This window comes from Enterobacter cloacae complex sp. I2 (genome assembly GCF_014896205.1).
Classification (GTDB): Bacteria; Pseudomonadota; Gammaproteobacteria; order Enterobacterales; family Enterobacteriaceae; genus Enterobacter; species Enterobacter quasihormaechei.
This window is the reverse complement of record NZ_JADBRA010000001.1, coordinates 55,127-110,097: the sequence shown is the minus strand read 5'-3', so window position 1 is coordinate 110,097 and position 54,971 is coordinate 55,127. Positions and strand designations below refer to the sequence as shown.

At 52.3% G+C, this 54,971-nt stretch carries 68 protein-coding genes and 1 pseudogene (1 of these 69 cut by a window edge); 46 read left to right on the top strand and 23 right to left on the bottom strand.

The genetic code is table 11. The features are described from left to right. The 3 genes in view from IM300_RS00665 to fliE are tightly spaced (at most 15 nt apart) and all read right to left on the bottom strand, a layout consistent with a single transcriptional unit that may run on beyond the window. A protein-coding gene (locus IM300_RS00665) for a chemotaxis response regulator protein-glutamate methylesterase (protein WP_063865303.1) crosses the window boundary here: on the bottom strand, positions 1–947 show its 5' portion. 115 nt of this gene lie to the left of the window's left edge; 947 of the gene's 1,062 nt are visible here — the first part of the coding sequence; the start codon lies at positions 945–947; the stop codon falls past the left edge of the window. Beyond that, on the bottom strand, positions 944–1,798 hold the full coding sequence (locus IM300_RS00660) for a CheR family methyltransferase (protein WP_193034831.1): 855 nt from the start codon (positions 1,796–1,798) through the stop codon (positions 944–946). Before IM300_RS00660 ends, IM300_RS00665 begins: the two co-directional genes overlap by 4 nt. Before the next feature lie 15 nt (positions 1,799–1,813). Beyond that, the gene (fliE, locus tag IM300_RS00655; RefSeq protein WP_063865301.1) at positions 1,814–2,137 is read right to left on the bottom strand and encodes a flagellar hook-basal body complex protein FliE; all 324 of its coding nucleotides are present in this window, start codon (positions 2,135–2,137) and stop codon (positions 1,814–1,816) included. A 264-nt stretch (positions 2,138–2,401) separates the two neighbouring features. On the opposite strand from fliE, the gene fliF reads away from it, so the two are divergent. The 13 genes from fliF (at position 2,402) to fliR (ending at position 12,846) form a co-directional block, all read left to right on the top strand. Beyond that, positions 2,402–4,072, top strand: coding sequence for a flagellar basal-body MS-ring/collar protein FliF (gene fliF / locus IM300_RS00650; protein ID WP_193034829.1), 1,671 nt, complete (start codon positions 2,402–2,404; stop codon positions 4,070–4,072). Continuing rightward, positions 4,069–5,055: a flagellar motor switch protein FliG gene (fliG, locus tag IM300_RS00645; RefSeq protein ID WP_063865299.1), complete on the top strand. Its 987-nt coding sequence runs from the start codon at positions 4,069–4,071 to the stop codon at positions 5,053–5,055. Before fliF ends, fliG begins: the two co-directional genes overlap by 4 nt. After that, entirely contained in the window at positions 5,042–5,746 is a 705-nt protein-coding gene (locus tag IM300_RS00640; protein WP_063865297.1) for a flagellar assembly protein FliH, read from the top strand. Before fliG ends, IM300_RS00640 begins: the two co-directional genes overlap by 14 nt. Further along, the gene (gene fliI, locus IM300_RS00635) at positions 5,743–7,116 is read left to right on the top strand and encodes a flagellar protein export ATPase FliI (RefSeq protein ID WP_064909799.1); all 1,374 of its coding nucleotides are present in this window, start codon (positions 5,743–5,745) and stop codon (positions 7,114–7,116) included. The genes IM300_RS00640 and fliI overlap by 4 nt, the downstream gene beginning before the upstream one ends. 21 nt (positions 7,117–7,137) lie before the next feature. Continuing rightward, positions 7,138–7,569, top strand: a complete 432-nt coding sequence (gene fliJ / locus IM300_RS00630; protein ID WP_193035081.1) for a flagellar export protein FliJ — start codon at positions 7,138–7,140, stop codon at positions 7,567–7,569. Continuing rightward, a complete protein-coding gene (locus tag IM300_RS00625) occupies positions 7,566–8,630 on the top strand; it encodes a flagellar hook-length control protein FliK (RefSeq protein ID WP_193034827.1) in 1,065 nt (354 codons plus the stop codon). The genes fliJ and IM300_RS00625 overlap by 4 nt, the downstream gene beginning before the upstream one ends. 127 nt (positions 8,631–8,757) lie before the next feature. Next, entirely contained in the window at positions 8,758–9,264 is a 507-nt protein-coding gene (gene fliL, locus IM300_RS00620) for a flagellar basal body-associated protein FliL (protein WP_193034826.1), read from the top strand. A 5-nt stretch (positions 9,265–9,269) separates the two neighbouring features. After that, positions 9,270–10,262: a flagellar motor switch protein FliM gene (gene fliM / locus IM300_RS00615; protein ID WP_063865291.1), complete on the top strand. Its 993-nt coding sequence runs from the start codon at positions 9,270–9,272 to the stop codon at positions 10,260–10,262. Positions 10,263–10,269: 7 nt separating this feature from the next. Continuing rightward, the gene (gene fliN / locus IM300_RS00610) at positions 10,270–10,653 is read left to right on the top strand and encodes a flagellar motor switch protein FliN (RefSeq protein ID WP_015571612.1); all 384 of its coding nucleotides are present in this window, start codon (positions 10,270–10,272) and stop codon (positions 10,651–10,653) included. Then, positions 10,653–11,048: a flagellar biosynthetic protein FliO gene (fliO, locus tag IM300_RS00605; protein WP_193034824.1), complete on the top strand. Its 396-nt coding sequence runs from the start codon at positions 10,653–10,655 to the stop codon at positions 11,046–11,048. Before fliN ends, fliO begins: the two co-directional genes overlap by 1 nt. Beyond that, positions 11,045–11,788 (top strand): flagellar type III secretion system pore protein FliP, encoded by a 744-nt coding sequence (gene fliP / locus IM300_RS00600; RefSeq protein WP_063865288.1) that lies wholly within the window; start codon positions 11,045–11,047, stop codon positions 11,786–11,788. Before fliO ends, fliP begins: the two co-directional genes overlap by 4 nt. 9 nt (positions 11,789–11,797) lie before the next feature. Further along, entirely contained in the window at positions 11,798–12,067 is a 270-nt protein-coding gene (fliQ, locus tag IM300_RS00595) for a flagellar biosynthesis protein FliQ (protein ID WP_017692822.1), read from the top strand. Continuing rightward, entirely contained in the window at positions 12,067–12,846 is a 780-nt protein-coding gene (gene fliR / locus IM300_RS00590; RefSeq protein WP_074177562.1) for a flagellar biosynthetic protein FliR, read from the top strand. The genes fliQ and fliR overlap by 1 nt, the downstream gene beginning before the upstream one ends. A 4-nt stretch (positions 12,847–12,850) precedes the next feature. Here fliR and IM300_RS00585 read toward each other — a convergent pair whose 3' ends face one another. From IM300_RS00585 to IM300_RS00575, 3 genes are all read right to left on the bottom strand, one after another. Further along, on the bottom strand, positions 12,851–13,372 hold the full coding sequence (locus tag IM300_RS00585) for a hypothetical protein (RefSeq protein WP_193034822.1): 522 nt from the start codon (positions 13,370–13,372) through the stop codon (positions 12,851–12,853). Next, positions 13,338–14,072 carry a transcriptional regulator gene (locus tag IM300_RS00580; RefSeq protein WP_370552228.1) on the bottom strand — a complete coding sequence of 245 codons (735 nt, stop codon included), beginning with the start codon at positions 14,070–14,072 and terminating at the stop codon, positions 13,338–13,340. The genes IM300_RS00585 and IM300_RS00580 overlap by 35 nt, the downstream gene beginning before the upstream one ends. 952 nt (positions 14,073–15,024) lie before the next feature. Then, positions 15,025–16,509, bottom strand: coding sequence for a flagellin (locus tag IM300_RS00575; protein ID WP_193034820.1), 1,485 nt, complete (start codon positions 16,507–16,509; stop codon positions 15,025–15,027). A gap of 310 nt (positions 16,510–16,819) precedes the next feature. Between IM300_RS00575 and fliD the strand changes: the two genes are divergently transcribed. The 3 genes from fliD to IM300_RS00560 are packed head-to-tail and all read left to right on the top strand — an operon-like array spanning position 16,820 to position 19,076. Continuing rightward, positions 16,820–18,322 carry a flagellar filament capping protein FliD gene (gene fliD / locus IM300_RS00570; RefSeq protein ID WP_063865285.1) on the top strand — a complete coding sequence of 501 codons (1,503 nt, stop codon included), beginning with the start codon at positions 16,820–16,822 and terminating at the stop codon, positions 18,320–18,322. Positions 18,323–18,367: 45 nt separating this feature from the next. Then, the gene (gene fliS, locus IM300_RS00565; RefSeq protein ID WP_017692827.1) at positions 18,368–18,775 is read left to right on the top strand and encodes a flagellar export chaperone FliS; all 408 of its coding nucleotides are present in this window, start codon (positions 18,368–18,370) and stop codon (positions 18,773–18,775) included. After that, positions 18,768–19,076: a flagellar protein FliT gene (locus IM300_RS00560; protein ID WP_193034818.1), complete on the top strand. Its 309-nt coding sequence runs from the start codon at positions 18,768–18,770 to the stop codon at positions 19,074–19,076. Before fliS ends, IM300_RS00560 begins: the two co-directional genes overlap by 8 nt. Before the next feature lie 117 nt (positions 19,077–19,193). Here IM300_RS00560 and IM300_RS00555 read toward each other — a convergent pair whose 3' ends face one another. The 3 genes from IM300_RS00555 to flgA all read right to left on the bottom strand — a co-directional run bounded on the left by IM300_RS00555 (position 19,194) and on the right by flgA (position 20,723). Continuing rightward, entirely contained in the window at positions 19,194–19,637 is a 444-nt protein-coding gene (locus tag IM300_RS00555) for a flagella synthesis protein FlgN (RefSeq protein ID WP_063865283.1), read from the bottom strand. A 23-nt stretch (positions 19,638–19,660) separates the two neighbouring features. Further along, positions 19,661–19,951, bottom strand: a complete 291-nt coding sequence (gene flgM, locus IM300_RS00550) for a flagellar biosynthesis anti-sigma factor FlgM (RefSeq protein ID WP_193034816.1) — start codon at positions 19,949–19,951, stop codon at positions 19,661–19,663. 73 nt (positions 19,952–20,024) lie between these two features. Continuing rightward, a complete protein-coding gene (flgA, locus tag IM300_RS00545) occupies positions 20,025–20,723 on the bottom strand; it encodes a flagellar basal body P-ring formation chaperone FlgA (RefSeq protein WP_193034814.1) in 699 nt (232 codons plus the stop codon). A 259-nt stretch (positions 20,724–20,982) separates the two neighbouring features. Between flgA and flgB the strand changes: the two genes are divergently transcribed. The 19 genes from flgB to IM300_RS00450 all read left to right on the top strand — a co-directional run bounded on the left by flgB (position 20,983) and on the right by IM300_RS00450 (position 39,006). Further along, a complete protein-coding gene (flgB, locus tag IM300_RS00540) occupies positions 20,983–21,393 on the top strand; it encodes a flagellar basal body rod protein FlgB (RefSeq protein ID WP_063865280.1) in 411 nt (136 codons plus the stop codon). A 4-nt stretch (positions 21,394–21,397) separates the two neighbouring features. After that, complete coding sequence (gene flgC, locus IM300_RS00535) at positions 21,398–21,799, top strand: flagellar basal body rod protein FlgC (protein WP_193034812.1); 402 nt, start codon at positions 21,398–21,400, stop codon at positions 21,797–21,799. An 8-nt stretch (positions 21,800–21,807) separates the two neighbouring features. Further along, complete coding sequence (locus IM300_RS00530) at positions 21,808–22,506, top strand: flagellar hook assembly protein FlgD (protein ID WP_063865278.1); 699 nt, start codon at positions 21,808–21,810, stop codon at positions 22,504–22,506. 28 nt (positions 22,507–22,534) lie between these two features. Continuing rightward, complete coding sequence (gene flgE, locus IM300_RS00525; RefSeq protein ID WP_063865277.1) at positions 22,535–23,749, top strand: flagellar hook protein FlgE; 1,215 nt, start codon at positions 22,535–22,537, stop codon at positions 23,747–23,749. Positions 23,750–23,758: 9 nt separating this feature from the next. Continuing rightward, positions 23,759–24,496, top strand: coding sequence for a flagellar basal body rod protein FlgF (locus IM300_RS00520; protein ID WP_063865276.1), 738 nt, complete (start codon positions 23,759–23,761; stop codon positions 24,494–24,496). Between the two features lie 18 nt (positions 24,497–24,514). Further along, a complete protein-coding gene (gene flgG / locus IM300_RS00515; RefSeq protein WP_015571595.1) occupies positions 24,515–25,297 on the top strand; it encodes a flagellar basal-body rod protein FlgG in 783 nt (260 codons plus the stop codon). Positions 25,298–25,359: 62 nt separating this feature from the next. After that, on the top strand, positions 25,360–26,073 hold the full coding sequence (locus IM300_RS00510) for a flagellar basal body L-ring protein FlgH (protein WP_063865275.1): 714 nt from the start codon (positions 25,360–25,362) through the stop codon (positions 26,071–26,073). Positions 26,074–26,131: 58 nt separating this feature from the next. Then, positions 26,132–27,196 carry a flagellar basal body P-ring protein FlgI gene (locus IM300_RS00505; RefSeq protein WP_045324746.1) on the top strand — a complete coding sequence of 355 codons (1,065 nt, stop codon included), beginning with the start codon at positions 26,132–26,134 and terminating at the stop codon, positions 27,194–27,196. Then, a complete protein-coding gene (gene flgJ / locus IM300_RS00500; RefSeq protein ID WP_063865273.1) occupies positions 27,196–28,125 on the top strand; it encodes a flagellar assembly peptidoglycan hydrolase FlgJ in 930 nt (309 codons plus the stop codon). The genes IM300_RS00505 and flgJ overlap by 1 nt, the downstream gene beginning before the upstream one ends. Positions 28,126–28,229: 104 nt before the next feature. Next, on the top strand, positions 28,230–29,870 hold the full coding sequence (gene flgK, locus IM300_RS00495) for a flagellar hook-associated protein FlgK (protein WP_193034810.1): 1,641 nt from the start codon (positions 28,230–28,232) through the stop codon (positions 29,868–29,870). Positions 29,871–29,881: 11 nt separating this feature from the next. Beyond that, a complete protein-coding gene (flgL, locus tag IM300_RS00490; RefSeq protein ID WP_193034808.1) occupies positions 29,882–30,775 on the top strand; it encodes a flagellar hook-associated protein FlgL in 894 nt (297 codons plus the stop codon). A gap of 65 nt (positions 30,776–30,840) precedes the next feature. Continuing rightward, positions 30,841–32,469: a methyl-accepting chemotaxis protein gene (locus IM300_RS00485; protein WP_063865270.1), complete on the top strand. Its 1,629-nt coding sequence runs from the start codon at positions 30,841–30,843 to the stop codon at positions 32,467–32,469. Positions 32,470–32,638: 169 nt separating this feature from the next. After that, the gene (fliA, locus tag IM300_RS00480; protein ID WP_063865326.1) at positions 32,639–33,367 is read left to right on the top strand and encodes an RNA polymerase sigma factor FliA; all 729 of its coding nucleotides are present in this window, start codon (positions 32,639–32,641) and stop codon (positions 33,365–33,367) included. A gap of 356 nt (positions 33,368–33,723) precedes the next feature. Beyond that, the gene (gene flhD, locus IM300_RS00475) at positions 33,724–34,074 is read left to right on the top strand and encodes a flagellar transcriptional regulator FlhD (RefSeq protein ID WP_023295279.1); all 351 of its coding nucleotides are present in this window, start codon (positions 33,724–33,726) and stop codon (positions 34,072–34,074) included. Between the two features lies 1 nt (position 34,075). Further along, entirely contained in the window at positions 34,076–34,648 is a 573-nt protein-coding gene (gene flhC, locus IM300_RS00470) for a flagellar transcriptional regulator FlhC (protein ID WP_063865269.1), read from the top strand. A gap of 84 nt (positions 34,649–34,732) precedes the next feature. Then, on the top strand, positions 34,733–35,629 hold the full coding sequence (gene motA, locus IM300_RS00465; protein ID WP_063865268.1) for a flagellar motor stator protein MotA: 897 nt from the start codon (positions 34,733–34,735) through the stop codon (positions 35,627–35,629). Next, a complete protein-coding gene (motB, locus tag IM300_RS00460) occupies positions 35,626–36,531 on the top strand; it encodes a flagellar motor protein MotB (protein ID WP_063865267.1) in 906 nt (301 codons plus the stop codon). Before motA ends, motB begins: the two co-directional genes overlap by 4 nt. Next, on the top strand, positions 36,518–38,506 hold the full coding sequence (cheA, locus tag IM300_RS00455; RefSeq protein ID WP_193034806.1) for a chemotaxis protein CheA: 1,989 nt from the start codon (positions 36,518–36,520) through the stop codon (positions 38,504–38,506). Before motB ends, cheA begins: the two co-directional genes overlap by 14 nt. Beyond that, positions 38,503–39,006, top strand: coding sequence for a chemotaxis protein CheW (locus IM300_RS00450; protein WP_063865265.1), 504 nt, complete (start codon positions 38,503–38,505; stop codon positions 39,004–39,006). The genes cheA and IM300_RS00450 overlap by 4 nt, the downstream gene beginning before the upstream one ends. A gap of 316 nt (positions 39,007–39,322) precedes the next feature. Here the strand turns inward: IM300_RS00450 and IM300_RS00445 are convergent, their stop codons facing one another. From IM300_RS00445 to IM300_RS00405, 12 genes are all read right to left on the bottom strand, one after another. After that, positions 39,323–40,495, bottom strand: coding sequence for an Arm DNA-binding domain-containing protein (locus IM300_RS00445; protein WP_032625797.1), 1,173 nt, complete (start codon positions 40,493–40,495; stop codon positions 39,323–39,325). Then, positions 40,450–40,659 (bottom strand): hypothetical protein, encoded by a 210-nt coding sequence (locus tag IM300_RS22585; protein WP_000050710.1) that lies wholly within the window; start codon positions 40,657–40,659, stop codon positions 40,450–40,452. The genes IM300_RS00445 and IM300_RS22585 overlap by 46 nt, the downstream gene beginning before the upstream one ends. Then, positions 40,649–40,957, bottom strand: a complete 309-nt coding sequence (locus IM300_RS00440; protein ID WP_193034804.1) for a hypothetical protein — start codon at positions 40,955–40,957, stop codon at positions 40,649–40,651. Before IM300_RS00440 ends, IM300_RS22585 begins: the two co-directional genes overlap by 11 nt. Continuing rightward, positions 40,954–41,376, bottom strand: coding sequence for a hypothetical protein (locus tag IM300_RS00435; RefSeq protein ID WP_193034802.1), 423 nt, complete (start codon positions 41,374–41,376; stop codon positions 40,954–40,956). The genes IM300_RS00440 and IM300_RS00435 overlap by 4 nt, the downstream gene beginning before the upstream one ends. Before the next feature lie 103 nt (positions 41,377–41,479). After that, positions 41,480–41,704 (bottom strand): hypothetical protein, encoded by a 225-nt coding sequence (locus IM300_RS22580; protein ID WP_154060465.1) that lies wholly within the window; start codon positions 41,702–41,704, stop codon positions 41,480–41,482. Further along, positions 41,701–41,922, bottom strand: coding sequence for a hypothetical protein (locus tag IM300_RS22575; RefSeq protein WP_023325729.1), 222 nt, complete (start codon positions 41,920–41,922; stop codon positions 41,701–41,703). The genes IM300_RS22580 and IM300_RS22575 overlap by 4 nt, the downstream gene beginning before the upstream one ends. Continuing rightward, on the bottom strand, positions 41,894–42,106 hold the full coding sequence (locus IM300_RS00430) for a hypothetical protein (RefSeq protein ID WP_102790069.1): 213 nt from the start codon (positions 42,104–42,106) through the stop codon (positions 41,894–41,896). Before IM300_RS00430 ends, IM300_RS22575 begins: the two co-directional genes overlap by 29 nt. Continuing rightward, the gene (locus IM300_RS00425) at positions 42,099–42,464 is read right to left on the bottom strand and encodes a hypothetical protein (RefSeq protein ID WP_193035077.1); all 366 of its coding nucleotides are present in this window, start codon (positions 42,462–42,464) and stop codon (positions 42,099–42,101) included. The genes IM300_RS00430 and IM300_RS00425 overlap by 8 nt, the downstream gene beginning before the upstream one ends. After that, a complete protein-coding gene (locus tag IM300_RS00420) occupies positions 42,457–42,675 on the bottom strand; it encodes a hypothetical protein (protein ID WP_226841926.1) in 219 nt (72 codons plus the stop codon). The genes IM300_RS00425 and IM300_RS00420 overlap by 8 nt, the downstream gene beginning before the upstream one ends. A gap of 416 nt (positions 42,676–43,091) precedes the next feature. Continuing rightward, the gene (locus tag IM300_RS00415) at positions 43,092–43,433 is read right to left on the bottom strand and encodes a hypothetical protein (RefSeq protein ID WP_193034800.1); all 342 of its coding nucleotides are present in this window, start codon (positions 43,431–43,433) and stop codon (positions 43,092–43,094) included. A 6-nt stretch (positions 43,434–43,439) separates the two neighbouring features. After that, on the bottom strand, positions 43,440–43,832 hold the full coding sequence (locus tag IM300_RS22570; protein WP_226841924.1) for a hypothetical protein: 393 nt from the start codon (positions 43,830–43,832) through the stop codon (positions 43,440–43,442). A gap of 167 nt (positions 43,833–43,999) precedes the next feature. Beyond that, positions 44,000–44,677, bottom strand: a complete 678-nt coding sequence (locus IM300_RS00405) for a LexA family transcriptional regulator (protein ID WP_044596876.1) — start codon at positions 44,675–44,677, stop codon at positions 44,000–44,002. Between the two features lie 149 nt (positions 44,678–44,826). On the opposite strand from IM300_RS00405, the gene IM300_RS00400 reads away from it, so the two are divergent. From IM300_RS00400 to IM300_RS00370, 7 genes are all read left to right on the top strand, one after another. After that, positions 44,827–45,096 (top strand): YdaS family helix-turn-helix protein, encoded by a 270-nt coding sequence (locus IM300_RS00400; RefSeq protein ID WP_193034796.1) that lies wholly within the window; start codon positions 44,827–44,829, stop codon positions 45,094–45,096. A 20-nt stretch (positions 45,097–45,116) separates the two neighbouring features. Then, the gene (locus IM300_RS00395; protein ID WP_193034795.1) at positions 45,117–45,410 is read left to right on the top strand and encodes a hypothetical protein; all 294 of its coding nucleotides are present in this window, start codon (positions 45,117–45,119) and stop codon (positions 45,408–45,410) included. 427 nt (positions 45,411–45,837) lie between these two features. After that, positions 45,838–47,454: a DEAD/DEAH box helicase gene (locus IM300_RS00390; RefSeq protein ID WP_193034793.1), complete on the top strand. Its 1,617-nt coding sequence runs from the start codon at positions 45,838–45,840 to the stop codon at positions 47,452–47,454. After that, positions 47,451–48,425 (top strand): toprim domain-containing protein, encoded by a 975-nt coding sequence (locus IM300_RS00385; RefSeq protein WP_047364217.1) that lies wholly within the window; start codon positions 47,451–47,453, stop codon positions 48,423–48,425. The genes IM300_RS00390 and IM300_RS00385 overlap by 4 nt, the downstream gene beginning before the upstream one ends. After that, positions 48,425–49,285, top strand: coding sequence for a helix-turn-helix domain-containing protein (locus tag IM300_RS00380; RefSeq protein ID WP_193034791.1), 861 nt, complete (start codon positions 48,425–48,427; stop codon positions 49,283–49,285). The genes IM300_RS00385 and IM300_RS00380 overlap by 1 nt, the downstream gene beginning before the upstream one ends. Then, a complete protein-coding gene (locus IM300_RS00375) occupies positions 49,282–50,064 on the top strand; it encodes an antitermination protein (protein WP_193034789.1) in 783 nt (260 codons plus the stop codon). Before IM300_RS00380 ends, IM300_RS00375 begins: the two co-directional genes overlap by 4 nt. Positions 50,065–50,839: 775 nt before the next feature. After that, positions 50,840–51,631 (top strand): family 16 glycosylhydrolase, encoded by a 792-nt coding sequence (locus IM300_RS00370; RefSeq protein WP_370552230.1) that lies wholly within the window; start codon positions 50,840–50,842, stop codon positions 51,629–51,631. A 164-nt stretch (positions 51,632–51,795) separates the two neighbouring features. Here the strand turns inward: IM300_RS00370 and IM300_RS00365 are convergent, their stop codons facing one another. Both IM300_RS00365 and iraM read right to left on the bottom strand, forming a co-directional pair. Next, positions 51,796–52,305 (bottom strand): phenolic acid decarboxylase, encoded by a 510-nt coding sequence (locus IM300_RS00365; protein ID WP_193034785.1) that lies wholly within the window; start codon positions 52,303–52,305, stop codon positions 51,796–51,798. 227 nt (positions 52,306–52,532) lie between these two features. Further along, positions 52,533–52,892 (bottom strand): anti-adapter protein IraM, encoded by a 360-nt coding sequence (gene iraM, locus IM300_RS00360; RefSeq protein WP_193034784.1) that lies wholly within the window; start codon positions 52,890–52,892, stop codon positions 52,533–52,535. A 387-nt stretch (positions 52,893–53,279) separates the two neighbouring features. On the opposite strand from iraM, the gene IM300_RS00355 reads away from it, so the two are divergent. The 4 genes and pseudogenes from IM300_RS00355 to IM300_RS00340 form a co-directional block, all read left to right on the top strand. After that, positions 53,280–53,666 carry a putative holin gene (locus IM300_RS00355; protein ID WP_193034782.1) on the top strand — a complete coding sequence of 129 codons (387 nt, stop codon included), beginning with the start codon at positions 53,280–53,282 and terminating at the stop codon, positions 53,664–53,666. Continuing rightward, on the top strand, positions 53,663–53,935 hold the full coding sequence (locus tag IM300_RS00350; protein WP_193034780.1) for a phage holin family protein: 273 nt from the start codon (positions 53,663–53,665) through the stop codon (positions 53,933–53,935). Before IM300_RS00355 ends, IM300_RS00350 begins: the two co-directional genes overlap by 4 nt. After that, on the top strand, positions 53,928–54,407 hold the full coding sequence (locus tag IM300_RS00345) for a TIGR02594 family protein (RefSeq protein WP_193034778.1): 480 nt from the start codon (positions 53,928–53,930) through the stop codon (positions 54,405–54,407). The genes IM300_RS00350 and IM300_RS00345 overlap by 8 nt, the downstream gene beginning before the upstream one ends. A 207-nt stretch (positions 54,408–54,614) precedes the next feature. Further along, positions 54,615–54,797, top strand: a pseudogene (locus IM300_RS00340) (Rz1 family lipoprotein); the annotation flags it as partial. Positions 54,798–54,971 lie beyond the last annotated feature (174 nt).

Here is a 54,971-nt window from a genome sequence, read left to right as displayed (position 1 = left end):
GCTTCGCGAGGCATACCGAATACCACGCAGCTCGCTTCGCTCTGAGCGAGGGTAAACGCGCCCGCTTCGCGCAACGCCAGCAACCCGCGCGCACCGTCGGCTCCCATACCGGTCAGGATGGCGGCGCTGGCATGTGCGCCCACCAGTTGGGCAACGGAGTTAAACAGAACGTCTACAGACGGGCGATGACGGTTGACGGGGGGCGCGTTGGTCAACCTGACGGCGTACCCTTTTCCGTGACGGACGATCTCCATATGCTTGTCGCCGGGGGCAATCAAGGCCGTACCCGGAAGGACCGGTTCGCCGTCATCCGCTTCATGCACCTTTATCTGGCAAAGTGAATCAAGACGCTGGGCGAACGAGCGGGTAAATCCGGCGGGCATATGCTGGGCGATGAGAATGCCGGGGACGCTGGCCGGCAGCGGCGTTAATACCTGGCGGAGCGCCTCCGTCCCGCCGGTCGAGGAGCCAATCGCCATAATGCTTTGCGGGTCCACGGTAATGCCCCGCAGTATCGGCGCGGCTGCTTCAGCCTGACGCCCCAGTTTTGCCTTCGCGGCAATACGGATCTTCTCTGCAACCTGCACACCCCACAGTTCCAGACTTCCGGCAATACGCTGATCGGGTTTGGCAAGAAAATCGACGGCGCCGTGCTCCAGCGCGGCCATTGTCGCCTTCGAACCTCGGGTGGTCATCGAGGAGATCATCACCACCGGCATGGGACGCAGGCGCATCAAACGGGAGAGAAACTCCAGCCCGTCCATTTTCGGCATGTCGATATCCAGCGTCAGCACGTCGGGGTTGAGCTGCTTAATCATCTCGCGTGCGATCAGCGGATCTGGCGCGGTGCCGACCATCTCCATATCTGGCTGTTGATTGATCACTGCGCTCAGGATGTTGCGCATAAGCGCAGAATCATCAACTGTCAGCACCCGTATCCGTTTCACCGTAAGGCCTCCGTAAGCTCATACACCGACTGGCCGCGAAGCCTGAGTGGGATGTGCGGATGGTTAAAATGTTCAGAGTGTCCAACAAACAGCAGGCCGTCTGGCTTCAGCATGCGGGCAAAGCGCTCAAGCAGACGCTTCTGCGTCGGCGCATCGAAATAGATCATCACGTTGCGGCAAAAGATGGCGTCAAACGGTCCGGGCAGCGGCCAGTTATTGTCCAGCAAGTTGAGTCGCTGATAGTGAATAGCGGCCAGCAGTTCTGGCTTTACCTTCACCCGATCGCTGTTTTCACCCGAGCCGCGCAAAAAATAGTGGCGTTTTTGCATCAGGGTCAGCGAATGCAGGTCGGACAAGCGGTAGACCCCTGCCTCCGCTTTGGCCAAAACCTCGGTATCAATGTCAGAGGCCCAGACGCGTGGCCCTCCCGTCGCGCTACCCAGGGCCTCGTCCAGCGTCATGGCGATGGAGCAAGGTTCTTCCCCGGTAGAAGCAGCAGTACACCAGACGCGGTAGCCGTTGGGCCGCTGGCGGGCGTGTTCTGCGAGCACCGGGAAATGGTAGGTTTCGCGAAAGAAAGAGGTCAGATTGGTTGTCAGCGCGTTGACAAAGTTCTGCCATTCCGGATGCTCGCTGTGGGATTCCAGAATGCTGATGTACTCAAGAAATGTGTCAATCCCCAGCGCCCGTAGCCGCCGTGATAAACGATTAAAAATCATCTCTCGTTTTTGTGCGTTGACCACAATCCCGGCGCGGCGATAGATCAGTTGCCCGATACGCTGTAATTCAGAATCGGATAACGTAAATTTATTTTGCGATAAGCGCACGGGAATGTCTTTAAATTCACTCATAGAAAGAGAGATGCCTTATACCGGGGTATTCATGATTTCCTGGTAGGCACTGAGCATTTTATTGCGCGCTTGCACACCGAAGCTAAAAGAAATGGAGGATTTCTGCATTGCCAGCATTACGTCATTTAATCCAATATCGCTACTGCCGGACATCCACTGCTGCGTCATTTCTTTCGCGTTAACCTGAGTTTCATTAATTTCGTTGATGCTGTTAAATAAAATGTCAGAGAACGACGGCGTGTTTTTCAGCGCGGCAGGCTGGTTTCGGCTCATGCCGGCGATTTGCTGTGACTGAGCGTTAATTTGATCGAGTACGCCACGCATTAATGTTGCTGACATTGATGACTTCCTGAATTAATAAGGGAAAAGCACACATTTATTACCTATCTTTTAAACGTTGGTAGTTTAACACGTAGGCAAAATGGCCATAAAATCCAATAAGCGAACATTACTTTAAGCTTATTTATCCTTAAAAAATCGGCCTTTCAGACGATAATGCCCGCCTGAAAATTTCTCTTAATTTGAAATCGTCGTTATCAGCCCTGCGATATCACAGGCGCTGACGCGCATTATTGTGCGTGCTATTTCTTACAGGATCACGGCATGAGTGCCACATTAAATGATTTAACGAATAATCCGGCTGACCGAATTAAATCGGCTCTGTCATGGCTTCGCGCCAGCCCGAAGCTATCGCTGGTCATTTGCGCCGCGGCTGCCGTATCGGTATTAATTGCGCTTATGTTCTGGGCAAAAGAGCCAGGCTATCGCGTGTTGTTTAGCAATATCAGTGATGAGGACGGCGGGGCCATCGTTGCCCAGCTGTCGCAAATGAATGTCCCTTACCGCATCGACGCGCCGGGTGGCGCTATTCTGGTTCCGGAAGGGCAGGTCCATGAAGTGCGCATGAAGCTGGCCCAGCAGGGGCTGCCAAAAGGTGGCTCCGTCGGGTTTGAGCTGCTGGATAAGGAAAAGTTTGGTATTAGCCAGTTTAGCGAACAGGTTAACTATCAGCGGGCGCTTGAGGGAGAGCTGGCGCGCACCATTGAAAACCTGGGTCCGATCAGAACGGCGCGCGTTCACCTTGCCACACCCAAGCAGACGATGTTTGTGCGTGAGCAAAAACAGCCAACGGCTTCCGTTACCGTTAACCTGATCCAGGGACGTACCCTGGATGAAGGGCAGGTCATTGCCATTACCCATCTGATCTCCAGCGCCGTGACGGGGCTGACGGCAGAAAATGTCACTATTGTCGATCAGCGGGGCGAGCTGCTGACCCAAAGCGGTCTGGGTGGCCTGCAAACGTCGCAGCTGAAGTACACCAGTGAAATCGAAAATGATTACCAGCAGCGCATCCAGCGGATCCTGGCGCCGCTGGTGGGCAGCAAAAATATTCGCGCCCAGGTCACGGCGCAGATTGATTTTACCCAGCAGGAGCAAACGCAGGAGCAATATCAGCCCAACGCCGATCCGCAAAAAATGGTGATTCGAAGCCGCCAGACGAGCCAGTCCGAGCAGGGTAACGGACGCGGCAACGGCGGCGTACCGGGGGCGCTGACCAATCAGCCGCCAGCGCCTGCCACTGCGCCACTTACGCAGCCGCTTGACAAGCCTGCCGCTCAGACCAATACCGCAGGCACCGGAAATGACCGTTCACAGCCCTACAACAATCACAACGATGAGACCACCAACTTTGAGGTCGATCGCACGCTAACCCATATCAAAAATGCTATGGGACGCATCGATCGTCTTTCAGTCGCGGTGGTGATAAACCACCTGCCGCAAGGCGCTGAGGGGAAGCCGGGTCCGCTGAGTGAGGCTGAGCTGAACCGTATTAATGCTCTGGTAAAGGAGGCTGTCGGCTATACGGCTTCACGCGGAGACAGCGTCAATATCCTGAACTCGCCGTTTAACGGGGTTGAGGAAGAGGAGCTCCCGCCATTCTGGAAGCAGGACACGTTTTATCAGTTGATGATGGCGATTGCGCGTTATCTGGTTATTGCGATTATCGCCTGGATCATGTGGCGTAAGCTCGTTCATCCGGCCTGGATCCGCCATCAGGAAACCAGCCTGCGCCGCATGGAAATGGAAAAAGAGGCGCGTCAGGAAGAGCTGGCCGCCCGCAAGAAAGCGTCCGAGAAGGATGCGCGTGACCGCGCTCAGCAGCGCGTGGATACGGAACTTAACAGTCAGCAGCTACGGGAACTGGCGGAACAAGAGCCGCGGGTTATTGCGCTGGTTATTCGTCAGTGGATGAATCAGGAGCTCAAATCATGAATGCCGCAGAGAAAAGCGCCATCGTTATGTTGACGCTGGGCGATGTCCTGGCCGCCGAAGTCTTTAAGCACCTTAACGCGCATGAGGTGAAGACCATCAGCAGTTCCATGGTCAACATGGCGGGGTTTACTCACGATCAAATGGCCGCCGTGCTGCGCGACTTTAAAAATGACTCCAGCGAGTATGCCGCGCTGAGCCTTAACACGAACGAGTATCTGCGCAGCGTGCTGGTTAAGGCGCTGGGTGAAGAGCGTGCGTCAACGCTGCTTGAGGATCTGCTGGATACCCACCAGGGTGGAAACGGGATCGAAACGCTCAACTTTATGGATCCGCTGGCGGTATTCGATTTGATTCGTGAAGAACACCCGCAAATTATAGCCACAATCCTGGTCCACTTAAAACGTAACCAGGCGGCGGACGTCCTGAGCAAATTCGACGATCGTGAACGTAACGACATTATGCTGCGTATCGCCACCTTCGGCGGGGTTCAGCCCGCCGCGCTACAGGAACTGACGGAGGTACTCAACGGTCTGCTCCACGGTCAGAATCTTAAGCGCAGCAAAATGGGCGGCGTGCGCCCGGCTGCGGAGATCTTAAACCTGATGAAATCCCAGCAGGAAGAGGCCGCCATTGAGGCGGTTCGCGATTTCGACAGCGAGCTGGCGCAGAAAATTATCGACGAGATGTTCTTGTTCGAAAACCTGGTGGATGTCGAGGATCGCAGCATCCAGCGTCTGTTGCAGGAGGTGGAAAGCGAAACCCTTATCATCGCCCTCAAAGGAGCAGACGAAGCGCTGCGGGCCAAGTTCTTCCGCAATATGTCGCGCCGTCAGTCGGATCTGATGACCGAAGATCTGGCATCGCGCGGCCCGGTGCGTTTGTCCCAGGTGGAAGCCGAGCAGAAGACGATTCTGAACATCGTTCGACGCCTTGCCGAGTCAGGGGAAATCATCATTGGAGGCAGCGACGATGCCTACGTTTGATGCCAATGGCACCGCTCAGTGGCGCAGCTGGCAGCCTGAGGATCTGTTAAACGAAACGGCTGAAGTCCCGTTGCAGACGCAGGATACCGGCCATTCTGACGCACAGTTTAAGGCCGAGCTGGCACGCCTGCGTAAGCAGGCTGAACAGCAGGGTATTGCTCAGGGACTGGCGCAAGGCAAAGAAGAGGGCCGTCGCGAGGGCTATGAGGCCGGTCTGAAAGAGGGCCGCGAGGCGGGTCTGGCGCAGGGGCTGGAACAGGCCCGCGCCGAACAGCAGGCTTTACTGCTCCAGGCCGGAGAGTGGGTGACGCAGTGCAAGCTTGCGCTTTCGAATCTCGATAGCCTTATTCCCGGACGTCTGGTTCAGCTGGCGCTGACCGCGGTACAGCAGCTGTACGGCACCCTGAGCGTGGCGGATAACCACGCTCTGCTTGCGCAGATCCGCCAGTTAATGAAGCAGGATAGCCTGTTCAACGGCCCGATCGAACTGCATGTGAACCCGCAAGATCTGCCCATGGTTTCCCAGGCGATCGGCGAGACGCTCTCCTCGATGGGCTGGTCCTTACAAAGCGATCCCCAACTGGCCGCAGGGGGATGCCGTGTGGTCACGCCGGACGTGGAGTATGACGCCACAATGGAAACGCGCTGGCAGTCTCTCTGTCAGCTCGCCCGGGAGGAACTGTCCCAATGAGCCAGCAGTTAAAAAACTGGCTTTCCGTCATGGATCGGGTGGAAGAGAAGCTCGGCGAGCTCCCGCGCTTTCGTCAGTACGGCAAGCTGACGCGCGCAACCGGGCTGGTGATGGAGGCCGTTGGCCTGAAGCTGCCGATAGGCGCGCTGTGCATTGTTGAACGTCAGACCGGACAGGCTATCTTACCGGTCGAGTGTGAAGTGGTCGGGTTTAACGGTCAGACGCTCTATCTTATGCCGCTTGAACATGTTGACGGTATTCTCCCCGGTGCGCGCGTGTACGCGCCAGAGTCCGATAAGGGAGCGGGTAAACAGCTGCCGGTGGGGTTACACCTGCTGGGGCGCGTGCTTGACGCACAGGGCCGCCCCCTGGATGGACGTCCAGCGGCAGGAAAACCCGTGGCCGGCCTGTTTACCCCCTCGTTTAACCCGCTTCACCGCGATCCCATCAAGTCCGTGCTCGACGTAGGCGTGAGGGCCATAAATGGCCTGCTGACGGTTGGCCGGGGACAGCGTATGGGCCTTTTTGCCGGCTCGGGCGTGGGTAAGTCGGTGCTGCTCGGCATGATGGCCCGCTTCACCACCGCAGACGTCATCGTCGTCGGGCTGATTGGCGAGCGCGGGCGTGAAGTAAAAGATTTCATCGAGAACATTCTTGGCGAAGAGGGGCTTTCACGCGCGGTGGTGATCGCCGCACCTGCTGACGTCTCGCCGATCCTGCGCATGCAGGGTGCGGTATACGCCACCCGTATTGCCGAGGATTACCGCGATCGCGGGATGAACGTTCTGCTGATTATGGACTCCCTCACGCGCTATGCCATGGCGCAGCGTGAAGTGGCGCTGGCTATCGGTGAACCGCCCGCAACCAAAGGGTATCCACCGTCGGTATTTGCGCGTCTGCCCGCGCTGGTCGAGCGTGCCGGTAACGGCATGCGTGGCGGCGGATCGATAACCGCCTTTTATACGGTACTGACCGAAGGGGACGATCAGCAGGATCCGATCGCCGATTCGGCGCGTGCGATCCTCGATGGCCATATCGTGCTTTCGCGTCGCCTGGCTGAGGCGGGCCATTATCCTGCTATTGATATTGAAGCCTCTATTAGCCGTGCGATGACGGAGCTGATTCCGCATGTCCAGTACCGCAAGGTTCAGCGTTTTAAGCAGCTGTTGTCTACCTACCAGCGCAACCGGGATCTGGTCAGCGTAGGCGCTTACGTGAAGGGCAGCGATCCGCTGCTCGACCGGGCGATAGATCAGTATCCTGCGCTGGAAGCCTTCCTGCATCAGGCAATACACGAGCGGAGCGGTTACGACGAGGCCATTGCCGCGCTGAGCCAGCTTTTCCCTGACATCGTTGAACAGGCGGGATAAAACGTGAAAGTGAATAATCCAATGGTCATGCTGCGTGACATGGCTCAGGAAACGCTTACGGAGACCACTCGCGCTCTCGGCAGCGTCCAGCAGACGCTTATGGAAGCCGTGGCCCAGCACGAACAGCTTCAGCATTATGAGCGCGAGTATCAGCAATCTTTGCGTCAGGGGCTGCTCGGCAGCGGTATGTCGATGGCGGATCTGGTTAATCAACAGTCTTTCATTTTGTCCCTTAACCTGGTGGTGAAGCAGCACGAATCACACGTTTCCACCTGCGAACAAGCCGTGGACCGGGCGAAAGAGAAGTGGCTACAGAAAAAGCAGCGCCTTAATGCGTTTGAGACCCTCATCGACCGCCGCGAGGCGGCACTGGCCATGGCACAGAGCCGCCAGGAGCAAAAAATGATGGACGAATTCGCCCAGCGTGCCGGACAGAAAAGAGAAAGGCTATGAATATTGATATTACGGCTCTGCTGTCCGGCGGAGCGCCGACGAGAGCAGGAAAAGGAAAACTCATCGGCGAGGAGTTTGCTCTTACGCTCGACGACAGGCTGGCACAGATGGGGCTGTTGTTGCCTGGCCTGGACGTTCAGGCGCAACGGGTAAGTCATGAGGGATATCCTGTCCCGCAGCCGGTTTTGCCACCGGCAGCTGAGCCGGAGGCGAGCGATGACACGCTGGCGGAGGTCAGAATCAGCGCCTCTCCCGGTAATGAAAGCCCGCAGTGGCAGCTTCAGCAGATCGTCACCCGCCAGGCGAGGAGCGCTGCGACAGAGGCTTCGACCCTTGCTGAGACGAGCCTGCCACGAGAAGCGATCGCTGGCGATAAAGCCCCCTTAGCGATCCCTGTTGACGATCTTAAGCTGAAGCCCGCCGGACAAGAAGATACCCCTCTCCAGGTGCAGGCACAGGCGTTAGGGGGGAAAGCCCCAGGCGCCAGCGCCGTGCTGCCAGGCTTAACGGTACATCAGGGAGAGGCGTCGCAGCACGCCACCTGCGATCCGTCGGTACAGAGCGTTGTGGTGGAGCCGTCAACGGTGCGACAGGCCAGTCAGCCTGTTTCACAGCAGGTGGTCAACGTCCGTTATCCGCTGGAGTCGCCCGAATGGAAGCAGTCGGTGAGCCAACATATTGCCCTGTTCAGCCGCGACAATCTGCACAATGCGGAGATTCGCCTGCATCCTCAGGAGCTGGGCTCATTGCATATCTCTTTGCGCGTGCAGCAGGACCAGGCGCAGATCCATATCGTCAGCGAACATGCTCAGGTGCGGCAGATGATGGAGACTGCGCTACCGCACCTGCGGGCCGCTTTAGCGGAAACCGGGCTCCAGCTGGGCCAGGCGAGCGTGAGCCCCGATCGACCTCATACTGGCGGTGGCGAGCAGGGACGTCATCATCCTGAAGAGCAGCACACCGCTCAAGGCGCAGAGAATGTGTTCGTGGAAGAAGACAATGTGCCGGGATTATTAACATCGACGCAAGGAAATATATACGGAATTAACACTTTTGTCTGAATTGTTGAATTGCCGACAGGAATGAAATTTTATCTCCTGATTATTCTGCTGATTAAATGGACTACAATGTCCGCCGTATTTATCGAGGGGCAGGTTGCTGCCTCTCTTATTTTATTGGATTTACGTAATGGGTAACAAAAATAAAAATGCTGCGGCTCGCGGAGGGTCGCGCTCGCTTCTGTTAATACTAATGTTTCTGATTGCCCTTGCAGCCTGCTGTTTTTCAGGCTATCTGTTCTGGTCGATGAAATATGCACACGCGCAGACGGACAACCATTCGAGAAGTGAGCATGAAGCCCCGGCGGTACAGCAAGTTGAACCGCTATACGTGTCGATGAATACCTTTACCGTGAGCCTGACCCCGACGCAGCACGAGTCGGATCGCGTGCTTTATATTGGGCTGTCCGTACGGCTTGGCGATACGTCGTCCGTACAGGTGCTTGAGAAATTCCTGCCGGAATATCGTAGCCGACTGTTTATGCTGCTTTCTCAGCAAACGTATGAAACGCTCTCAACGGATGAAGGCAAACGCCAGCTGATTAGCAACATCAAAAATGAGCTTAAAAAAACGCTGGCGTTCAACAAAAAGATTAACGTCACTGACGTTTTGATTAATGAATTTATTCTGCGGTAAACACAATGGCTGATAGTTTTTTATCACAGGATGAGATCGATCGCCTGCTCAATGCTGATACGGAGAGTCCCGATGACCTCCATGGAAGCATGGGAGATGCGGGGATTAAACCTTACGATCCCAATACCCAGCGACGCGTCATTCGCGAGCGACTTCATTCTCTGGAAATTATTAACGAACGCTTTGCCCGACAGTTCAGGATGGGGTTATTTAACCTGCTGCGCCGCAGTTCAGATATTACGGCGGGAAATATCAAGATCCAGCCGTATCATGAGTTTGCCCGCAATTTACCGGTGCCAACCAACCTGAACCTGCTGCACCTTAATCCCCTGCGTGGGACCGCGCTGATGGCTTTTTCCTCCGGTCTGGTATTTATGGCCGTGGATAACCTGTTCGGCGGAGACGGGCGTTTCCCGACGAAGGCGGACGGGCGGGAATTTACCCCGACCGAGCAGCGGGTGATCCACCGTATGCTGACAATGGCACGCGAGGCGTATGAGTTTGCCTGGGGCTCTATTTATAAAATTAAGACGGAATACATCCGTTCAGAAATACAGGTGAAATTTACTAATATCACCTCTTCTCCGAACGATGTTGTCGTCACCACGCCTTTCTCCGTGGAAATCGGCTCGCATCGCGGGGAGTTCAATATCTGTATTCCCTTCAGCACGATAGAGCCTCTGCGCGAACTGTTAAGCAATCCACCGATGGATAATTCGCGCCATGAGGACTCTGAGTGGCGCAGCATGCTGGCAAGCCAGATGCGTGAAACCGAGCTGGAGCTGGTGGCGCAATTTGCCGACATCAACACGCGGTTGTCGAACGTCATGAAAATGAAAAAAGGCGACATTATTCCGCTGGATAAGCAGGAGTTTATAGTAGCGAACGTCGGCAGCGTGCCGGTATTTACCGCGAAATATGGCTCTGTAAATAATCAATATGCTCTGAAGGTCGATCAGATGAATCAGCCAGCATTAAAAACTTTCAATAAGGAGTGATTTCCCCATGAGCGACATGAATAACTCGTCGGGATCTGAAGATAAGTCTATGGACAATCTTTGGGGTGAGGCGCTGAACGAGCAGAACGCTGCGGGAAGTACAGAGCAAACGGCGGTTCCTCAGTTTTCTGAAGAGATGAACCTGATTCTGGATATCCCTGTCAAAATGACCGTGGAGCTGGGCCGCACAAAAATGACTATCAAAGAGCTGCTGCGCTTAAGCCAGGGCTCGGTGGTTTCGCTGGACGGCCTGGCGGGCGAGCCGCTCGATATTCTGATCAATGGCTACCTTATTGCCCAGGGCGAAGTGGTGGTCGTGTCCGATAAATTCGGGATTCGTATTACCGATATTATTACCCCATCCGAGCGAATGCATCGCCTGAGCCGCTAATGAACGCAGTACAACCCTCTTTTGCCGCAGGGAGCACAAACGTGCTCTCTGGCGGCGCAATCGCGCTATCGGTCATCGGTACGCTCATGCTCATTATTATGCTGATGGTACTGCTGGCGTGGATCGCCCGCCGCAGCGGGCTGGCGCGTTGCTCCCGCGAAAGCCAGGGTGCGGTATCGCTGGTGGCCAGTAAACCTCTCGGCTCGCGCGAACGGCTGGTGGTGGTTGACGTGGGCGAACAGCGTCTGGTGCTGGGTGTTACCGCGACGCACATTAGCTGTCTCACCGTGCAGGACAGGCCAGAGGTGCCTGAGCAGACGGCTCCTTCAGCGGCTTTTCCCGCCATGCTGGATAACTTTCTTCATAAATACCGTTCGGGTGGTGAGCATAAATGAACCGTCTGTTGATTGCCCGTGCCGCGACGGGCGTTGGTCTGCTGCTGCCCGTTGCCTCTGCGCTTGCCGCTAACGGCGACATTACGCTGGCCAGTTCGTCGGGCAGTGCAGGCTGGACGCTACCGATTCAGACGCTGCTGCTGCTCAGTGGATTCACGTTCATCCCCGCGGTACTGCTGATGATGACTGGCTTTACGCGTATCGTTATCGTGCTGGGATTGATGCGCAACGCGCTTGGTACGCCGACCGCGCCGCCTAATCAGGTATTAGTGGGGCTGGCTCTGTTTTTGACCTTTTTCGTGATGTCACCCGTGCTCAACCAGATCTATGAACAGGCATGGCAGCCGTTGCAGGCCAATAAAATCACCATGGAAACGGCCCTGAAGGAAGGCGTAAAACCGCTGCGGGCCTTTATGCTTGAGCAGACTCGTGAAGCCGATCTGGCGATGTTTGCCCGCATCGCTAAAACGCCGGCCCTTACCGGCCCGGAGGACGTGCCGTTGAGTATTCTGGTGCCCTCATTCGTTACCAGCGAGCTGAAAACCGCTTTCCAGATTGGTTTCACCATCTTTATTCCATTTTTGATTATTGATTTGGTGGTGGCCAGCATTCTGATGGCGCTGGGGATGATGATGGTTCCGCCAGCGACGATTGCGCTGCCCTTTAAGCTGATGCTGTTCGTCCTCGTGGATGGCTGGCAGCTGCTGGTCGGTTCGCTTGCGCAAAGCTTTTACTCATAGGAGCCTGGTATGACCCCCGAAAGCGTCATGGTATTGGGCATGGAAGCTATCAAGGTTGGGCTAATGATTGCGGGCCCGCTTTTGCTGGTCGCGCTGGCAACCGGTCTGATTATCAGTATTCTTCAGGCCGCGACGCAGGTGAACGAAATGACCATGACCTTTATCCCTAAAATCCTGATGATCGTGGGCGTCGGCGTACTGCTCGGTCCGTGGATGATGAAAATCTTTATTGAATACACGCGCATGTTGTTCGCCAGCATTCCTTACGCCATCGGCTAATGATTTTTAATCTTCCCCTTGAACAGCTTTACGCCCTGATAAGCCATTACTTTTTGGTGATGGTGCGCATCTCGGCGCTACTGCACGTTGCGCCAGTCTTCAGCGAGAAAGCGATCAGCGCCCGCCTGCGTGCGGCGTTGGCCTTAACCCTCGCGCTGCTGCTGGGCGGACTGGTTCCTGACGCCGACATAGGACTTTACTCCTGGGCGGGCGTCTGGACGATGGCTAAGCAGGTGCTCATCGGCGCCGCGATGGGGCTGACGATGCAGCTGCTGTTTGCCGCCGTTCGCCTGGCGGGCGAGATCATTGGGATGCAGATGGGACTCTCGTTTGCCACCTTCTTCGACCCGGGCAGCGGTAACAGCCCGGTGATCGCTCGCCTGCTAAACATGCTGGCGATGCTGCTCTTTCTGGTGTTTAACGGCCATCTGTGGTTGCTTTCGCTGCTTGCTGAGACCTTCGAGGCTCTCCCCATCGACGCTGAACCGCTGCATGCTGGCGGGATGTTTTACCTCGTTAATCATGCCGGACTCATCTTCAGTCAGGGGCTGATCCTGGGCCTCCCGGTGATAGCCCTGCTGCTGAGCATAAACATGGTGCTTGCGCTGCTAAACCGCCTTACCCCGCAGCTCTCGATCTTTGTAGTAGGGTTCCCGCTCACGCTGACCTTTGGCATGCTGGCCCTGTTGCTTATCGACGAAACGCTGGCTCCATTCTTTGAACGTCTTATGAGCCACGGCTTCGGGATCCTGAGCGGGCTAATACAAGCGCTGGTTTGAGGGCTTAATTCGTGCAGGCGATCCTGACTACCGTCTCCGTACCCGATGCCAGAATGCTGTTTTCCAGCAAATAGAGGGAACTGGTGGAGGTATCGCCGCTCTTAAGCTGCGGAAAAATATAATCCGTCACCTCTTTTTCGTTGCTTTGATCGCCCAGCCGACGGGCGTGGCTAAGCACCGTCAGATGCAGCAGGTTGCCGGAGTAGGACATGGTATAACTCACGCTGCGCTGTACGGGGGAAGCTTGCCCTACGCGTTTCCCGTTCTGAAAATGGCGGATATTACCGATATAGGTCGTGTGTCCCTCATGAAGTCCATCGCGGTATGAGCGATAAATTCCTCGCGCCAGCGTCACGTTGTTTTCGTCCTTGATAGTATAAAACGAGGCTGGGGCAAAGCACGTCTGCCGCAGCGGCGACGTGGCGATCGTGTACCCGATTGTTAATGCTAAACCTGTCATCAGGCCGCCAGCGAAGAGGACCTGCGGGCGTTTAATAAAGATGAAAATAGAACGATTCACAGTCATTCTTTTGCTCCTGAATGGGTTTTTGACAGGCAATAACGGCCTGATATTTATCTATCTTTCCCGTGCCGGTAGTGATGTATAAAATTTTACCTGGTCTGTAATGGACGCGTCTTTCCAGTACATATTCGGTATAGGTGTGCAGCGTTGCCTGAATAAGTTCCGTTTGGCTTACTCGGTTTTTTTGCACCATCACGATATGTCCGGGGGGGATCCCTTCTCCCTGCCAGAGGATAAACTCGATGCTCTGTGGGCTGGGGACAAACGCATTTTTGACGGATATGGCAGTAAGAATACCGATCAGCATGCCGCAGACCGCGAACGCAGCGCTTCGCAAAAGCCTTTTTCGACGCGGTGCTGGCGTAGCGGAGGGGGGAGGAGGCGTAGCCTCCACCGGCATTTCAGGCGGATGCGGTGTGGGGGCGATCTCAACGCTGTCAGCCGAGGGTTCCGGCGGGCTCTCTTCACGAATAATCAGGCGATAACCGCTTCGCGTTACGGCGACCAGCGCAATAGCATCCTGCATCTCTAGCGAGGCCAGCGCGCGTCGAAGCTTGTTCACCATAACGCGCACGCTATTATCCGTGACCTCAACGCCAGCGCTACGCCAGCCGATATCCATTAACTGTTCCTGAGACAAAATTTGTCCCTGCGCTTCCACCAGGGCGGCAAGGCAGAGGCAGGCGCTGGCGGGCAGCGTCACGCACTCGCCGTCGCGCGTTCGTGTTAGTAACCTCGTGTGCAAATCCAACGTCACTAACGATCCAATCGCAATGTAATTGACCATAATATCTTGATACTTCGTAATGAAAGATAAGGTGAATTGAATGGGTGTTTATGTTAATTGGGTAAAGTCTTTTCGTTAACAATGCGCAACAATTTCGGGCTACCTAAGGCTTATATCGCCACTATTCGCGGATCGCTAAAGGTAAATTTCAACGGTATTAACGTTATTAATGCCGATGTTAATAATTGCCAGGCCTCGGTTGGCGTATTTGTGTGATAAATAAAGTTAATGCCCTCCCATTTTGATGCGCATGCGGTGATTCCTCTCGCTGAACCTGGCGGCCCGATAGCAGTGGGGTGACGCTTATATTCATATTTTTCTGAGGCTTAGTACGTGAAGGGCATTGACTGACGGGCATTTGCTGACTGCTCAAGTTAGTTAAGCTAAATGCTTAAAAATGTATTAGTCACAGGAGGGAGTTTCTCCCTTTGCACGCTGTGCAGCGAAAACGATTTTAACATTAAATATCGGCAGTCGCTATAAATGAGTTGGTTAATTTTATCTCACTGGTCATATCATTTAAAAAATGTTGAGGTGAGCCGTTTACCGAAGGAGTGCGTTCATAATAAATGAACGAGACGCGTTCGTTCTTTCATTTCGTATTCAATGGCACTTTTTGTATGCTATTTATGGTCGGTTATCGTTTGTCTCGAAATAGGGTGAGCGCGTGTTTATATTGTTTTGTTAGGCTTTTTTCGCCCGCGCATTTTGTAATACTTTTTATTATTTATGCCTTGCCTGACAGACCGTCAGGGCAGGATGTGAACGATTCAGGAGAAGAAGCGGCGGGGAGCAAAACGAAAAAAGCCCTCCGACAGGGAGGGCTAACGCGCAATGGATACGCGTAAAATGTTGAGGCTTTTCGGGATTAACGCAGCAGGCTCAGAACGTTCTGAGGTACCTGGTTAGCCTGGCTCAGAACGGATACGCCGGCCTGTTGCAGGATGTTAGAACGGCTCATTGCGGACACTTCCACGGAGAAGTCAGCGTCCTGGATACGAGAGCGTGCTTCGGTGGTGTTAATCACAGTGGTGTTCAGGTTCGCGATAATAGAGCTGAAACGGTTCTGAATCGCACCCAGGTCAGCCTGGAAGTTGGTCACTTCGGTCAGGGCTGCGTCCAGGTTGCCCAGCAGGTCGTCGGCTGCGGCAGCATTAGCGGCGGTGTTGATGAACGCTGAGTCCGCTGCGCCTGCATCCGCGACGGTTGGTGCAGTTGCGTTATCTGCGAAGGTCAGCTCTTTCACCACGGTGTTACCGCTTGCGTCGGTGCTCTGCGCGAAGTATTTGGTGTTTGCACCGTCTTTCACGGAGAACATCTGCATGTTGCTGTCAGCAGCGTCAGCGCCGAAGGCCGCGTTGGAGATCTCGTCCAGCTTAGCCTGATCCAGCTTCACTTCAGAACCATCCTGAGCTTTGAAGGTCGCGCCTTCTTTCAGCTTGGTAGCATCGCTCAGCGTTGATGGACCGTTCAACAGGATATCGGCATCCAGCGCGCTGACTTCCGTTGCAGCACTCGCTTGTACAGCACCGTCAATGATCGCATTGCCAGCACCATCATCCTTGAAGGTGATAGCAGAGGTGTCCAGTTTAAACATTTTGTCGGCAGTTTTATCGTAAGCGAAAGCTTCACCATCAGCTACGTACAGTTCGACGTCGCCTGCTGCTGCGCCCACTGCCGTTTCAATTGCGGTGATATCAGCCGCGTCAACTTTCCAGTTACCGGCGCTAGTGCTGATACCCGTATCGTCGCCCGCTGCTTTCGCAGTAGCTGCCTTGGTGTATTCGCTGGTAGCGCCCGCAGAGCCGGCAATTTTATCGAATGCCGCAGTGAAGCCGTCCAGACCCAGAGAGTCGATGTCCAGTTTCTTCAGATCGATGTCGATGGTCTGGCCATCTTTGTCGCCAATCTGGATGGTCAGTTTATCTTTGGAACCATCGAGAACGTTAACGCCGTTGAAGTTGGTGGTTTCAGAAATACGTTTGATCTCGTCCAGACGTGCAGAGATCTCCTTTTTGATGGAGTCACGGTCGTCAGAGGAGTTGGTGCCGTTTTTTGCCTGAACGGTCAGTTCACGGATACGCTGCAAGTTCTCGGTTACTTCTTCCAGCGCGCCCTCGGTGGTCTGCGCCAGGGAGATACCATCGTTGGCGTTACGTGCTGCCTGGGTCAGGCCGCGGATAGAAGAGGTGAAGCGGTTAGAGATCGCCATACCTGCTGCATCGTCTTTCGCACTGTTAATACGCAGACCGGAAGAGAGACGCTGAATTGCAGTACCCAGAGAAGTCTGAGATTTGTTCAGGTTGTTCTGAGCCATCAAGCTCAATGCGTTAGTATTAATGACCTGGGCCATATCAATATCCTTTTAAATAAAGTAACGACGGCATTCGCCAGTTAAATATGCGATGTCTGTTGCGCATACTGAATTAATCGGATGAAAAGGAAATGACTAAATTATTTTTTCATAATTTTTTATATTCCTGGAAAAGCGCGCATAAGTGATGGCAATTATCCTGATTGCCACAGTCAATAGCCTGATAAGCGTATAAGAGTGTATTAACGTGGTGGTTCCGTTGTCGCCTGCGCTGTAAAAAATTAAACTTTATGGCCGAAACCCCGATGTTATCGCTATATCTATCTTCACTGTAACAGGAATACAAATCATGGCTTCGTTCTCTATGTCAGGCCTCGGCGGCTCCGGGTTAGATATTGAAAGTATGATTTCGCAGCTCCAGGTAGCTGAGAATAAAAAATTAAATCCCTATTTGCAGAAGCAGAGTAATTATGAAGGACAAACTTCCTCCTGGGGTAAAATCTCCAGCAGCCTGGATGCGGTGAAAACGGCGCTGAAAAAACTGGAGGATGAAGGGTTCAACGGGGTCAGCATTGGCACCAACAAGGCATTTAACGCAACGGCAGGTAAGGGAGCGATCCCGAATAGCTACTCAGTCCAGGTTGAGCAGTTAGCAAAAGCCAATAAAGTGGGGACGGCACCGCAAAAAGCGAACGACACCCAGCTGGGCGACGGCGCCGGTCCGCGTACGGTGACCATCACCGCAGGCAAAGGCAAGCCGATGGAGGTGGAACTGAAAGATGATGAGACCTCTCTGGTACAGATTGCTAAAAAAATTAATGCTAAAAATGGCGATGTTACCGCGACGGTAATGCCTGCCGAAGATGGCAAATATCAGCTGGTTGTGACGTCGAAAAAGACCGGCGAAGATGGCGAAATTAGCATCAGCGTAAGCGGCGACAGTAAGCTGGCGAAAGTGCTGGATTACGATCCGGCAGTCACGCCGGGTGCGGATAATGCCCGGGAGATTACGCCGGCACAGAATGCCATTGTCTACATTGATGGTACGAAGATTGAACGCAGCTCCAATACCATTTCTGACGCCATTGACGGGATCACCCTCGATCTGCGCGAGGTCTCAGAAAAAGATCCTGACGACGCATCAAAACTGAAATCAGAAACACTGTCGATCACCGCCGATACCTCTAAGGTTAAAAGCCTGATTGAAGAGTTTGTGAATGCCTATAACGCCTATCTTAGCGCGGCATCCAGCGCCAGTGCCTACAACGAACCGGAGAAGACGACCGGCGATGAACTGCCGCAGGCCAACGCGTCAAACGGCGCGCTTTTCGGTGACGGTACTCTGCGCCGTTTGACCAGCCAGATGAAGTCCGCTGTCGCAGGCAGCTATGGCGATGCCGACGATCTGTATAAATCGCTGGGTGCGCTCGGTATCAAGGTGAATTTCAACGAAAGCAAACCCGGCGAAGAGCGTACCGGTACCCTGGGCATACTCTCTATCGACAATAAAAAGCTCGATGAAGCGCTGAAGAAAAATCCAAAGGAGGTGGAAGCCCTGTTTTTAGGCACCGGCTCAACGGGCGGGATTAAGGACCGCATGGAGGAGGTGTTCACCACCTATCTGGGCGACAACGATTCGATCCCGAAGGTAGAAGGGGCTATCGCAACCGCCCTCAAAGGGGTAAAGGAACAAAATACCCGCGTTGAAAAACAGATTGCCCGCATGCAGGAACGCATTCAGGACAGCCTTGACCGCAGCCGTAAGGAATTCCAGCGTCTCGACCAGGCCCTGACGCAAATGAACAGTACGAGCCAGCAGCTTCAGTCCGCGCTGCTTGGGATCATGGGATAAACTTTAACGCATCCGGGCAGGTCAACTGCCCGGCAGGAACCGAAGATGTACACCAAAACGGGCAACAGCGCCTATTCCTCCGTCTCTCTGGACAGCCAGATTGCTGGCGCCACCCCGCACCAGCTCATCGTATTGCTCTACGACGGAGCAATTAATGCCATGCGTCGCGCCGAGATTTACTTCCAGTCCGGAAATATCGCTCGCCGGGGTGAGATGATCTCCCGGGCAATCAACATTATTGATAACGGCCTGCGCGCCGGGCTTAACCATGAGGTAGGGGGACAGATTGCCGCCGACCTGGAGCGACTGTACGAGTATATTTCGCGCTCTTTGCTGGAGGCGAACCTTAATAAGTCCGGGGAAATGCTTCCGCACCTTATCTCGCTGATGGTGGATATGGCCGAGACGTGGAAAGCCATCGACCCGCAGGCGCGTCAGGTGAAGCATGGCTGATACACTTACGCGGCAAATCGCCCTGATGTTGCAGAGTAACGAACGTCTGCAACGGTTAGCAGACGAGGAGGCGTGGGAGTGCTTTACTGAAGAGGTTACAGCCTACGCGCGGGGTATGCAGGCGCTCTGTGAGTTCGATCTCTCGCCGCTTGCCGATGACGCCCGCGCACAGCTTGCGCAGCTTCTTGCCCAGGACGAACGTCTGCGCCAGCGGATGTTTGTCCGGCGAGGCCATCTCAGCGAGAACATTTCGGCTTTACTTAAATCAAACGCGTCCGCTCAGGCATACCACACTGTCTGACGCTCCCGCCCCTGGAGGCGGGAGCATGTCCCGCCTCAATCCCTCTGCAACATGACGTTAGCGCGCAAAAAAAAGCTCGCCATGGGCGAGCTCGATTACGAGTAAGCAAGACGCGAATCAGATACTGATATTGTATTTACGACCCGCGGGAGCCTGGCTGGATTCACCGGCGGGGCCGTAGAGCGTGTTGGCGTGACCCACGCGGTCTACCACCTTCTGCATATATTGATTCTTCTTCATATGGTTTTGCAGAAGCGTTTCGACCTGCGCGTTCAGCGTTTTGGTGCTTTGCACCCGTTCTCTTATCAGCTTCCAGCTGGTGAACAGCCTGCTGTGATGGTGATAGGGCGCCTGAAGGGCGGAAAGCTGTTCCTGCTGGAGACGCATTTCATCGTAGTACTGAATTGACGAAAGCAATTGGCTTTTATTATCCGATAATACCTGTAGCGAAACGGGATTGATTTGTGCGCGGCTGAGCTGATTGACCTCTTCAATCATGATGGCTTCCAGCTCGTCCAGGGACGTTTTCATTTGCGTCAGTATCGGGTACAGCTTATCCATAATGTTAAAAAATCCTGCCGTTATTAATACTCAAAAATATGTCGCACCAGCGCCTGAGCAATTTTCTCTGGCTCGATAGTGAGCTCCCCGGAGTCCATTGCGGCACGGATTTTATCCACGCGTGCATAATCCACGTCACGGCTGTCGTCGGTCTGAATTTTTTTTGTCAGCGCGCTCAGGGTCACTTCGGTTTTGTTTCCGCGCGCTTCGCCCGCCGCGACGGTATTTTCCTGCGCGGCGCCGCGTGTACGCAGTTCCTGTCCGCCGGCCAGATTGCCAATCGGTGCAGTGGGTTGGGTACTTTCGATGCTCATGTTTATCCTCGCCAGTCATCGTTATTGCTTTTGCCTATACACTAGACTTCGGAAATACACGAAAAAACTAAAATTATTGTTCTGAAAAAATTGTCACGGCTCCGTCCCGACCCACTTTTCCCGTGACGTTACGTCCGCCCGTGGTTTTTACGCGCAGCGTATCGTCAACCGCAGCGTTGTTTAACGCTTTGCCCTGGCTGCGGATAAAGAAACCCGGTCCCGACATGACCAGCTCTACCGTCTGCCCGGCACGAAGACGCCACTGCTGGCGCAGCTGGTTTTGCAGCACCGGTTTACCCGCCGCAAGGGGGCGTAAAAGGCGTTGGCCGACAATGTCCCTCGCATCGAACATTAGCCCTACGGGCAAATCGTCCAGGCTACCGGTCATCGGCGTTATATCGCCCTGCTGCACAATTTCCCCGCCCTTCAGACTATGGCTGGCGACCCAGAAGGTTCCCTGGGCGCTAATGCTAAACGGCAGATAGAACTTACGCATGCCGCAGCGTGCCACCGCGGTGCGTTTGCCGGTGAGACGGTTATCATGCCCGGCCAGGCTCAGGTCAGGATTTTCGCACACCGCTGATATCTGCCCGGGCGAGGCCAGCAGCGTAACGGTACGAACGATATTGCCCGGATTTTCCGTGAGCTTGACCAGCGCCTCCAGTTTCTGCACTAATCGCAGTTTTGCCGTTGTCGCGGATGGCACGCTGGCGTACAGCGGGCTGGCGAAAAAAAGCGTTACCAGCGTTATGCGTAATAATGGAAGCTTCATCTTGTTGCCTTATTGTAAAACCAGTAAAGTAAACCGGTATGTTTATTCTGAATAAATTATATACGCGAAAGAAACGCTTTTATTGCGTTAAATAATGACACTTCTGCTGCCGTTTTCATGAATCAGTTCCGCCTGTTTTAAATATCTATTTTAATTTCGCTAATAGCGCCTATTTCTGTCAGGTCTTTGCAGTGTGATATTTCATCAGCGCTGTCTACACTATCGCGGTTTATATAAAGCAAGGCAGGGACCAGAGTGCATGATGAATAAACTTGACGATGCGTTTCGCTTCCAGCAGCAGGCGTTAGGTCTCCTCTCGCGTCGGCAGGAAATCCTGGCATCGAATATTGCGAATGCCGATACGCCAGGCTATCAGGCGCGAGATATTGATTTTTCTCAGCAGCTTAAAAATGCGTTAGGGAATAAACCTGCATCAGGGCCTGTCACCATGGCGTTAACGTCCAGCAAGCATATGCAGGGCAAAAAAATGCCTTTCGATGATGCTCAGTTGCTATATCGCGTACCGGATCAGCCAAGCGCGGATGGTAACACCGTGGATATGGACCGCGAGCGAGTTAATTTCGCGGATAACGCCATGAAATATCAATCGAGCCTGACATTCCTCGGTGCAGATATTAAGAAAATGATGACGGTAGTCAGTCAGGGGTAAATAAATGTCGTTATTTAGCGTATTTGATATTTCAGGCTCGGCGATGGCCGCGCAGTCAAAACGTCTCAACGTGAGCGCCAGCAATATGGCGAACGCAGACAGCGTTGCCGGACCTGACGGACATCCTTACCGCGCCCGCCAGGTCATGTTTGAAGCGGACACCTCTGCCCAGGGCATCGGCGGCGTCAGAGTCAGCGACGTGGTGGAGAGTACAGCGCCCGATCGCCTGGTCTATGAGCCCGGAAATCCGCTGGCGGACGAACAGGGGTATGTCCGCATGCCTAACGTCAACGTGGTCAATGAGATGGTCAATACCATTTCCGCCTCACGCAGCTATCAGGCAAATGTGGAGGTGATGAACTCCGCCAAGGCCCTGATGCAGAAAACCTTAACCCTCGGCCAGTAAGGCAGGATATGACAGTTTCAACGGTAAACGACACCAGCGGCAATACCAGTACTTACGGCACGGGCAGCAGTGCAGCCGACCTCTCCGAGCAGTTTATGAAGCTGCTGGTTGCGCAGATGCAAAACCAGGACCCGACTAACCCGATGGATAACAACCAGCTGACCTCCCAGCTGGCACAGTTCAATACCGCCGCGGGAGTGGAAAAACTTAACTCATCCGTCGGCAACGTTCAGGCGCTTATGGCGCAGTTGGGCAGTATGAGCGCCGCCTCATGGGTAGGCCGTGGGGTACTGATCGAGGGCGATCCGAAGGTCGCCTTTGGTGACGCCGCGCAGCCTCTGGACGGCGAGGAGAAGCCGTCAGACAGCTTCAGTTTCCTGTTATCGGGCGATGCAGAAACGGTCACCGTCACGCTGAAGGATGATGAAGGCAATGCCTATACGGCGCAGCTGAAGGACGTGAAATCCGGGGTGAAGACTTACACCCTGGACGATCTGGAAAACTTCCAGCCGGAGCCAGGGCCACCTCAGGACAGGGAGTACACGCTCTCCTTTGACGCGAAAAATCCGGAAGGCGATAACCCGGAAATCTCCGGCCTGATTCAGGAGCAGGTGTCTGGCGTCACGATGACGGCCAACGGCGCGGTACTGCACCTGCTCAATCATGACCCCATCACCATGGGCGACGTGGTTGTTATCCAAAAATAGCGAATAATTTACTCTCTGGAACTTCAATATGAGTTTTTCACAAGGTCTTAGCGGTCTCAATGCAGCCGCCAAAGCGCTGGACGTGGTTGGAAACAACATCGCCAACTCCCAGACAGCAGGTTTTAAAGCAGGCTCCGTGGCCTTCGCCGACATCTTCGCCGGAACGACGGGCCTCGGGGTTCAGGTTGCGGGCGTGACCCAGAACTTCGGCGACGGTGGCCTGACGGCGGGCAACAGCTCGCTGGATATGGGCTTACAGGGAAAAGGATTTTTCCGCATGGTGAGCGAAGGTGGCGCCGTCTTTTACGGACGTAACGGCCAGTTCAAGCAGGATCAGAACGGCAATATCATCAACAGCACCAATGGCTTGTACCTGACCGGCTACCAGGCGACCGGTACACCGCCGACAATCGCTCCCGGCGCGCCTGTAGGACCTATTCGTATACCGACCGAAGACATGCCGCCAGCGGCGTCTACCGCCGGATCCCTTACGGGTAACCTGAAGTCAGATGACACCACCATCATCACCGAACCGTTCGATCATAGCGATCCAAAAACCTACAACTATCAGAGCCAGATTGAAGCGACCGACACGCTGGGCAATAAACACACCGTAAAGGTCTACTTTGTGCAGACCGCGGCAGGCGAGTGGAAAGCTTACGCGCGCGATGAAACCGCGCCCGGCACGCCTGATGTGACCTCTCTGGAGTTGAAGTTCGATAGCAACGGCAATATGGACACTGCGGCGATGGCCAGTACCAAAATGACCATCAACGGTGCTGCGTTTAATGGCTCCGCGCCGCTGAGTATCGACCTGGATCTTTCCAGCTTAACCCGCCGGGCCACCGATAGCCTCGTGAAAGTTGACACGATCGACGGACAGGCCCCGGGTAAATATCAGAGCTTTGTTATTGGCGACAGCGGAGAAGTGGTCGCGACCTACAGTAACGGTCAGCGACAGACCGTGGCCCAAATCGTACTGGCTGATTTCGCCAATAGCGGTGGGCTGGCAGCTGAAGGTAATAACGTCTGGAGCGAAACGCCGCAGTCCGGCCAGCCGTTTCTTGGCACCTCCGGCTCCGGCAGCTTCGGTACGATAAACGGGAATATGCTTGAGCAGTCTAACGTCGATCTGGGGCAGGAAATGGTCAATATGATTGTCTACCAGCGTAATTACCAGTCGAACTCGCAAACCATCAAAACCCAGTCTGAGCTACTCCAGACGCTGGTTAACCTGCGATAAGGGCGGCGGATGGATCGCGCAATATATACCGCATTGAGTGCTGCTAACGCGGCGCTCAACCGCCAGGCCGTGACGTCGAACAACATGGCTAACAGCGCCACGGCGGGCTTTCGTGCCCAACTGGCCGCGTTTCGCGCTGTGCCGGTTGAGGGAGAGACCCTGAAAACTCGCGCGCTGGTAGCGGAATCAACGCCGTATAACGACGACACCATGGGACCGATTACCCACACCGGACGCAGTCTCGACGTTGCACTCCCGCAGAACGGCTGGCTGACGGTAGCCCTGCCGGACGGCAGTGAAGGGTACACCCGTAATGGCGGCATTGAGATCGATCAGGACGGCGCGTTGCAGGTTGGCGGGAAGCCGCTGATGGGCGACGGCGCACCTCTGGTGGTTCCTCCCCATTCGCAGATCACCATTGCGGAGGACGGTACCGTCTCTGCACTCGGCGCGGGTGATGAGCCTACGGCCGTCGTGCCGGTCGGAAGACTGAAAATGGTTAACGCTCCCATGAGCACCCTGATCCACGGCGACGATGGGCTGTTTCGCCCGGCAGCGGGCGGTGCGTTGCCCCAGGATGACGCCATGCGTCTGAGTCCTGAATCCCTTGAGGGGAGTAACGTGAGCCCGGTGAAGGCTATGACGGAGATGATTGCCACCGCACGCAGCTTCGAGATGAACATGAAGGTGATCCGCACCGCGGATGAAAACGCGCAAAAGGCCAACCAGCTATTAAGCGTGGGCTAACCCGCGCAAGGAGTACAGATGATTCGGTCATTATGGATCGCAAAAACCGGTCTGGAAGCACAGCAGACCAATATGGACGTAATTTCAAACAACCTGGCGAACGTCAACACCAACGGCTTTAAGCGCCAGCGAGCGGTGTTCCAGGATTTGCTTTATCAAACCATGCGCCAGCCCGGTGCACAGGCTTCCGAACAGACGACGCTGCCAAGCGGCCTCCAGCTAGGTACCGGCGTGCGTCCGGTCTCTACCCAGCGCGTGCATACCCAGGGCGGCCTTAACATGACCGGTAACGATACCGATGTCGCTATCGAAGGCAAAGGCTTCTTCCAGGTGCAGTTGCCCGACGGCAGCACCGCATACACCCGTGACGGACATTTCGATAAAAATGAAAACGGCCAGCTGGTAAACGCAGAAGGCCATCCTATTCTGCCGGGCGTAGTGGTGCCGCAGGACGCCAAAGAGATGCAGATAAGCCCTGATGGTATCGTCAGCGTGACGCTCCCGGGCCAGGCTCAGCCGCAGCAGGTGGGGCAGTTGACCCTGGCGACCTTTGTCAACGATGCCGGTCTCGAAAGCATTGGCGGCAATCTTTATCGTGAAACGCAATCCTCCGGCGCCCCGAATGAACTGAATCCGGGCCTTGAAGATGCAGGCACGCTCAAGCAGAAATACATCGAGACGTCTAACGTCAACGTGGCCGAGGAGCTGGTCAATATGATCCAGGTCCAGCGCGCCTACGAGATCAACAGTAAGGCCGTTTCTGCATCCGATCAGATGTTGCAGAGGCTCACCCAGCTTTAATTTCCTCTCTCTTACCGCTCCGGGCGCTGGCTCGGGCGGATAGATGGTTTATCGACACGTAAATGAAAACACTTTTTACATACAGTCCATCAGGGCTATCGCGTCCTGCACTGCTGGCGGGCGTGCTGCTGTTAAGCGGCTGCGCGCACATTTTGCAAAAGCCGCTCGTGGACGGACCAACGTCGGCAGAACCATTACCGATGGCACCGGTCACAACCGGCGGCTCGCTGTTCCAGGCAGGACAAGCCATGAACTATGGCTATCAGCCGATGTTTGAAGACCGCAGGCCGCGCAGCGTGGGCGACACGTTGACGATCCTGCTTCAGGAAAACGTTAGCGCCAGCAAGAGCTCCTCCGCCAGTGCCAACCGTAATGGATCGGCCGGAATGGGATTACTGGCCATGCCGGGCAGCTCGAACAGCTGGCTTGGTAACGGCAAAGCGGACTTTAACGCGGAGGGCAAAAGCGACTTCTCCGGCAAGGGCGGGGCGGCAGCGCGCAACACCTTTACCGGCACCATCACGGTGACGGTAAATAAACTCCTGCCGAACGGCAATCTACAGGTGGTCGGTGAGAAGCAGATCGCCATAAACCAGGGGACCGAGTTTATACGCTTCTCGGGTGTGGTGAACCCTCGCACCATCAGCGGGGCCAACACCGTGCCCTCAACTCAGGTGGCGGATGCGCGCATTGAGTATGTCGGCAACGGCTACATCAACGAAGCGCAGACGATGGGCTGGCTGCAACGCCTGTTCCTGAACCTTTCTCCTTTCTGATATGACGATGAATACAAAATCCATTCTGTTCTTTCTCGGCCTGCTGCTCAGCATTCCAATGCTGTATACGCCTGCGCAGGCCGAGCGAATTCGCGACCTGGCCACGGTGCAGGGCGTGCGCTCTAACTCGCTCATGGGCTACGGGCTGGTGGTCGGGCTTGATGGCACGGGCGACCAGACGATGCAGGCGCCGTTTACGGGCCAGAGCCTCAATAATATGTTGTCCCAGCTTGGCATTACCGTACCGGCGGGCACCAACATGCAGCTGAAAAATATTGCCGCGGTAATGGTGACGGCTGAACTGCCGCCATTCGCCCGCTCAGGGGATAAGATCGACATCGTGGTCTCTTCTCTGGGAAACGCGAAGAGCCTGCGTGGCGGTACGCTGCTGATGACGCCACTTAAGGGGGCGGACAACCAAATCTACGCCATGGCGCAGGGCAACGTGCTGATCTCCGGAGCTGGCGCGCAGGCAGGCGGCAGCCGCGTGCAGGTTAACCAGCTTAACGGCGGACGCATTAGCGGTGGGGCGACGGTTGAACGCGAAGTCCCAAATGACTTCGCCACGCAAAACACGCTGCGTCTCCAGCTAAACGAGTCGGACTTCTCGCTGGCGCAGCAGATCAGCGACGAGATTAATCGTCGCTATAGCGGCGGGGCGGCAATCCCTGAAGATGCCCGAACTGTGCGTTTGTTTGCCCCGCCGGATGGTCCTTCCCGGGTGCGTTTCCTCGCCAATATCCAGGATATTCCGCTGCGCGTGGGGATACAGGATGCAAAGGTCATTGTTAACTCTCGTACCGGCGCCGTGGTGATGAACCGCCATGTCTCCCTCGATGCCTGTGCCGTGGCTTACGGCTCGCTGACGGTGGAGGTCACGCAGAATAATGTCGTGAGCCAGCCGGATACGCCCCTCGGTGGCGGGCAGACCGTCGTGGTGCCACAAACCGATATCTCAGTACGCGACCGCGGCGGCTCGCTGCAAAGCGTGCGCAGCAGTACGGATCTGAACGCGGTGATCAGGGCACTCAATACGCTTGGCGCGACGCCAAATGAGCTGATGTCCATTTTGCAGTCAATGAAAAATGCAGGCTGCCTGCGTGCGAAGCTGGAGGTGGAGTGATGAATGCTTTCGATCGTCTGGATAAGCCCGCCTTTGACGTTCGCTCTCTTGACGCGCTGAAGCGCGATGCGCGCCGCGCTGAACCCGGTGCGCTCAGGGCGGCGGCGCAGCAGATGGAGGGGATCTTCGTGCAGATGATGATGAAGAGCATGCGCGATGCCACCATCAAAGATGACCTCATGCACAGCCAGTCCACCGATATGTTTACCGCGATGCACGATCAGCAGGTGGCGCAAAATATTGCCGGGAGCGGACAGCTTGGGTTTGCGGATATGATTGTGCGCCAGTTGGGCGGCGAGAGCGAAAACGCATCGGTGTCGACGCCCGGCAGCGGCCCGCTTAATCTGCCGGGACTTTCCTCCTCCGCCAGATCCGCCGCCGGGCCGCGGGTTCCGTCTGCGCCGGTCTCCTTTGGCAACGTAGCGGAGGGGGCACAATCCTTTATTTCTCGTCTGCTGCGTCCAGCACAGATCGCCGCCAGGCAGAGCGGGGTTCATCCGCAACTGATCCTCGCGCAGGCGGCGCTGGAGTCGGGATGGGGGCAGCGTGAAATCCCCACCGCTGACGGCCGCCCCAGCCATAACCTGTTCGGTATTAAGGCCGGGGGTGACTGGCAAGGCAAAACCACAGAGGTGATGACCACCGAATACATCAACGGTGTGAAGCAAAAGGTAAAGGCCGCGTTTCGCGTTTACGATTCCTATGAACATGCGCTCGCCGATTACACGACGCTACTCACTAAGAACCCGCGCTATGCGGGCGTTGCGCATTCCCGTTCGCCGGAGCAGGCGGCCAAAGCGCTTCAGGCGGGGGGATACGCAACCGATCCTGCCTATGCGAAAAAACTCATCTCCATTATTCAGAAAGTAAAAGGTGATATTAAGCAGGGTGTGGAAGCCTACAAAAACGACCTCGCGAAAATATTTTAAAAAAGTTTTTAGATAAATTCGCAATCACCGATGAATAAAGCAGAGCAATAATTTTGACCCTGCCCGGATATCGGGCTGGAAATAACGGAATAGCCAGGTGCCTTATGAACAACCTCTTTAGTCTTGCGAAAAGTGGCCTTAGCGTAGCGCAATCCGCTCTTAGTGTGGTGGGCAGCAACCTGACCAATGGCATGAGCGATACCTATAGCCGCCGCAGCCTTGTGATTGGTGAGCTCGGCGGCATGACCACCGGAAAGGGATTTTACGGCTACGGCGCGACGGTGACCGGCGTCGATCGCGCTTACGATGCTTTTGCCAACAAGCAGTTACGCGGCTCCGTCTCAAACTGGGCCTCGCTTAGCGGTCGCATGGAGCAACTGAGCGACATAGATAATATGTTGGGCGATGAATCCGACAACGTCTCCGTCTCAATCAATAACCTGTTCAAGTCGATGGCGACGCTGAGCGCGACCCCAGACGACGGCCCGGCCCGTTCCGCGGTATTCAGCTCACTCGGCGTATTGACCCAGCGCTTCAATGACAGCGGCAAGCGCCTCACCGCGCTGGAAAAGAGCACCAATGCCAATATCGAAACCAGCGTAAAAGAAATTAATAGCATTAGCGACCAGCTGGCAGAAGTGAATAAACAGCTGGAACGCGTACAGGCGCAGAACGGCACGCCGCCTGCGGACCTGCTGGATCAGCGCGATGCATTACTGGAAAAACTGAGCGAGCAGATCGGTATTGATGTTACCGAGAACAGCGTATCTGGCCGCGTCGACGTCACGCTTCAGGATGGCCGTCCCCTCGTCTTTGGCGAAAACGCCAGCAAGCTACAGGCCACAGCGTCTGAAAGCGATCCCAACAGAATCGTTGTCTCTTACGTTGACAGCAACGGTACTACCACGCCGGTTAACGAAGCGAGCATTACCAAAGGCCGCCTGGCCGGGTTGTTTAAGTTCCGCAGCGAAGATCTTGAACTCGCTAAAAACGAGCTTAATCAGATCGCCTTTATGATGGCAAGCCGCATGAACGAGCAGCACCGTTTGGGTGAGACGCCAACGGGCGTGCCGGGAGGCGATCTTTTCTCTCTGCCACCCATGAAGGCGGTGGCAAATGCGGGAAATGCCGGTGGGGGAACGCTCGACGCTATCAGCGTGACGGACTACACCAACGTAAAATCTGAAAATTACAGCATCGATTTTGATGGAACAAACTGGAACGTAACGGGGGCGGACGGACGCCTGGTCAAGCAGGTGCCGGCCGGATCCGCCACGCTTGAGTTTGACGGCGTTGAGATCGATCTTTCTGGCGTGACCGCAAGCGCGGGGGACAGCTTTTCCTTTAATCCTATGGCTGGGGCAGCGGAGGGTATTGGCCGCGCGATCGACAGCGCACAGGATTTTGCCGCAGCGGATGCCTCCGGTGGCGGGGTAGGAAACAATCTTAATCTGGAAGAGATGCTTAAGATCCAGAATGAGAAACTGATTGGCGGCAGCACGCTGACGGAGGCTTATTCAAGCCTGGTGGGGACTATTGGTTCTAACGCGCGGGCGGTAAAATCGGGCATTTCATCGGCGGAGATCGACCTGCAAACCAAATATGATGCGAAGCAGGCGCTTTCAGGGGTCGATATGAACGAAGAAACCGTCAATATGCAGATGTTTATTCAATATTACCAGGCCAATGCGCAAATTCTACAGACCGCTACCACCATGTTTGATTCGCTGCTTTCGATTAAATAAGGAGCTTTCCGATGCGATTAAGTACGCTGTATATGTTTAAACAGAGCGCCGAGAGCATGTCGAAGCGCGTGAGTGATAATAATAATATCTATCTTCAACTCTCTGCTGGAAAATCGTTGCTGCGAGCCTCGGATGATCCCAAGTCCGCTACCGATGCGGTTAATTATCAGGATGCGCTGGCGAAGCTTGAGCTTTATAGCAACGTGCGTTCAACGGTGCGGGGTTCACTTGAGCATGAAGATAATATTCTGAACGGTGTCGGCAATTTGCTGACCACTACCCTTACCGAAAAAATCGTCGCGGCGAAAACGGAAAGCTACTCTGACGAAGATCGTCGGGCGCTGGGTGCAGAGATAAAAGGTATTCGCGGCAATCTGATGGATCTTGCGAATAACCGCGACGGGAGCGGGCGCTATATTTTTGGCGGATTCAAAAGCGATACGGCACCGTTTGACGATGTGGGTAACTATGTCGGCGGTGATACCGCACGCCGGCAAACCGTAGCCGATGGTACGGATATGCAGACGGGCCACCTGGGCAGCGAAGTTTTCGGGGATATCTTCTCTGTTCTTGATAAAGCGGTAGAAGAACTTTCTCGCGATCCTATCGACAGCGATGCGCTGAATACTGCGTTGAGTGCCGCCAGCGAAGCCGTTTCCAGTGGCATCGATCGTCTGGGTAAGGCACAGGCTGAACTGGGGACCAACCTTCAGCAACTGGATGCGCTTGATATGAGCGGCGACGTCATGATCAACGACACCATCACCAAGGTTCAGACGGCCATTGGCGCGGACTACAGCACAATGACTTCACTCATTATGGATTCCAAAATGTCGGAGTTTGCATTAAATGCATCCATGATGGTATTTCAGTCAATGCAAAAAATGAATTTATTTAATAAATAACATTACCCTTCCATTTTATTTCTGAAAGTTTTAGCCGCATATTTATGTGCGGCTGATGAGGACCTATGTTAAATAAACTAAAAATCTATACCGTAATCAGTCTGATTATCGGCATGATCTCGTGCATGCTGTTTGGCGTTACGGCTTTTTCCGTTTATAACTCGGTGACGATTAATAAAAATTTTAAACGCGTTGTGGACGTTAATGACAGCAACGCCTATATGACTAACGCCGCATATAACATTAACTCGGTGGTGGCGAACACGAACGGAATGATGCTTCAGACGTCTCTGCATAAACCGCTATCGCCAGAGATGATCAAGCACACCCATAATCTGCTGAAGGAGGCGCGCAAGGAGATGGACGCTTTCGCGCAGGTGAAATTCAACACCCCGGAAGAGACAAGGGCTGCTGAAGAACTTCGCGCCAAATTTGACCTGGTTTATAACACCGTGCAAACCAAGCTCGGCTACCTTGAGCGACCGGAAGGATACCCGGGCTCGATGAACGGTGATATGGAACTGCGTACGGAGCTGCGCCAAAAAATTGAGAAGTATTCAGAAATCTCATCTGACCGTGGGTACGAATATGTGTCGGTAGCGGAAAGCGGCTACAAGATGATGATTTGGGTAAGCGTGGTGATGATGGCGATCGCGATTTGCGTATTGTTAGCCGTTCGCTACTGGCTGCGTATTGCGCTGGTGCGTCGGATGGAAACTACCGTTGAGATGCTTCAGCGCGTAGCGGCAGGCGATCTGAGTCATGCCATAGAAGCCGGCGCTGATAACGAAATTGGCAAAATGCTCAGGGAGCTTGAGAAGATGCGTGTTTCCCTGACCAACACCATCACCGGTATCCGTGAAGGGGTAGTGCATATTCATTCTAACGCCCAGGAGATTGCGCAGGGCAACAGCGACCTTTCCTCCCGTACCGAAGAACAGGCAGCGGCCCTTCAGGAGACGGCTGCCAGCATGGAGCAAATCAAAACCACCGTACGTCAGAATGCGGATAACGCACATGCGGCACGCAGCCTGGCAGAAGGGGCAAGCATGAATGCCCAAAATGGCGGTGAGGTGATGGTGAACCTGGAAGCTATCATGGCGCAGATTACCGAAAGCTCCCGTCAGATTGCCGATATTAACGGCGTCATCGACAGTATCGCGAACCAGACCAACATTCTTGCCTTGAACGCGGCGGTTGAAGCCGCTCGAGCGGGAGAACAGGGGCGTGGCTTTGCGGTTGTGGCGGAAGAAGTGCGTAACCTCGCCAAGCGCAGCGCCGATGCAGCGAAAGAGATTAATCAGCTGATTAATACCAGCGTGAGCAATATTGATACAGGTTCGCGTCAGGTAAGCCAGGCGAGCGGCGTCATGCAGGACATTGTAACGTCGGTTGCGGAAGTGACGCAGATTATGGGCGAAATCAGCTCAGCCTCTGACGAGCAAAGTGCGGGTATCAATCAGATATCGCAGGCCGTGAACGAGATGGATCTGGTGACTCAGCAGAACGCGGCGATGGTGGAAGAAGCGGCTATGGCGGCAGGCAAGCTGGAATCTCAGTCGGACGAGCTTGAGCAGCTTGTTGCCCAGTTTACCCTGCGAGATGAAAAAGTAGAAAAACGCCATACGCCCGCGCCGGAAAAAATGACGTTGCGTCACGTTGAAAATGATAATGCACAGTGGGAAACGTTCTGACACTTGCTGAAGGAGAATAATTGGCGTCAGGAGTGCCGCCAATTATTCTTATCAAGCTGCGAGATGATTAAATTAACAGTATGCGCATTTTTATAAAAGCTTATCGCACTTTTTGATTATGTGGTTTCAACTGATAATTGAGAATGTGAAGATTAGGTGGATGAAATGCGTGGACGGTATATACACAGCTGAAGGGCTGGAGAATAAAACGGCATTGTGGTCAAAATACCATTTTATCGTCAGGCAAGAAGCGCTGCGTTTGCATAAGAGACTGCCTGCCAATGTCGAATTAGACGATCTCATACAGGCGGGTTCCATGGGTTTTTTAAGTGCCATTGATAGCTTTGACCCTAAAAAAGGGGTGGCACTTAATGCCTGGATCTCACAGCGTGTGAAATGGGCATTAATGGATGAGCTTCGTGAAAGTGATTGGGTTCCACGGCGCGTGCGATCGCATTCGCGAGAAATTGTGTCACTCATTCAGCAGATCGAACAGGAAAAGGGAGGGGAAGCGACCGAAGCTGATATTGCTGAACGGATGGGCGTTTCGCTAAAGGAGTTTCAGCAGATGCTGGCTGATAATAATAGCAGCCAGATGTATTCCATGGATGAGCTTCAGGAGAACTATTCTGACAGTTGGGAGAGTAATGACGGCGAAAATGCACAGCTTAATCCGTTAAATGAGGCCATTCAGGAAAACTTGATAGCCAACATTGCTGAGCATATCCGAATGATCCCCAAGCGTGAACAGATGATATTGCAGTTTTATTATCAGCAGGATCTGAACATGAAAGAGATTGGATTAATTCTGGGGGTGACGGAAACGCGCGTTAGCCAATTGCACAGTTTAGCGATAAAACGCTTACGAAGCAGAATGGATTTGTTAGGAAATGAATAACATAGCGATAACATTAACAAGATTAACAATATTTCTTGAGTAAAGTTAATTACGTTACGTGATAATTAAGAATCTTTAATAATGTGTTTTTTGATAATAAAATCATCATGTTACGATGATTTTTTGCTGCGCGCCGTTTTCTTAAAGCTTGTTAGGAAAATTCTTAATGAATATGATTTCGTCAGATTTGTGATGTAGCCATCCTTTGGCATTGAAAAGTTTTTCGATAATTTATTGAATCAGCCTGGCTGTATTCAGCGATTATCAATGCCAAAAGACTCTCTACATCGACCGGGTAAACATTTTGCCTTAACTATTTAGCCTTGTTTGTGGTTGAAAAACAGTGGGAGCTTTTTGTGTCCAATTTTGACGAGTATCTGCAAAACATTCACGATATTAACCTTTCTTATTTATTACTGGCTCAGCAGCTGATCAGACAGGATAAGTTTGCTGCCAGCTTTCGTCTCGGCTTATCCGAAGGCACGATTGATAATTTAAAAGAGTTGTCTTTACCACAGTTGATGAAACTGGCTGCGACCAATCAGTTGATTTGTCGTTTACGTGTTGATGACGAAGTGGTCATCGAAAATTTGACGAAAGATTCGCGTATTGAAGCTCTTCAGCAAATTCATACCGGCATCATTTTATCGACAAACTTACTTAATTCGTTAAGCGAGTCCGATGCTGCTGTGACGGGAGAAGCATAAAATGTGCGAGAAAAGTTTATTGCAAGAAATTGAAGAGGTAAATATTGCCATGGGGTTAATTAACCTTGGGGCAAGAATGCAGGTTCTGGAATCTGAAACCTCGTTAAGTCGTCGGCGTTTACTGCGCTTGTATAAAGAGTTACGCGGCTGTCCACCTCCAAAAGGGATGCTCCCTTTTTCTGAGGACTGGTTCATGTCATGGGAGCAGAATATTCACTCTTCCATGTTCTATAACATTTACCTTTATCTTCAGAAAACCGGGGGCGGGCGTCCAATTGAAATATTGATGAAAACCTACCGTCTTTATCTGGAGCAGTGTGGTTCCTGCTGCGACGATAAACCTGTTCTGGGGCTCACGCGTGCCTGGACATTATTACGCTTTATCGACTGCGGCATTATTTCCCGTAAGGCCTGTAGCGTGTGTTCCGGCGGTTTTATCGTCACGACGGAATTCATCAAAAACCCGTTCACCTGTAGTTTGTGCAGCCCTCCGTCGCGGGCATTTAAAAAATCGCAGGTCAACCTCAGCGGAATTGCAGGCAATTATGCCACGCCGGAAATTATGACAGCCTGACGGATGTTCGATGGCAATGCACAGGATGGCGTTTATTCGATGCCACGGCACTCGACATCGGTCAGCGAGTAAAAAGGAGAGAGTGTGTTAGTTATCTTTGGTTATCTTGTTGTTATTGCTACTGTATTTGGTGGGTTCGTGCTGTCTGGTGGTAATCTGCTCGCGCTGTTCCAGCCTTTGGAGTTGTTAATTATCGGCGGTGCCGGGGTCGGCGCTTTTATTGTTGGTAATAACATCAAATCCCTTAAGGCGACGGGTAAAGCCATCGTGAAGCTGTTCGTGGGGAAACGTTACAACAAAACGGTTTATATGGACCTGATGGCACTCATGTTTTTGCTGCTGTCAAAAAGCCGTGTTCAGGGATTAATGTCACTTGAAAAGGACATTGAAGATCCAGCGGGCAGCGAAATTTTCAGTGCTTATCCTCGTCTGATGAACGATCCGATGTTAAGCAACTTTATCCTCGATTACTTCCGCCTCATGATCGGTGGGAGTATGAACTCGCATGAAATCGAAGCGTTAATGGACGAAGAGATTGAAACCTGCGAAGAGGAGCTTGAGGTTCCGGCCCACAGTCTCAATACCGTCGGCGATGCCTTTCCGGCCTTTGGTATTGTGGCTGCCGTCATGGGGGTAGTGAACGCGCTCGGTGCAGCAGACCGACCAGCAGCCGAGCTCGGAATGCTGATTGGCCACGCGCTGGTGGGCACGTTCCTCGGAATTTTGATTGCCTACGGGTTTGTTTTACCGCTCGCCACCCTGCTGCGTCAGATGAGTTCCGACCAGGTCAAGATCCTTCAGTGCATAAAAGTCACGCTGCTCTCCAGTTTAAACGGCTATGCGCCACAAATTGCCGTGGAGTTTGGCCGTAAAACCATTTTCACCAGCGAACGACCTTCCTTTGAGGAGCTTGAAGAACACGTGCGGGAAGTGAAGTCCAGCGCCAGCCTTAAGTCTAAGTCTGCGGATGCCGCCGCATGAAAAACGATTCTCCAATCATCATTTCGCGCAAGCGAAAGAAGAAAAAGCATGCCCATCACGGGGGTACGTGGAAAATCGCCTACGCCGATTTTATGACCGCCATGATGGCGTTCTTTCTGGTGATGTGGCTGATTTCTCAGTCGAGTACGGTGCAGCGGGAGATGATTGCCGATTACTTCCGCATGCCGCTTAAGCCATCTATGGCCAATGGAGACAAAACCAGCCTGAGTGACAGCGTCATCCCCGGCGGCGGTGACGATCTGATGAAGCAGGACGGAGAAGTGGCGAATCATAAGCGGGCGCAGGGCGAGCGGCAGCGCTGGATGGAGAGCCTGAAAAAGGCCAGAGATAAATTGCAGCAGATGATCGAAACCGATCCGCGGCTCAATAACTTTAAATCCAACATTATGCTGCGTCTTACCAACGACGGGCTGCTCATTCAGATCACCGACAGTCAGGATCGCCCGATGTTTAGGGTAGGCAGCGAGCTGCCTGAATCCTATATGAACGGCATCTTACAGGCGCTTGTGCCGCTGTTGCAGGAGTTGCCCAACAAGATCAGTCTTACCGGCCACACCGACTCGCTTCCCTATGCGGGCGGCACCTCCGGGTACAGTAACTGGGAACTCTCTTCCGGACGCGCCAACGCTGCGCGCCGCGTGCTGGTTAAAGCAGGTCTCGACGATGAGCGTTTTCTTCGCGTGATCGGCACCGGAAGCCGTATGCCTCTGGAGAACAGCGATCCCTCAAGCCCGGCGAATCGCCGTATTAGCATTTTGGTATTAAGTAAAACCAAAGAACAGGATATCCGTCTGGAAGACACGCGCATGCATCGCCCAGAAAACGTCCTGAACGACACTACGCAGCAGGAGGTAAGAGGGTATACCGATGGACATGAATGATTTCACCGAGATCTTTTTTACCGAAGCGGAAGAGCTGCTGGCCGAGATGGAGAAGCATTTGCTGGAGATTGATGCCGCATCGCCGAACCCTGAACAGGTAAATGCTATTTTTCGCGCAGCGCATTCCCTGAAAGGCGGGGCAGGAACCTTCGGCTTTAATGCGTTGCAGGAGACCACGCATCTTCTTGAGAACCTGTTTGATCAGGTGCGAGCCGGAGAGCGCTCGCTTAACCGCACAACCGTTAATCTATTTCTGGAATGTAAAGACATTATGCAAGCGCAACTGGAAGCCTATCAGTCTTCGCAGGAACCTGATGAAGCGAGCTATCGCTATATTTGTGAAGCCCTGCGCAAGATTGCTCTGGAAGACAAACATGCCCAGACGGCAGTCGAGTTGCAAGAGCACGCCGCGACGCAGCAGGGTGCTGCTGAGGGTGAGTCTTTACTCTGCGTGACGTTAAAAAAAATTCCTGAAAGCGAGCGGGCAATGCTTCAGGAAGAGTTATCCCACATGGGAGAGATTGTCGCGACCGAGAAGGGGGATGATGGCCTGGTGGTTCAGCTGCTCACGAGTGCCTCTGCCGACGATATCTCCGCGGTGCTGTGCTTTGTGCTTGAAGAGTCGCAAATCCTTATCGAACATGTCGGTCATCCAGCGTCCGTTGAACCGACTCCTCCTGTTGCGCAGAAAGCTTCTGTAGAAGCGGAGCGTTCAGAACCTGCTGCGCGACCTGCCGCACCGGCACCAGCCCGCAGTAATAGCCAGGAATCAGGCAGCATTCGCGTGGCGGTCAGTAAAGTCGACCAGATCATTAACCAGGTGGGTGAGCTGATTATCACCCAGGCGATGCTATCTCAGCTTTCCAAAAAACTTGATCCAGCAAGCTACGATATGCTCTCCAGCTGCGTGGCGCAAATGGAGCGCAATACGCGCGAGCTTCAGTCCTCAGTCATGTCGATTCGAATGATGCCAATGGATTACGTGTTTAGCCGCTTCCCGCGGCTGGTGCACGATCTGGGTTCACGCCTGAACAAAGAGGTTGAGCTAACTCTCCGCGGCGGTTCGGCCGAGCTGGATAAGAGCCTGATCGAACGTATTATCGATCCGCTGACCCATCTGGTCCGTAACAGTCTCGATCACGGCATTGAGCAGAAAGAAGAACGCGCCCTCAAGGGGAAGCCGGTGGTGGGCAATCTTATCCTCTCAGCGGAACATCATGGCGGCAATATCATCATTGAGGTGACGGATGATGGCGCCGGACTGAACCGGGAAAAAATCCTCGCCAAAGCCCGCTCCCAGGGAATGAATATCAGCGACACCATCAGTGATGAGGATGTATGGATGCTGATCTTCGCCGCTGGATTTTCTACCGCAGAAAGCGTGACGGATGTTTCCGGCCGCGGCGTGGGTATGGACGTGGTTCGTCGTAACATTATGGCCATGGGCGGCCATGTCGAAGTCCTTTCAAAGCCGGGAGAGGGCACGACGATACGCATTATTCTGCCGCTGACGCTGGCAATCCTTGATGGCATGCTGGTGAAAGTTGGACGGGAGATCTATGTTCTGCCGCTCGGCGCGGTAATGGAATCGCTGAGGCCCGGCGAGGATATGCTCTGCCGCTTCGTTGGGCAGGAGCGCCTGCTGCAAATTCGTGGCGAATATCTTCCGCTGGTGATGCTGCGTCAGCGGCTATCGGTGCCCGGCGAGACCGCACCTGAAGATGGCATTGTGGTGATCGTCCAAAGTGCTGGATGCCGCTACGCCCTGTGGGTCGACCAGCTTATTGGTCAACAACAGGTTGTGGTTAAAAACCTTGAACAGAACTATCGCAAAGTACCGGGCGTTTCGGCCGCGACCATTCTCGGTGATGGCAGCGTTGCGCTAATCCTCGACGTGGTTGAACTGTCGACGATGAACGGACAACAGGAAAACCATGTCAGGCCGACGTTCGGCAAGCAAGGAGTAACAGCATGACCCAAACAACGACAAAGCCTGCTGGCGCGGACGCCATTGCGCAGGAGTATCTGGTTTTTCGTCTCGGTAACGAAGAATATGGGATCGACATTCTGAAGGTGCAGGAAATACGTGGATGCGATAGCGTTACCCGCATCCCGAACGCGCCAGGTTTTATCACCGGCGTGACCAACCTGCGCGGTGTGATAGTGCCAATAGTTGATCTCCGTGTGCGCTTCAGTCTGCCTGACGTTCAGCAGGATGACAGTACGGTGGTGATCATCCTTAACCTCAATAATCGCGTTGTGGGAATTGTGGTAGACGGTGTGGTTGACGTGCTGTCGATGGAAATGGACCAGATTAAACCGACGCCGGACTTCGCATCCATGCTATCAAGCCGTTATCTTCTTGGGCTTGGTGTGATGGAAAACAGAATGATCATCCTGGTCAATATCGAAATGCTGCTTAGTCGTGAGGAGATGGATATGGTGGATTCGATGCTGGAAACTAGCATGGCCTAGCCAGACGTTTAGCCACCGCCGGGTATCCGCTTGCCTTGCGCGAGCGGATTTCAGCGTCAAGGGATTTATTGAAGACACAAAAAAGCCCGCAGGGCTTGCGCCGTGCGGGCTTTCAGGACTTCATCGGATGACTCTGGTAATCACCGATGGAGAATTTTGGTGGAGCTGGCGGGAGTTGAACTCGCGTCCGAGAGTTATTTAACTCATTGAAAATAAACAATTCTGTCACTGTGACAGGCCTCGCGTGCATTTTACGTGCATATTGAGGTCTGTCTAACGTCCTGATTCTGTCCAACATTTTGAAATATTTCCCCCGCTACAGCGCGGCTGAAATCGCGGTTTTACCGTCATATTCAGCCAGGTATTTACCGTAGTTGCGGAATATCATTTCCGGCCCTTTGTGTCCCATCTGTCCGGCAAGCCAGAAGAGGTTAACGCCCTGGCTAATATGCTTGGTGGCGAATGTGTGCCGCGTCTGGTACGGGTTACGGTAGCGCACGCCAGCTTTTTTCAGGGTCGGCACCCATGCTTTTTTACGGATAGCGTCGGCGTTCGCCCAAGGTTCTCCCGTTTTCGGATCGCTGAATATGAACTCACTTTTCATAAAGGTGTATTGCTTCTGCGCCTGCAGGGCCGCCAGCGCCTCACTGTTCAGCTCCACCTTACGGGTACCGGCTTTTGTCTTGGTGCCTTTAAGTACCCCTACGACACTGGCCGCCTGAACGTGGGCTGTGTTCGCGATGGTGTCGAGATCAGGCCAGCGCAGCGCGCACAGTTCGGAGCTCCGCAGACCGGTATTGAAAGCAAAGCGGAACAGGTTTTCCCATTCCGGGTACCTGCAGCTCTGGTAAATGGCGAGGGTCTCCGCTGGCGTGAACGGGTCCACCTCGTAATCGTCGGCGCTTGGGCTGCTGTCGATCACGTGGTACCGGCTGGCGCTGACGAGGGTTACCGGGTTAATGGTCAGCAGGCCATCCGTAACAGCTTCATCGATGGCGCTGCGCAGAAACGAAAGGTTATTCCTGGTCGTTTTCAGCTTTGTTTTCCGGCTGGCTATCCAGTTTTTAAGGACAGCTGGCGTCAGTTCTGACACGTGGAGTTTATGCAGAGCTGACAGCGCAGACAGGCATTTTTCGTAACCGTTGATAGTCGACGGGGACAGGTTGCGGTTCTGGCAGATTTTCAGGTACTCGTCCAGGTAAGACTTTATATTTTTGGTCTTCTTCACTACCCCGAACAGCTCCAGCTTTTTGGAGTTGGGGAAATATTTTGCATATTCAAAGGTGCCACTGACGATCTGGTTTTGTATCTCCCCGAGCAGGCGCTCGGCATACTTCACACCGCGCGCGTTTGCTTCCATTTTGGAGAGGGGCTCCCGGCACAGAACCCCTTTGTATGTGAACGTGATAACCAGAGTGTCGCCAGTTTTATGCTGGCGGATGGTTACTCCTCTTGGGAGAGATAATGATCCTTGTTCTTTCTTGCCCACTTTGAAACCTCCGTTAAGTCAATCCAGCGTTCTTTAACGCCATCGACTTTTAATACATGTACTCCCTCCTTCCATAACCCCCTTTGTATCCGTTTGTTAACGGCTTCTACCGTTTCCCCCGCGTCCCTGCAGTACGTAGAAAGGGGTACACAGTCAAGACTCATGGCTGACCTCCCGCCCGAAAGCCTGGGCATTTTCCAGTTCATTAGCTGCATAAATCAGGGCGTTGTGATGTGCGCGAAAACCACCATCGAGTTCGCGAGCAGCTCTGTCGCGCAAGATGTCGATCGCAGCCTGATAGTCATTCTGGCAATCGGCCGAAAACTCGGCCGTACTGGGCGGCAGTTCCGCCAGCACCATCAACATGTTCTCCGGGTCGATCGGAATGGTGGCGAGCCCGAGCTCTTTGGCCTCCGCTGCTAAACGGATCCAGCGATTAATAATGTCTTGGTGTTTACTCACGGCAAATCCTCCCATTTGACGTTTTTTCCTGTTCGGCGATGGATTTCATCCCTTTTCAAATGCAGCAGATGTCTACAGTAATCACAGCAATCCATGTTGTTATTTGGATTTTTAATCGCCTTTGCTCTCCGATACGTGTATGTACCGCAGGCGCAACGAACCACGTAGCGCATACTGTCGCCTTGTTTGATAGCGGCGATCCCAATTACTGTCATTCGCCCGAAGGTTCTCCCCTTGAATAAATCAAATTGTTCCCGCTGCATTCGATCCATTTGCCATATCTCAAGAGTAGGGAGTGGTGTTTCGCTATCCCCCTGCTCGCGTTTTTTGTTTGGCTGCCAATCAATGCCCTTACCGATTACCCTCGCTGCAACACGATCCGCTGGTACTCTCTCCACGTCGAAAAAATCTTTTGCCATCTTGAACACCGTCAGAAATTCAACAAAAATTTATACTCAATCAGCGCGCCGAAAAGGACGGCCACCAGCAACAGGCCAAGCAGCACAGAGAGAAGGAAATACTTCATCGTGACGCCTCCCGAAAAACAGCTCTGTATGCACGCAGCATGTCCCGAGACTTGCCGGATAAAACAGTTCTCATGAAGAACATCCCGCTACGGGTTGCCACGATGCCGGGTGTGTGTAGCAACGTGACATCTACCACTCTGTTATGTTTACGGAACTCAAAAAGAGTGCTTGTGATAACGATGTTCGCTACAGCGCCATAGTCCTGATATTGAATTTTCATTTTCTGTCCTTCAGTTTGCTGTATCGTTCATGGCTCATCACTTCCCAGTTCTGGCCGCCGTCTCGGGACAGCAGCCGCCAGCGACGATTAACCCTCAGGCTCAGATTTCCGGAGCCGTGCATACGGCAGGGATGAATTCGCCTGGCTCTGAACTGGCGGAGTACATGGACCGCCTGCAGGTGCACCCACTCAGGAATTCGTATCGCTGTCAGGGCCATTTTCCTTCTCTCCTGCAGGTGGGGTGATCGTGTAACCGGCGCGTTCAGCCATCCATAAAAAAGTCTCCAGCGATGCTGTAACCTCGCCGTTTTGAACCGGGCGCGCGTGGATAACTTTCCCGTTCTCGATTGTCAGCACGATATTTACTGGTTCGTGTGTGATAATTGGTGTCTGATCACTCATGGCTTGTCTCCGCTGTGACTGATTTTTGTTTCTTGGCAAACTCGACCAGCTCAGCAATGAGATCGTCGATTAATGCCTTTCCGCTTTCTGTCAGGAACTCACCGCTGCCATTCACATCGACTGCGTTGCTGTAAATTCCTCTGATGGCTTTTACACCGTCGATATTCCCGTATTCACTGAGGGCCAGTTTTTCGAATCGTCTCAACAAACCATCAAGCAGTATTTCTGTTAATTCGACTGTGTTTATTCCATCATTAAGCATATTAATAATGATGCAGGTGCTTCCGGTTTTACGCTGGTGGCGTAATAACGCAGCCTTTAAAATTCGTCGGCGATACGTAGTGATTAAATTATCCATCATTGTTTTCGTTCGCCCCAAACCATGCGTTAATATCCGATGAGTGATTCCAGGCCATTTCAATCAATGCGAAGCGCTGGGCATCTTCCATTTTTAAGAAATTCTCAGAAATTGTTTGAAGCAAGTAATACAACTGCTCGGCATGCACACTCATTTCCTGCGCTGTCCAGTTACGAGCATTTACCGTCGTTGGGATTCTCTTGCCCATCATTTAACTCCGTATGCTTTTTTAAGATACAAGCGCGCAATTACCTCGTAACCACTAGCGGCATAGAGAAGGGCTGCTTGATATGCTGCTCGATCAATTATAAAACTCATAATATTCACCAATTTGAAATCTAGATTTTTTTATCCACAGCATTTTTTGCCGATATAAACCCTAATGCTTTGATTAGCTATTTCTCTATGAGGTGTTTAAGGCTCGGGCATTCCTGAATTATTTGCTGGGCTTCTTTATTCGGTTTTTTACGGGTGCTGAAAGTGTCTACCAGAATAAGTAGCTCTCCTATTCTTTTATAAAGACAGAAAACGATGTTATTCATATTACGTAAGTCAGTATGTAGAGCGTACCTTGAATTTCTAGTTAAAGCGTCTACCGGCATTGTTTTTTGATACATAGTTCCACCATTAGGAGCCTAGTTTTGCCTCTATGTCTTTTAATTCTCGGCAACATTTCAATGAATAATCATGAATCATCGCTGCTAAATAGGTTTCGATGCGTTCATTATCTTCGTTTGTGAAATACCCTTCACAAAATGCTTGAGAAATTGCCTCCAATTTCTTGGCTGTAATAATAGAATCAAAAAATGCGTCTTCTAGCCCTCTAAGAACCGTGTTAACATCTGCTAACATAGTCATCGCATGGAAAAGTTCATCTTGAGTATCTTTGTCAATTTTGCCATTTTCGAAAATATTCGTAATTATCTTTTCTACTTGGCTGATTATGTATTTTGTTGAGTTGTTATTCATTGTTATTTACTCCGATACGTTGTTATTACTTTCTATCTGTGAAATGTAACCGTAAGCCTTTTCTCCAGTTTTAATCATTGAGCGTATGAGGCAAGCCAATGCATTATCCGTTTCTCCCATGTCTGGAGAGTTTTTGAATATTAGTTCTAGCAATGATGTACTTTCACGGATCTCTGCTGCGAGCTCTTCGAGCATTGCTATTGCTGATAAAGGTCCATCACTTACTTTATGTTTTGACGAGTTTTGAGATGATGAAATTGAGGCATCAACCAGCAAGGAGTTAATCGCCACAAGATTATCTTCAATCTCACAAGGTTCGATAACCTTATGTGATTCGATTAAAGAGACCAGTACAGCCTGTGCCATAGAAATTAGCTCTGTGGTGGATTTTGTATGCATATTGTTATCCCCTAGTCATGATTGAATATTTATCATCTAATCAAGTTAAACTTGATGATTAGAGGATATGGCGGGGATTTGATTTCGTCAAGTTAAACTTGATAAAATTTATTTTGGCGCGGGATGGGTAAAAAAAAACGGGCCTAAGCCCGTTATATTTCAGAAGGTTAACCGAATCTATTGATGTTGAAGGGAACTGAAGAAATTACCTTTGATTGTATGTAAAGCATGTTGAATGCTTCTTTCTCAATACTCCAAGGTTGATAGTTTGAGTTATCTGAAAGAACTACCATTTTGGAGCCGATTTTTTGAAGTCGCTTAACATAGCATTCACCATCAAAGCAGAATGCATAAATGCCATCACCATCAAAGTAAGTTATTGATTTATCCAAGAAAAGCAAATCCCCCGGAGATATTGTTGGTGTCATGCTGTCGCCTCTGGCGTTACCTATCTCAATATTTTTGAAAGGCCTATTCCCAACCAACTGACGAGCATATTCAGGATCGAGTTCGATGGATCTTACTACATCAATGAAGTCGCCCTTAACACTTGAGCCGTCACCGCAACTAAACTCGACATCGAGCACACTGAACCTAACGCTATCGGCATGGGTATCGTTCCTATGCGTACTTGGAAATTTCGGACTTTCAGATTCACCAAGGAACCATGACTGGGGCAGACCGCTAATTTCCGATAGTCTGGCAAGCCGTTTGCCTCTTGGTGAAGTCTCGCCGGTTGTCCAGTATTGAACTGATTGGGCTGTTACCCCCAGCTGTCTTGCCAGTTCAGCCTGACTCCACCCCTTGAGCCTTAAAAGTTCATTAATCCTTTCCGCAGTTTTCATTACCCCTCCTGATGTAGTAGTCCCAACATCATTACATACACATGTAAAGCTAACCTTGATTTTAAGTGTACATGAGTAAAATCTAACTTGCATGTTAATTTAAACTTGATATCCTTCTCCTTAAATCAATTCTAACTTGATGGTGTCATATGGATGAAAAAATCCGTTCTCGACTGAGGACCGCTGTATCTCAGCGAGCAATTGCGAAAGCCCTGGGAATCTCGCCGCAGGCCGTAAACCAATGGTTCTCTAAATCAGTAATCCCACCTCGGTATGTTTTACCCATTTGTGAAATGACCGGCTGGAAAATCGTACCGCATGATGTGCGTCCTGAATTGTATCCATCCCCAGAAGATGGAATTCCTGCGCACTTAAGGCTCGGCCTTGATGCGGTTAACCAAAAACGAGTGGATATGTAATCACTTTTTGTAGGTGGTTAATGCAACAGTTTGAAACTCTCAATTTACTGCCTTCGGCGCATAGCCAGGCCGATGCCGATTGGCTCAAGCAGCAGTTACTGAGTCTGACGCCAGCAGCACGACAAAAAGCCATTCAGCGTTATGCAGCTGTGTATCAGGAATCGTTCGAAGCCGAGCCCGTTTCATACCGCAAGGAGAACCGGGCAAGGCATGAAGCAAATATGCGGCTTCGCCTGTTTGTGAGAAATCACGGCAGGGCTTTACAGGGGTATACCGCCGAACCTCCCCTGGCCGGAACGCCACCGCGTTCCTGATTGTTGCGGGTTTAAAGGTACCCGGACAAGAACAGGCTTAAAGGTGCTTGTTCAGGTTGGCAACCCACTAACTCAATTCCCCGTATGTACTAGGCAGGTAGTACATTTTTATGGGGAAGAGGGAAAGGGGGGTAAGGGGGGATTGGGTGTAGGGGTAGGAATAGGGTCTTTTCCAACAGGAGAGATCCATTGGTTAAGTAGATCACTGTCTTAAGGGCGCAATTAAAAAAACGCCTGTATCAGCAAGGTAGTACAAGGCGCTCAGACGCTGAGAAACAAAAAGAGTTCTTTCTGGAAGAGTGATTTTTCAGGGGAGCTGAATCAGAAGGGAGGCTGGCAGCCTTTGGGGAGGCCACCAGCCATGTGAGGGGGAATCCATGAAAACCACATCACAGAATTATTATCTCATCACCGCGGGGTCCGCACAATGCAGCTGACGATCACACCGAATTTTGCACAGGAACGAGCACTTAACCAACTGCGCCGTAACTGGAAGGATACGGAAACCTTCATGGTGTACTCGCCGACGGGCAGCGGTAAAACAGGACTGGCCGCCTTCATCGTTGCGGGGTTCGTCAGTCGTGGCATGAGGGTAATGTTTTGCGCGCCTTACCAGATCCTCATTACCCAAACAGCAAACCGTTTTGTGGAGTATGGGTTGCCGGGTGATGAAATCGGCTATGTCTGGGCGGATCACCCAAACTACGATCCTACCCTCAAAATACAAATCGCCAGCGCCGATACGCTTATTCGTCGCGTGTTCCCTGACAATATCGATCTGCTGATTATCGACGAAGCGCACCTGCGCAAAAAACGCATCCTGCAGGATATCGAACGCCTGCGTGAAAAAGGCGTGAAAGTGATCGGCCTGTCGGGTACACCGTTTTCCCCGTTCCTGGGCAAATACTATGACCGACTGATTAAGCCAACCACCATCGGCGAGCTGATCCAGCGCGGCGACCTGAGCAAATACGAATTTTACGCGCCCACAAAGCCGGATCTGAAAGGGGTTAAAACCTCTCCCTCCCTGCAGTACGGTACCGACTACAACGAGGCGCAGCTGGCGGAGATCATGTGCGGTTCAACGCTGGTGGGCGATATCGTCCAAAACTGGCTGGAGAACGGCCGGGATCTGCCGACAATCGCGTTCTGCGTCAACGTAGACCACGCTAATTATCTGACTATTCAGTTTAACCAAGCAGGCGTAAATGCAGAGGTTATGACTGCGAATACGCCTGCGGAAGAACGCCAAACCATCATTCACCGCTTCGAAACTGGCGCCACGAAAATCATCATCAGTGTAGGGGTGCTGGTTGCCGGGTTCGACAGCGATGTTCGCTGCATCATCTACGCCAGGCCAACTAAGAGCGAAATTCGCTGGCTGCAGGCGCTCGGGCGTGGCTTGCGCACCGCACCGGGTAAAGAGTCCTGCCTCATCTTCGATCACAGCGGCACCGTACACCGTTTGGGTTATCCGGATTCAATCGAGTACGACGATCTTCCCGGTAAGTCTGACGGGATGGAGGAAAGCGCGCGCCGCGCGGCTGAGGAACGGGCTGAAAAACTGCCACACGAATGCTCTCAATGCCATTACATGAAGCCAGCTGGCGTCTATGTATGCCCGAAATGTGGGCATAAGCCGCTGGGCGGTGAGGACGTCGATACCGACACCGGCCGCAAACTCAAAAAACTGGGTAAAAACCAGCATCAGCCCACGAAGGCAGAGAAACAGGCCTGGTGGAGTCAGATCAAATTCTATCAGCGCCAGCGCGTATCGCAGGGGAAAAAGCCTGTCAGCGATGGCTGGTGCGCAAACACCTTTCGCGAACGGTTTGACGAGTGGCCTAACGGGTTGAGCGATTTCCCGATGGAGATTACGCCGACTGTCTCTAATTTCATCCGGCACAAATTGATTGCGTATGCGAAAGGGCAGGAGAAGGCCAAGCGCCTGCAGGAGGCATCAGGCACGGTTGCTCCATCCTCAGTACAACAAGCACAGAAAGCGATTAGCGATATCAAACAGCAGTTAGGAAAACGAGCATGAAGACGGCAGAAGCGGCAAAAGGTCAATGGGCAATGATTTTTGAGCACTTCGGGTTACCCCCCATTAATGCCAGAAATCATTTTAAAGGCGAATGTCCGGTATGTGGTGCGCGGGGAAAGCTGCGTATTGATGATCGGGATGGCCGGGGAACATGGATCTGTACCTGCGGCAGCGGTGACGGAATGAAGCTTGTCACTCTGACACAAGGGAAGCCATTCAATGAAATTTGCAGGGAAATAGACCAGCTGATTGGGAATAACTTTACCCGCGAAGCGTTCCCGCGCACTTCTGATGCAGTAAGCGCCCGTGATCGAGTGCTGTCCAAATTTTCGAAGCTGGTCAATCTGAAAGGAACTACCGGGGCGGATTATCTGCAGGCCAGGGGGATTTATCAGCTCCCACAAGAGGCGGTGAAATTCAATGATAAACAACGCTACGGCGGTAAGGTTTACCAGTGTCTGTATTCACTCGCAACGGACGACAAAGGCGAGCTTTGCTATCTGCACAGAACCTTGCTGGACGGTAATCGGAAAGCCCAACTAAGGGATTCTGCCGGAGCGAAGCGCCAGAAATCTCTTCAGGACGAAAGCTATCTGGATCATGCCCGTTCTGTCGCTATTCGCATGTTCCCGGTAGCGACGACCCTCGGAATTGCCGAGGGTATCGAAACGGCTCTTTCCTGCAAGCAGCTGTACAACGTTAACACCTGGGCCACCATGACCAGCGGATTCATGAAGAAATTCCGTGTTCCTGCAGGTGTGAAAAATTTGATTATTTTCGCAGATCGAGACGTAAACAGCGCCACCGGATTGGCTGCGGCCACGGAATGCGCCCATGCCAACTTACTGGCAAAAAATGACCTGGAAAAAATCAGCATCTACTACCCGGATAACGGGGATTTTAACGACATGCTCATGAACGGCGATCAGGTTCGTGAGGTGGTTTTCTTCAAGAAAAAGGCGGCTGCGTAATGCGTACTGATAACAACGAACATAAAGCACTATTCACCATCCCGACGGCAGCGCACAGCTCCGCCCTCGCAAACATCAAGCCTCTGCCCGAGCAACGGAGAATCACCGGGCATAAGCAAACTGACGCTTATCTTTGGGTGCTGGAGGTGATCCGTCTGAACGAGCCCGCACATCTGGACGCAGCCGAAGCCGCACTGGAGAAAATTGAAATCTCCCCAAAAGAGGCCGAGGAACGTTACGCGCGGTATTTGCTGGCGAATGGTGGCGATCCTTTTCAGGTCGCTTTCGGTACCATCGGTATGGATAACCCGGCACGGGCAATCAGGAACGCCCGGGAGGACATCAAAAAAGCAGCATCAGTCAGGGCCACGTTCGGCAGCTATGAAGCAGCTCTCGAAGATGTGGAGGCCGAGCGAGTAATCAAGTCTTCCCCGAAATTTATCGACGATCACCTTTGGGGATGGACTCCGGCCGAGAAGAAAGCTGGCAGCATTAACGGCAGCCGTATGAACGAAATTGATGAACAGCGCCGGGCATTTGTTGAAGGCTATCGTGATGTACTGCCAGAGCCCAATACGCTTTCTGACGTTGTTCGTGAGTTTGTTTACTGGGACTGGCTCTACAGCGTTCGTCACACTGCAACTAAAGAACAGGGCTATGAATTTGGTTACTCCGAGCATCACGAATCCGTATATGACCGCGAGCGCTACCTTGAAAAATTGCTGGAAACCATCAAACCCGTGACGCGAGCTGAAGCTATCGAGGTATGTCGCTGGTTCCTTGAAAGTGAAAAGGGGCAATACATGGAGAACCACGGCGCGGCGGTCATTCTTAATCTGGTTGGGGAGTGCGAAAAATGAAACTTGAGGCATCGCTAAAACACTTCAGCCCTCAGGGAATGCATATCAGCGACGATGTTAAGGGGACTTCTTCGGATCGTCTCACCGGCACTGATGTTATGGCGGCCATTGGTACCACCAGCAGCCGTGCGCGTTTCGGCCTGGCGGCATTCTTCGGCAAGGCCGGGATCAGCAAAACGGATGAGCAGCTCGCAGTTCAGGCGCTGGCGCAGTTTGCCATTAAACACGCTCCTAAAAATGTCCGCAAAGCCGCTGGTGATGCGCTTGGAGCCTGCATGTTGACGCTGGCGCAGTTTGCCTTTGCAGAATACTCCCGTTCGGCGGCCACCAGCGCGCCGTGTAACAGCTGCAGCGGTACCGGCTTTACGGACCAGCTGGAGGATGTCATCAAGCACCCTGGCGTTTTCGATGCAGACGGTGCTGAGGTTGTTGCCCCTAAGATTAAGCGTGAGCTGGTAAAACGTACATGCGGAACATGCGGCGGTAAGGGAGTGATCCATGCCCGCTGTCGTTGCGGGGGTAAAGGCGAAGTGCTCGACCGTAAAGCCACTAAAGAACGCGGCGCACCGGTTTTCAAAACGTGTGAACGTTGCTCTGGTAATGGCTTCTCTGCTATCTCCTCGGCGACGGTACACCGTGCCATCCTGAAGCGCCTCCCTGACCTTCATCAGTCCTCATGGTCACGCAACTGGAAACCCTTCTATGAAATGCTGGTGGACACTCTACGGCAGGGGGAGCTTCACGCGGCAGTAGAATTTGAGAAGGCAACGACTTATTAATATGATCGGGGCAATTGGCGACGTTTTTTTGCATGTTGTCGTTGACTTTGCATAAAATTGTCCTGTATACTTCTAATTGTGGAAGATACTGTCCAAACGAAATAAACTACTGAAACCCTGCCTCGGCGGGGTTTTTTGTTATACGGCGATACGACAGGGGTATTCGCAAAGATGCATAGCATCAGTACCCCTGTCATATCGTCGTATTCCCTAATCTGAACACCTCGCCCCGGCGGGGTTTTTTCTTTTATACGCCTTTCCGGCAATAAAAATATTCACCGCTTGCTGTCTCCGGCAACCAGAGTTATCTGTATGTCACGCCAAGAATGGAGAGGAAAAGACATGAAAAAAACAGCCATGTATGACAGAAGAGGCGAAGGCAATTTTAACCGAGCTGAGTACCACACCGGCCACTGTAGGCGAGATTGCGAAACACGCACACATGAGCATAGCGTGCAGACAGTTCATTCTTACGCTACCGGTTCAGTGTCAGCCAGCGGTAACTTCTAAACGTGGCCGATCATTTATAACTGCAACAATTCTTGATTGCACCTTCGAAGAAAGGCACAAGTATAATGAGCTGCCCCCCCCATTATCGCTGATGGTTGAATGGTAAATTCAAAACCGCCAGTAGTAGACCGTATAATGGGAGTAGAACTGAGAAATGAGTAGGTTCAATAGACTTCCCAAGAGAATGACGTATGTTTGCAAAACTGATGTTCTTATAAAGTTGTGAGCGTACTATTCATAAACCTTCGTATATAACCCGGTAAGGATAAATAAAATGAGTATGATTGATCCATTAACCCCATCGGATATTAAACCTCAAGGAGACTTGGGTAGTCTATTTTCTGATAGATTAAAGTTGGTATTTAGTGATGAATTTGCATCAGAACAGTTGGATACAACCAAATGGACCGCTCGTGAACAGTCAAGAGGCAGCGGTAATAGCGGAGTGCAATGGTGGTATAAACCAGAGAATGTACGTAAAGCCTCGGGCAATGATGCACTAGCGATTGATGTAAGAAAAATTGGTGAAAATACTTATTCTGGCGGACGAATTGATAGCCAAGGGAAGTTTGACTTCGTATACGGGGCATTTGAATGCAGGATGCATATACCTTATACCGATGGGCATCTCGCCGCCGCTTGGTTACAGGCATCAGGAGGTCTTCCTGAGTATGATGGCGTTACTGCAAGGGAAGGGGCTGAAATTGATATTATTGAAAGTTTCAGCAATGACGATCAATATGCAGTAACGATTCACTGGGGAGGTTACGGCAATTATCATCAGCAATCTTCTATTAACGTTACAGTTCCAGGCTTACGTGACTCTTGGTATCATACTTTTGGGGTTAGCTGGACACCCGAAAAAATGATTTTCACTTACGATGGCGAAATTGTTAGAACCATCACTGACCCTGATTTAATCACTCAGGTCAAAGAATTTCCGATTCTATCAAACGAAATTATTGGTTTTGCACAAGGCAATATTAACAACGCTCCACTGGATGATACATGTACGGTATATATTGACTATGTGCGAGTCTGGCAGGAAGTTGAATGATAAAGAATCTTCATTAAGAAATACTTCGTTGAAATTTTAATTTAATTTTCTCTAAAAGCATCCTGATGGGTGCTTTTGACAGAGAGCCATGCCTATAATTCTGTAGGCATTCTTTTTATAAGGTGCGTAGTAATAAAACCCGCCCTCGTGGGGCGGGAAGGATGTCATTGTTTCAGATTCGCAGGGAAATCGTCAGGTAACTGGTCTGGTGGACAAGCAATTACAGACTCATTGTTAACACCGCTATCGTTAACAAATGTAATCGTTGCAAATTCGTCAATGACCTCTGTTGGGTAAGCTGGGCCTGCACTCCGGTATTCTTCCATTTTGTCGAGGTGGTCGTTCTGGAAGCACACCGTCTTCTCAGGGTTGTTCATAACCCAGCGAGGGAAGAAGATTGTCCCGTGAAAAAGCTTGTCTCCCAGATTTGCAATCAGACTGACGTCTGTACCTGTCGGCTCTGTCCAGGAAACCTTATAAATATCCTTACCGACGCGGACAATGTAGACGTGCTGGTCTTTAACCCAACGGCCGCCAACCATACCGCTATGGATTCGGTAATCTATGGTGTTTTCATTTTTGATGTAGAGCTCGTAATTCCAGCCGTTGTCGTATGTGTAAACCAGATGCTTTCCAGTGAAACCTGAGAGATCTTCTTTGTTAAAATCGGTCATATCACGACTCCTGAACACTTAGATTATCGTTCCCAGAATGGGAGATAAAAGTATAGACAGTCTTCACTATGCGGATCTTCCATGCGTGTTACAGGGTGTGAGTTGAGTCTGTATCAGAAGAAAGCTCGTTCAGAGAGCACTCTTTCAAAGCCACGCTTCAGCATCCCGCCGCGTCTGGACCATGCGCAGTGCTGCTGCGTGGCTTTTATAAACTGGACTCAGAAAGTCTAGTCAGGCTTACCAACAGAGGTAACCTGTTTCTTTCCGTGAGGACAAATTTTCAGGGCACAGCTAAAAGGAGAAAGGCAATACTCTGAATCATTACCCATAGTTTCAGAGCAAATAATTTTATTTTTCATATTTTGCCAGGCTTCACGATTGTAAGTTGTGATGTTGTATGTAATGAGAGGGTAATATTTCCCATTAATTACAACTCCATTACGATAAGGTTCCACCGTAGCTCCAGGTGGAAACAACACGCTGCTTTCATACCATATTACCAATTTGAACATTTTCAAGCTGACTAGGCTTGAAAAGGCGATGCCGGTATTAGGGCAGGCAATGGTATCAATGACGGTCCACTTCACATTCATCTCCTTTGAGTGCTAAACGCTGAGCCGAAAGTTGGTACGTTTTGAAATTATTATGCGAAAACTTGTTTCGGAAAGTAAACAAGATTTCATAATGTTTCAAGTACCCATAAGTCATTGAAAAAGATCGAATTTATTAATTTTTATGTTAACCCCTTTAAATTCAGTGAGTAAGCGCAAGGACTGGATTTGAATATCCAACAAAACTTTACATTTTCATAAAAATAATAAGATCATTTTTTGATCAAATTTGATGATGCTAATTTAAAGCACTTGGAAATATATTTTGTCCTTCTGGGTTAGTAATCTTTTTGGCTCAAATCTTATGCAGTAAATGATTTCATTTTTTACTGTTAATAATCGAAATAGTTTATTGATAAAATAATGACTGACCCTCTGACTGTATCAGCGGGCATCGCAACCGGTACGGCTGGCATTACTATCGCCACCTTCTTTCCGGAAGCAACGCCTGCGGTAATGCTGTGCTCGCTCGGCGGTGCGGCGCTATACGTGCTTTCTGCCGATGAGCATGAACCCTGGAAGCAAATCGTCTTCGCCATTATTTCGTTTATCGGCGGGATGTACTGCGCAGGAACGGCGGCTGACATCATCGCCGCCCTGATTAACGCCGCCCTCCATAAACTCACTCCGCCGGTGACCATTACGGTTTCCCGCCCGGTTGGTGCGCTGGTGGCCTCAGCCATTTCAGTAGCCGTTCTGCTTAAAGTTCTTGCCCGCTACCGTACCCGCAAGGGGGAAGGCAGAGAATGAACATCTATGTTTGGCTTTTACAAGCTAACGCCCTGGCGTGCCTGATCACGATGCTGCGCTTGCTGGTTGTCCGCAAGCGTGAGCGGAGCCGTATTATTTCGCTGGTGGCCTACGCGCTTATCCTCGCCTGCGGCTGGAAGGTTTTCCGGATCTGTACGGGAACGGGCCAGACGGACTGGGCGCAATTCGTTATAAACCTGTCGCTGTGCGTAACTGTGCTATTCGTCCGCGGCAAAGTTTCAAAAGTGGCCGGAGGGCTTAATGGCTGAATTACCCTGGATTAAAGAGGCCCGCCGTTTTATCGGTGAGCGTGAAATTAAAGGTAAAGAGAACAACCCGCTGATTGTGCAGTGGTGGAAAGACATTAAGCGCGGGGGCATTAAGGATGATGAAACGCCGTGGTGTGCAGCATTCACCGGGGCCATGCTGGAGCATGTCGGCATCCGTTCCACCCGTTTCGAGTCTGCAAAATCGTATCTGGATTGGGGCATCGAGCTGAAGGAGCCGTTATACGGCTGCGTGGTTGTGTTCACCCGTACAGGCGGTGGTCACGTTGGCTTTGTTGTTGGCCGGGATGAAAAAGGCAATCTGCTGGTGCTGGGTGGCAACCAGGGCGACGCGGTGAGTATTGCAGCTTTCAGCGTTTCGCGCGTCAGTGGTTATCGCTGGCCATCGGGAGTGGATTATCCGCAGCAGCCGCTTCCGGTGGGTAGCGCCGCCCCGTCAATGAGCGAAGCATGAACAGGCTGGTTATATTTGGCCTGGTGCTGGCCGTGGTTGCGCTGGGCTGGACCGCTGACCATTACTACGGAAAAGCGGTGGACTGGCGGGATAAATACCGCACTGTGTACAGCACCACCCAGCTGCAGGCCGACACCATAGACGACATGCAGGCCAGGCAGCAGTCTCTTGCTGCCCTCGATGCAAAACAATCGAAGGAATTAGCTGATGCACAAAATCAGATTGACGCTCTTGAGCGTGATGTTGCCGATGGCCTTAAGCTGCTGCGGCTCAACGCCCGTTGCCCCTCCATGCCAGCGGGTAAAACCTCCGGCCCCACCGGCGTGGATGATGGAGCCGGCCCCCGACTTACTCCAGCCGCTGAACGAAATTATTACACCCTCAGAAAGCGCATCGAAAAGGCTCGCGAGCAGATTGACGGCTTGCAGGACTACATACGCCAGCAATGCCTGAATTAAAAATCCTGGCGGGAATCCAGTAGGCCGGGTGCCGACAGAGGAACGGCAAGCTATTAACGTAGCTTCGTTTCTGTTAAATGCAAATAATTCCCATAGAAGCTGTTGA

Bases quoted from the DNA above. Each gene is read 5' to 3' on its own strand.
- fliG (WP_063865299.1), top strand. From the start codon at position 4,069: ATGAATGCCGCAGAGAAAAGCGCCATCGTTATGTTGACGCTGGGCGAT.
- motB (WP_063865267.1), top strand. From the start codon at position 35,626: ATGAAAAACGATTCTCCAATCATCATTTCGCGCAAGCGAAAGAAGAAA.
- IM300_RS00585 (WP_193034822.1), bottom strand. From the start codon at position 13,372: ATGACTGTGAATCGTTCTATTTTCATCTTTATTAAACGCCCGCAGGTC.
- IM300_RS00430 (WP_102790069.1), bottom strand. From the start codon at position 42,106: ATGAGTGATCAGACACCAATTATCACACACGAACCAGTAAATATCGTG.
- IM300_RS00395 (WP_193034795.1), top strand. From the start codon at position 45,117: ATGCAACAGTTTGAAACTCTCAATTTACTGCCTTCGGCGCATAGCCAG.
- IM300_RS00350 (WP_193034780.1), top strand. From the start codon at position 53,663: ATGAACATCTATGTTTGGCTTTTACAAGCTAACGCCCTGGCGTGCCTG.
- IM300_RS00425 (WP_193035077.1), bottom strand. From the start codon at position 42,464: ATGGATAATTTAATCACTACGTATCGCCGACGAATTTTAAAGGCTGCG.
- cheA (WP_193034806.1), top strand. From the start codon at position 36,518: ATGGACATGAATGATTTCACCGAGATCTTTTTTACCGAAGCGGAAGAG.
- flgG (WP_015571595.1), top strand. From the start codon at position 24,515: ATGATTCGGTCATTATGGATCGCAAAAACCGGTCTGGAAGCACAGCAG.
- IM300_RS00530 (WP_063865278.1), top strand. From the start codon at position 21,808: ATGACAGTTTCAACGGTAAACGACACCAGCGGCAATACCAGTACTTAC.
- fliO (WP_193034824.1), top strand. From the start codon at position 10,653: ATGAACGCAGTACAACCCTCTTTTGCCGCAGGGAGCACAAACGTGCTC.
- fliF (WP_193034829.1), top strand. From the start codon at position 2,402: ATGAGTGCCACATTAAATGATTTAACGAATAATCCGGCTGACCGAATT.
- IM300_RS00400 (WP_193034796.1), top strand. From the start codon at position 44,827: ATGGATGAAAAAATCCGTTCTCGACTGAGGACCGCTGTATCTCAGCGA.
- IM300_RS00575 (WP_193034820.1), bottom strand. From the start codon at position 16,509: ATGGCCCAGGTCATTAATACTAACGCATTGAGCTTGATGGCTCAGAAC.
- IM300_RS00355 (WP_193034782.1), top strand. From the start codon at position 53,280: ATGACTGACCCTCTGACTGTATCAGCGGGCATCGCAACCGGTACGGCT.
- fliS (WP_017692827.1), top strand. From the start codon at position 18,368: ATGTACACCAAAACGGGCAACAGCGCCTATTCCTCCGTCTCTCTGGAC.
- IM300_RS22580 (WP_154060465.1), bottom strand. From the start codon at position 41,704: ATGAAAATTCAATATCAGGACTATGGCGCTGTAGCGAACATCGTTATC.
- flhC (WP_063865269.1), top strand. From the start codon at position 34,076: ATGTGCGAGAAAAGTTTATTGCAAGAAATTGAAGAGGTAAATATTGCC.
- IM300_RS00560 (WP_193034818.1), top strand. From the start codon at position 18,768: ATGGCTGATACACTTACGCGGCAAATCGCCCTGATGTTGCAGAGTAAC.
- flgB (WP_063865280.1), top strand. From the start codon at position 20,983: ATGATGAATAAACTTGACGATGCGTTTCGCTTCCAGCAGCAGGCGTTA.
- fliP (WP_063865288.1), top strand. From the start codon at position 11,045: ATGAACCGTCTGTTGATTGCCCGTGCCGCGACGGGCGTTGGTCTGCTG.
- fliD (WP_063865285.1), top strand. From the start codon at position 16,820: ATGGCTTCGTTCTCTATGTCAGGCCTCGGCGGCTCCGGGTTAGATATT.
- IM300_RS22575 (WP_023325729.1), bottom strand. From the start codon at position 41,922: ATGGCCCTGACAGCGATACGAATTCCTGAGTGGGTGCACCTGCAGGCG.
- IM300_RS00510 (WP_063865275.1), top strand. From the start codon at position 25,360: ATGAAAACACTTTTTACATACAGTCCATCAGGGCTATCGCGTCCTGCA.
- fliR (WP_074177562.1), top strand. From the start codon at position 12,067: ATGATTTTTAATCTTCCCCTTGAACAGCTTTACGCCCTGATAAGCCAT.
- IM300_RS00375 (WP_193034789.1), top strand. From the start codon at position 49,282: ATGAAACTTGAGGCATCGCTAAAACACTTCAGCCCTCAGGGAATGCAT.
- IM300_RS00640 (WP_063865297.1), top strand. From the start codon at position 5,042: ATGCCTACGTTTGATGCCAATGGCACCGCTCAGTGGCGCAGCTGGCAG.
- IM300_RS00380 (WP_193034791.1), top strand. From the start codon at position 48,425: ATGCGTACTGATAACAACGAACATAAAGCACTATTCACCATCCCGACG.
- flgC (WP_193034812.1), top strand. From the start codon at position 21,398: ATGTCGTTATTTAGCGTATTTGATATTTCAGGCTCGGCGATGGCCGCG.
- IM300_RS00365 (WP_193034785.1), bottom strand. From the start codon at position 52,305: ATGACCGATTTTAACAAAGAAGATCTCTCAGGTTTCACTGGAAAGCAT.
- IM300_RS00450 (WP_063865265.1), top strand. From the start codon at position 38,503: ATGACCCAAACAACGACAAAGCCTGCTGGCGCGGACGCCATTGCGCAG.
- flgE (WP_063865277.1), top strand. From the start codon at position 22,535: ATGAGTTTTTCACAAGGTCTTAGCGGTCTCAATGCAGCCGCCAAAGCG.
- IM300_RS00405 (WP_044596876.1), bottom strand. From the start codon at position 44,677: ATGAAAACTGCGGAAAGGATTAATGAACTTTTAAGGCTCAAGGGGTGG.
- flgJ (WP_063865273.1), top strand. From the start codon at position 27,196: ATGAATGCTTTCGATCGTCTGGATAAGCCCGCCTTTGACGTTCGCTCT.
- IM300_RS00385 (WP_047364217.1), top strand. From the start codon at position 47,451: ATGAAGACGGCAGAAGCGGCAAAAGGTCAATGGGCAATGATTTTTGAG.
- IM300_RS00420 (WP_226841926.1), bottom strand. From the start codon at position 42,675: ATGATGGGCAAGAGAATCCCAACGACGGTAAATGCTCGTAACTGGACA.
- flgM (WP_193034816.1), bottom strand. From the start codon at position 19,951: ATGAGCATCGAAAGTACCCAACCCACTGCACCGATTGGCAATCTGGCC.
- IM300_RS00660 (WP_193034831.1), bottom strand. From the start codon at position 1,798: ATGAGTGAATTTAAAGACATTCCCGTGCGCTTATCGCAAAATAAATTT.
- IM300_RS00345 (WP_193034778.1), top strand. From the start codon at position 53,928: ATGGCTGAATTACCCTGGATTAAAGAGGCCCGCCGTTTTATCGGTGAG.
- IM300_RS00505 (WP_045324746.1), top strand. From the start codon at position 26,132: ATGCTGTATACGCCTGCGCAGGCCGAGCGAATTCGCGACCTGGCCACG.
- fliN (WP_015571612.1), top strand. From the start codon at position 10,270: ATGAGCGACATGAATAACTCGTCGGGATCTGAAGATAAGTCTATGGAC.
- IM300_RS00390 (WP_193034793.1), top strand. From the start codon at position 45,838: ATGCAGCTGACGATCACACCGAATTTTGCACAGGAACGAGCACTTAAC.
- IM300_RS00485 (WP_063865270.1), top strand. From the start codon at position 30,841: ATGTTAAATAAACTAAAAATCTATACCGTAATCAGTCTGATTATCGGC.
- fliL (WP_193034826.1), top strand. From the start codon at position 8,758: ATGGGTAACAAAAATAAAAATGCTGCGGCTCGCGGAGGGTCGCGCTCG.
- IM300_RS00555 (WP_063865283.1), bottom strand. From the start codon at position 19,637: ATGGATAAGCTGTACCCGATACTGACGCAAATGAAAACGTCCCTGGAC.
- fliI (WP_064909799.1), top strand. From the start codon at position 5,743: ATGAGCCAGCAGTTAAAAAACTGGCTTTCCGTCATGGATCGGGTGGAA.
- IM300_RS00435 (WP_193034802.1), bottom strand. From the start codon at position 41,376: ATGGCAAAAGATTTTTTCGACGTGGAGAGAGTACCAGCGGATCGTGTT.
- flgK (WP_193034810.1), top strand. From the start codon at position 28,230: ATGAACAACCTCTTTAGTCTTGCGAAAAGTGGCCTTAGCGTAGCGCAA.
- fliM (WP_063865291.1), top strand. From the start codon at position 9,270: ATGGCTGATAGTTTTTTATCACAGGATGAGATCGATCGCCTGCTCAAT.
- flgL (WP_193034808.1), top strand. From the start codon at position 29,882: ATGCGATTAAGTACGCTGTATATGTTTAAACAGAGCGCCGAGAGCATG.
- IM300_RS22570 (WP_226841924.1), bottom strand. From the start codon at position 43,832: ATGCATACAAAATCCACCACAGAGCTAATTTCTATGGCACAGGCTGTA.
- fliQ (WP_017692822.1), top strand. From the start codon at position 11,798: ATGACCCCCGAAAGCGTCATGGTATTGGGCATGGAAGCTATCAAGGTT.
- fliJ (WP_193035081.1), top strand. From the start codon at position 7,138: ATGGTCATGCTGCGTGACATGGCTCAGGAAACGCTTACGGAGACCACT.
- flgA (WP_193034814.1), bottom strand. From the start codon at position 20,723: ATGAAGCTTCCATTATTACGCATAACGCTGGTAACGCTTTTTTTCGCC.
- IM300_RS00415 (WP_193034800.1), bottom strand. From the start codon at position 43,433: ATGAATAACAACTCAACAAAATACATAATCAGCCAAGTAGAAAAGATA.
- IM300_RS22585 (WP_000050710.1), bottom strand. From the start codon at position 40,659: ATGAGTCTTGACTGTGTACCCCTTTCTACGTACTGCAGGGACGCGGGG.
- IM300_RS00520 (WP_063865276.1), top strand. From the start codon at position 23,759: ATGGATCGCGCAATATATACCGCATTGAGTGCTGCTAACGCGGCGCTC.
- IM300_RS00625 (WP_193034827.1), top strand. From the start codon at position 7,566: ATGAATATTGATATTACGGCTCTGCTGTCCGGCGGAGCGCCGACGAGA.
- fliE (WP_063865301.1), bottom strand. From the start codon at position 2,137: ATGTCAGCAACATTAATGCGTGGCGTACTCGATCAAATTAACGCTCAG.